General features: G+C 62.8%; 61 protein-coding genes and 1 tRNA gene (1 of these 62 running past the window's edge). 31 read left to right on the forward strand and 31 right to left on the reverse strand.

The genetic code is table 11. The features are described 5' to 3' along the window. Positions 1 to 134 precede the first annotated feature (134 nt). Positions 135 to 917, reverse strand: a complete 783-nt coding sequence (locus NKI31_RS21145) for an alpha/beta hydrolase (protein ID WP_352652481.1) — start codon at positions 915 to 917, stop codon at positions 135 to 137. Positions 918 to 1,046: 129 nt separating this feature from the next. Beyond that, positions 1,047 to 1,412 carry a VOC family protein gene (locus tag NKI31_RS21150; RefSeq protein ID WP_352462848.1) on the reverse strand — a complete coding sequence of 122 codons (366 nt, stop codon included), beginning with the start codon at positions 1,410 to 1,412 and terminating at the stop codon, positions 1,047 to 1,049. A gap of 146 nt (positions 1,413 to 1,558) precedes the next feature. On the opposite strand from NKI31_RS21150, the gene NKI31_RS21155 reads away from it, so the two are divergent. Next, positions 1,559 to 1,867 (forward strand): hypothetical protein, encoded by a 309-nt coding sequence (locus NKI31_RS21155; RefSeq protein WP_023681378.1) that lies wholly within the window; start codon positions 1,559 to 1,561, stop codon positions 1,865 to 1,867. Positions 1,868 to 1,899: 32 nt separating this feature from the next. Continuing rightward, positions 1,900 to 2,790 carry a sigma-70 family RNA polymerase sigma factor gene (locus NKI31_RS21160; RefSeq protein ID WP_023714482.1) on the forward strand — a complete coding sequence of 297 codons (891 nt, stop codon included), beginning with the start codon at positions 1,900 to 1,902 and terminating at the stop codon, positions 2,788 to 2,790. A 30-nt stretch (positions 2,791 to 2,820) separates the two neighbouring features. On the opposite strand, the gene NKI31_RS21165 is transcribed toward NKI31_RS21160, so the two are convergent. Then, positions 2,821 to 3,549, reverse strand: coding sequence for a GntR family transcriptional regulator (locus NKI31_RS21165; protein WP_023714481.1), 729 nt, complete (start codon positions 3,547 to 3,549; stop codon positions 2,821 to 2,823). A 173-nt stretch (positions 3,550 to 3,722) separates the two neighbouring features. Here NKI31_RS21165 and NKI31_RS21170 point away from each other — a divergent pair, with 173 nt between their 5' ends. Continuing rightward, positions 3,723 to 4,265, forward strand: a complete 543-nt coding sequence (locus NKI31_RS21170; protein ID WP_023755496.1) for an autotransporter — start codon at positions 3,723 to 3,725, stop codon at positions 4,263 to 4,265. Positions 4,266 to 4,562: 297 nt separating this feature from the next. Here the strand turns inward: NKI31_RS21170 and NKI31_RS21175 are convergent. Together NKI31_RS21175 and NKI31_RS21180 are read right to left on the reverse strand one after the other, a co-directional pair. Further along, positions 4,563 to 4,639: transfer RNA gene (locus tag NKI31_RS21175), tRNA-Arg, on the reverse strand. A gap of 195 nt (positions 4,640 to 4,834) precedes the next feature. Continuing rightward, positions 4,835 to 6,367, reverse strand: coding sequence for an ATP-binding protein (locus NKI31_RS21180; protein WP_352652482.1), 1,533 nt, complete (start codon positions 6,365 to 6,367; stop codon positions 4,835 to 4,837). A gap of 322 nt (positions 6,368 to 6,689) precedes the next feature. On the opposite strand from NKI31_RS21180, the gene rpmH reads away from it, so the two are divergent. From rpmH to yihA, 6 genes are all read left to right on the forward strand, one after another. Beyond that, complete coding sequence (gene rpmH, locus NKI31_RS21185) at positions 6,690 to 6,824, forward strand: 50S ribosomal protein L34 (RefSeq protein WP_008833937.1); 135 nt, start codon at positions 6,690 to 6,692, stop codon at positions 6,822 to 6,824. A 16-nt stretch (positions 6,825 to 6,840) separates the two neighbouring features. Continuing rightward, positions 6,841 to 7,194, forward strand: coding sequence for a ribonuclease P protein component (rnpA, locus tag NKI31_RS21190; protein ID WP_023672264.1), 354 nt, complete (start codon positions 6,841 to 6,843; stop codon positions 7,192 to 7,194). A 14-nt stretch (positions 7,195 to 7,208) separates the two neighbouring features. Continuing rightward, positions 7,209 to 9,023, forward strand: a complete 1,815-nt coding sequence (gene yidC, locus NKI31_RS21195) for a membrane protein insertase YidC (protein WP_023681359.1) — start codon at positions 7,209 to 7,211, stop codon at positions 9,021 to 9,023. A 339-nt stretch (positions 9,024 to 9,362) separates the two neighbouring features. Further along, positions 9,363 to 9,929 (forward strand): fasciclin domain-containing protein, encoded by a 567-nt coding sequence (locus NKI31_RS21200; RefSeq protein ID WP_352652483.1) that lies wholly within the window; start codon positions 9,363 to 9,365, stop codon positions 9,927 to 9,929. Between the two features lie 317 nt (positions 9,930 to 10,246). Then, complete coding sequence (locus NKI31_RS21205) at positions 10,247 to 10,885, forward strand: CatB-related O-acetyltransferase (RefSeq protein ID WP_352652484.1); 639 nt, start codon at positions 10,247 to 10,249, stop codon at positions 10,883 to 10,885. Continuing rightward, complete coding sequence (gene yihA / locus NKI31_RS21210; RefSeq protein WP_352652485.1) at positions 10,882 to 11,541, forward strand: ribosome biogenesis GTP-binding protein YihA/YsxC; 660 nt, start codon at positions 10,882 to 10,884, stop codon at positions 11,539 to 11,541. The genes NKI31_RS21205 and yihA overlap by 4 nt, the downstream gene beginning before the upstream one ends. 66 nt (positions 11,542 to 11,607) lie before the next feature. Here yihA and NKI31_RS21215 read toward each other — a convergent pair whose 3' ends face one another. Then, positions 11,608 to 12,351, reverse strand: coding sequence for a TetR/AcrR family transcriptional regulator (locus tag NKI31_RS21215; protein WP_023710413.1), 744 nt, complete (start codon positions 12,349 to 12,351; stop codon positions 11,608 to 11,610). Positions 12,352 to 12,497: 146 nt separating this feature from the next. Here NKI31_RS21215 and NKI31_RS21220 point away from each other — a divergent pair, with 146 nt between their 5' ends. Together NKI31_RS21220 and NKI31_RS21225 are read left to right on the forward strand one after the other, a co-directional pair. After that, positions 12,498 to 13,679 carry an HlyD family secretion protein gene (locus NKI31_RS21220; protein WP_352652487.1) on the forward strand — a complete coding sequence of 394 codons (1,182 nt, stop codon included), beginning with the start codon at positions 12,498 to 12,500 and terminating at the stop codon, positions 13,677 to 13,679. A gap of 21 nt (positions 13,680 to 13,700) precedes the next feature. Continuing rightward, entirely contained in the window at positions 13,701 to 15,302 is a 1,602-nt protein-coding gene (locus NKI31_RS21225) for a DHA2 family efflux MFS transporter permease subunit (RefSeq protein WP_023755369.1), read from the forward strand. Between the two features lie 95 nt (positions 15,303 to 15,397). Here the strand turns inward: NKI31_RS21225 and NKI31_RS21230 are convergent, their stop codons facing one another. From NKI31_RS21230 to NKI31_RS21250, 5 genes are all read right to left on the reverse strand, one after another. After that, the gene (locus NKI31_RS21230) at positions 15,398 to 16,945 is read right to left on the reverse strand and encodes an FAD-dependent monooxygenase (RefSeq protein ID WP_352652488.1); all 1,548 of its coding nucleotides are present in this window, start codon (positions 16,943 to 16,945) and stop codon (positions 15,398 to 15,400) included. Positions 16,946 to 17,098: 153 nt separating this feature from the next. Continuing rightward, positions 17,099 to 17,593: a peptide-methionine (R)-S-oxide reductase MsrB gene (msrB, locus tag NKI31_RS21235; RefSeq protein WP_352652489.1), complete on the reverse strand. Its 495-nt coding sequence runs from the start codon at positions 17,591 to 17,593 to the stop codon at positions 17,099 to 17,101. 209 nt (positions 17,594 to 17,802) lie between these two features. Beyond that, positions 17,803 to 18,360: a fasciclin domain-containing protein gene (locus tag NKI31_RS21240; protein WP_023693011.1), complete on the reverse strand. Its 558-nt coding sequence runs from the start codon at positions 18,358 to 18,360 to the stop codon at positions 17,803 to 17,805. 222 nt (positions 18,361 to 18,582) lie between these two features. Then, entirely contained in the window at positions 18,583 to 19,305 is a 723-nt protein-coding gene (locus tag NKI31_RS21245; protein WP_023736962.1) for an anti-sigma factor, read from the reverse strand. Next, positions 19,302 to 19,841 carry a sigma-70 family RNA polymerase sigma factor gene (locus NKI31_RS21250; protein ID WP_023673234.1) on the reverse strand — a complete coding sequence of 180 codons (540 nt, stop codon included), beginning with the start codon at positions 19,839 to 19,841 and terminating at the stop codon, positions 19,302 to 19,304. Before NKI31_RS21250 ends, NKI31_RS21245 begins: the two co-directional genes overlap by 4 nt. 302 nt (positions 19,842 to 20,143) lie before the next feature. Here NKI31_RS21250 and NKI31_RS21255 point away from each other — a divergent pair, with 302 nt between their 5' ends. Then, entirely contained in the window at positions 20,144 to 20,461 is a 318-nt protein-coding gene (locus NKI31_RS21255; protein ID WP_352652490.1) for an amidase family protein, read from the forward strand. Positions 20,462 to 20,561: 100 nt separating this feature from the next. Next, positions 20,562 to 21,455 carry an acetylglutamate kinase gene (gene argB / locus NKI31_RS21260; RefSeq protein WP_013528489.1) on the forward strand — a complete coding sequence of 298 codons (894 nt, stop codon included), beginning with the start codon at positions 20,562 to 20,564 and terminating at the stop codon, positions 21,453 to 21,455. Positions 21,456 to 21,497: 42 nt separating this feature from the next. Here argB and NKI31_RS21265 read toward each other — a convergent pair whose 3' ends face one another. From NKI31_RS21265 to NKI31_RS21275, 3 genes are all read right to left on the reverse strand, one after another. Beyond that, positions 21,498 to 21,896, reverse strand: coding sequence for a RidA family protein (locus NKI31_RS21265; protein WP_352652491.1), 399 nt, complete (start codon positions 21,894 to 21,896; stop codon positions 21,498 to 21,500). Between the two features lie 112 nt (positions 21,897 to 22,008). After that, complete coding sequence (gene bchE, locus NKI31_RS21270) at positions 22,009 to 23,556, reverse strand: magnesium-protoporphyrin IX monomethyl ester anaerobic oxidative cyclase (RefSeq protein ID WP_352652492.1); 1,548 nt, start codon at positions 23,554 to 23,556, stop codon at positions 22,009 to 22,011. A 111-nt stretch (positions 23,557 to 23,667) separates the two neighbouring features. Beyond that, on the reverse strand, positions 23,668 to 24,144 hold the full coding sequence (locus NKI31_RS21275; RefSeq protein ID WP_023732755.1) for an Lrp/AsnC family transcriptional regulator: 477 nt from the start codon (positions 24,142 to 24,144) through the stop codon (positions 23,668 to 23,670). Between the two features lie 137 nt (positions 24,145 to 24,281). On the opposite strand from NKI31_RS21275, the gene phhA reads away from it, so the two are divergent. Beyond that, complete coding sequence (phhA, locus tag NKI31_RS21280) at positions 24,282 to 25,118, forward strand: phenylalanine 4-monooxygenase (RefSeq protein ID WP_023732756.1); 837 nt, start codon at positions 24,282 to 24,284, stop codon at positions 25,116 to 25,118. A 196-nt stretch (positions 25,119 to 25,314) separates the two neighbouring features. On the opposite strand, the gene NKI31_RS21285 is transcribed toward phhA, so the two are convergent. The 3 genes from NKI31_RS21285 to NKI31_RS21295 all read right to left on the reverse strand — a co-directional run bounded on the left by NKI31_RS21285 (position 25,315) and on the right by NKI31_RS21295 (position 27,861). Continuing rightward, positions 25,315 to 26,754 carry a GMC oxidoreductase gene (locus NKI31_RS21285; RefSeq protein WP_352459997.1) on the reverse strand — a complete coding sequence of 480 codons (1,440 nt, stop codon included), beginning with the start codon at positions 26,752 to 26,754 and terminating at the stop codon, positions 25,315 to 25,317. After that, entirely contained in the window at positions 26,751 to 26,921 is a 171-nt protein-coding gene (locus NKI31_RS21290) for a hypothetical protein (protein WP_352652493.1), read from the reverse strand. Before NKI31_RS21290 ends, NKI31_RS21285 begins: the two co-directional genes overlap by 4 nt. A gap of 178 nt (positions 26,922 to 27,099) precedes the next feature. Further along, on the reverse strand, positions 27,100 to 27,861 hold the full coding sequence (locus NKI31_RS21295; protein ID WP_023681345.1) for a GGDEF domain-containing protein: 762 nt from the start codon (positions 27,859 to 27,861) through the stop codon (positions 27,100 to 27,102). Between the two features lie 175 nt (positions 27,862 to 28,036). Between NKI31_RS21295 and NKI31_RS21300 the strand changes: the two genes are divergently transcribed. After that, positions 28,037 to 28,738 carry a pyrimidine 5'-nucleotidase gene (locus NKI31_RS21300; protein WP_352652494.1) on the forward strand — a complete coding sequence of 234 codons (702 nt, stop codon included), beginning with the start codon at positions 28,037 to 28,039 and terminating at the stop codon, positions 28,736 to 28,738. A 97-nt stretch (positions 28,739 to 28,835) separates the two neighbouring features. On the opposite strand, the gene NKI31_RS21305 is transcribed toward NKI31_RS21300, so the two are convergent. Then, complete coding sequence (locus tag NKI31_RS21305) at positions 28,836 to 29,681, reverse strand: LOG family protein (RefSeq protein ID WP_023681343.1); 846 nt, start codon at positions 29,679 to 29,681, stop codon at positions 28,836 to 28,838. Between the two features lie 148 nt (positions 29,682 to 29,829). On the opposite strand from NKI31_RS21305, the gene dapD reads away from it, so the two are divergent. From dapD to NKI31_RS21320, 3 genes are read left to right on the forward strand one after another with little or no spacing between them, the layout of a single operon-like run. Further along, positions 29,830 to 30,684, forward strand: coding sequence for a 2,3,4,5-tetrahydropyridine-2,6-dicarboxylate N-succinyltransferase (dapD, locus tag NKI31_RS21310; protein WP_352652496.1), 855 nt, complete (start codon positions 29,830 to 29,832; stop codon positions 30,682 to 30,684). Further along, positions 30,681 to 31,085: a DUF805 domain-containing protein gene (locus NKI31_RS21315; RefSeq protein ID WP_081725464.1), complete on the forward strand. Its 405-nt coding sequence runs from the start codon at positions 30,681 to 30,683 to the stop codon at positions 31,083 to 31,085. The genes dapD and NKI31_RS21315 overlap by 4 nt, the downstream gene beginning before the upstream one ends. Before the next feature lie 21 nt (positions 31,086 to 31,106). Next, positions 31,107 to 31,877: a hypothetical protein gene (locus NKI31_RS21320; protein WP_352520657.1), complete on the forward strand. Its 771-nt coding sequence runs from the start codon at positions 31,107 to 31,109 to the stop codon at positions 31,875 to 31,877. Positions 31,878 to 31,943: 66 nt separating this feature from the next. On the opposite strand, the gene NKI31_RS21325 is transcribed toward NKI31_RS21320, so the two are convergent. Then, a complete protein-coding gene (locus NKI31_RS21325; RefSeq protein ID WP_352652497.1) occupies positions 31,944 to 32,957 on the reverse strand; it encodes a 2-dehydropantoate 2-reductase in 1,014 nt (337 codons plus the stop codon). A gap of 114 nt (positions 32,958 to 33,071) precedes the next feature. Here NKI31_RS21325 and dapE point away from each other — a divergent pair, with 114 nt between their 5' ends. Then, complete coding sequence (gene dapE / locus NKI31_RS21330; protein WP_352519065.1) at positions 33,072 to 34,262, forward strand: succinyl-diaminopimelate desuccinylase; 1,191 nt, start codon at positions 33,072 to 33,074, stop codon at positions 34,260 to 34,262. Positions 34,263 to 34,264: 2 nt separating this feature from the next. Next, positions 34,265 to 34,870, forward strand: coding sequence for a hypothetical protein (locus NKI31_RS21335; protein ID WP_023821725.1), 606 nt, complete (start codon positions 34,265 to 34,267; stop codon positions 34,868 to 34,870). Here the strand turns inward: NKI31_RS21335 and truA are convergent. From truA to def, 6 genes are all read right to left on the reverse strand, one after another. Continuing rightward, complete coding sequence (gene truA / locus NKI31_RS21340) at positions 34,867 to 35,622, reverse strand: tRNA pseudouridine(38-40) synthase TruA (RefSeq protein ID WP_023821724.1); 756 nt, start codon at positions 35,620 to 35,622, stop codon at positions 34,867 to 34,869. The genes NKI31_RS21335 and truA overlap by 4 nt on opposite strands. 11 nt (positions 35,623 to 35,633) lie before the next feature. Next, on the reverse strand, positions 35,634 to 36,140 hold the full coding sequence (locus tag NKI31_RS21345) for a GNAT family N-acetyltransferase (protein WP_023728813.1): 507 nt from the start codon (positions 36,138 to 36,140) through the stop codon (positions 35,634 to 35,636). After that, positions 36,137 to 37,087 carry a methionyl-tRNA formyltransferase gene (fmt, locus tag NKI31_RS21350; RefSeq protein ID WP_023696041.1) on the reverse strand — a complete coding sequence of 317 codons (951 nt, stop codon included), beginning with the start codon at positions 37,085 to 37,087 and terminating at the stop codon, positions 36,137 to 36,139. The genes NKI31_RS21345 and fmt overlap by 4 nt, the downstream gene beginning before the upstream one ends. Positions 37,088 to 37,125: 38 nt before the next feature. After that, positions 37,126 to 37,551: a type II toxin-antitoxin system VapC family toxin gene (locus NKI31_RS21355; RefSeq protein WP_023732763.1), complete on the reverse strand. Its 426-nt coding sequence runs from the start codon at positions 37,549 to 37,551 to the stop codon at positions 37,126 to 37,128. Next, a complete protein-coding gene (locus NKI31_RS21360) occupies positions 37,548 to 37,835 on the reverse strand; it encodes a hypothetical protein (protein ID WP_023696043.1) in 288 nt (95 codons plus the stop codon). The genes NKI31_RS21355 and NKI31_RS21360 overlap by 4 nt, the downstream gene beginning before the upstream one ends. 99 nt (positions 37,836 to 37,934) lie before the next feature. After that, entirely contained in the window at positions 37,935 to 38,465 is a 531-nt protein-coding gene (def, locus tag NKI31_RS21365; RefSeq protein ID WP_023673213.1) for a peptide deformylase, read from the reverse strand. Between the two features lie 103 nt (positions 38,466 to 38,568). On the opposite strand from def, the gene NKI31_RS21370 reads away from it, so the two are divergent. Then, positions 38,569 to 39,822 carry a DNA recombination protein RmuC gene (locus NKI31_RS21370; RefSeq protein WP_352652498.1) on the forward strand — a complete coding sequence of 418 codons (1,254 nt, stop codon included), beginning with the start codon at positions 38,569 to 38,571 and terminating at the stop codon, positions 39,820 to 39,822. Between the two features lie 101 nt (positions 39,823 to 39,923). On the opposite strand, the gene NKI31_RS21375 is transcribed toward NKI31_RS21370, so the two are convergent. The 4 genes from NKI31_RS21375 to NKI31_RS21390 all read right to left on the reverse strand — a co-directional run bounded on the left by NKI31_RS21375 (position 39,924) and on the right by NKI31_RS21390 (position 43,169). Further along, positions 39,924 to 40,730, reverse strand: coding sequence for a class I SAM-dependent methyltransferase (locus NKI31_RS21375; protein WP_023673211.1), 807 nt, complete (start codon positions 40,728 to 40,730; stop codon positions 39,924 to 39,926). A gap of 81 nt (positions 40,731 to 40,811) precedes the next feature. Beyond that, a complete protein-coding gene (locus tag NKI31_RS21380; RefSeq protein WP_023673210.1) occupies positions 40,812 to 41,216 on the reverse strand; it encodes a GFA family protein in 405 nt (134 codons plus the stop codon). A 77-nt stretch (positions 41,217 to 41,293) separates the two neighbouring features. Next, entirely contained in the window at positions 41,294 to 42,247 is a 954-nt protein-coding gene (locus tag NKI31_RS21385) for a cation diffusion facilitator family transporter (protein ID WP_023696044.1), read from the reverse strand. A gap of 112 nt (positions 42,248 to 42,359) precedes the next feature. Further along, positions 42,360 to 43,169 (reverse strand): transglutaminase-like domain-containing protein, encoded by an 810-nt coding sequence (locus tag NKI31_RS21390; RefSeq protein WP_023739792.1) that lies wholly within the window; start codon positions 43,167 to 43,169, stop codon positions 42,360 to 42,362. 213 nt (positions 43,170 to 43,382) lie between these two features. Between NKI31_RS21390 and NKI31_RS21395 the strand changes: the two genes are divergently transcribed. Both NKI31_RS21395 and sugE read left to right on the forward strand, forming a co-directional pair. Next, on the forward strand, positions 43,383 to 43,508 hold the full coding sequence (locus NKI31_RS21395; RefSeq protein ID WP_006200611.1) for a hypothetical protein: 126 nt from the start codon (positions 43,383 to 43,385) through the stop codon (positions 43,506 to 43,508). Positions 43,509 to 43,715: 207 nt separating this feature from the next. Beyond that, positions 43,716 to 44,030, forward strand: coding sequence for a quaternary ammonium compound efflux SMR transporter SugE (gene sugE, locus NKI31_RS21400; RefSeq protein WP_023681326.1), 315 nt, complete (start codon positions 43,716 to 43,718; stop codon positions 44,028 to 44,030). Between the two features lie 85 nt (positions 44,031 to 44,115). Here sugE and NKI31_RS21405 read toward each other — a convergent pair whose 3' ends face one another. Continuing rightward, positions 44,116 to 44,544, reverse strand: a complete 429-nt coding sequence (locus NKI31_RS21405; protein WP_023673205.1) for a DUF6481 family protein — start codon at positions 44,542 to 44,544, stop codon at positions 44,116 to 44,118. A 234-nt stretch (positions 44,545 to 44,778) separates the two neighbouring features. On the opposite strand from NKI31_RS21405, the gene NKI31_RS21410 reads away from it, so the two are divergent. The 7 genes from NKI31_RS21410 (at position 44,779) to pmtA (ending at position 52,788) form a co-directional block, all read left to right on the forward strand. Then, positions 44,779 to 45,840, forward strand: coding sequence for an LLM class flavin-dependent oxidoreductase (locus tag NKI31_RS21410; protein WP_023739793.1), 1,062 nt, complete (start codon positions 44,779 to 44,781; stop codon positions 45,838 to 45,840). 110 nt (positions 45,841 to 45,950) lie between these two features. Beyond that, positions 45,951 to 47,120, forward strand: coding sequence for an AI-2E family transporter (locus NKI31_RS21415; RefSeq protein WP_023703805.1), 1,170 nt, complete (start codon positions 45,951 to 45,953; stop codon positions 47,118 to 47,120). Positions 47,121 to 47,202: 82 nt separating this feature from the next. Further along, positions 47,203 to 47,406, forward strand: a complete 204-nt coding sequence (locus NKI31_RS21420) for an arylamine N-acetyltransferase (protein WP_352652499.1) — start codon at positions 47,203 to 47,205, stop codon at positions 47,404 to 47,406. A gap of 22 nt (positions 47,407 to 47,428) precedes the next feature. Next, positions 47,429 to 48,427: an LLM class flavin-dependent oxidoreductase gene (locus NKI31_RS21425; RefSeq protein ID WP_352652500.1), complete on the forward strand. Its 999-nt coding sequence runs from the start codon at positions 47,429 to 47,431 to the stop codon at positions 48,425 to 48,427. Between the two features lie 371 nt (positions 48,428 to 48,798). Further along, positions 48,799 to 50,715 carry a molecular chaperone DnaK gene (gene dnaK / locus NKI31_RS21430; RefSeq protein ID WP_023673200.1) on the forward strand — a complete coding sequence of 639 codons (1,917 nt, stop codon included), beginning with the start codon at positions 48,799 to 48,801 and terminating at the stop codon, positions 50,713 to 50,715. Positions 50,716 to 50,934: 219 nt separating this feature from the next. Beyond that, positions 50,935 to 52,065, forward strand: a complete 1,131-nt coding sequence (gene dnaJ / locus NKI31_RS21435; RefSeq protein ID WP_023681322.1) for a molecular chaperone DnaJ — start codon at positions 50,935 to 50,937, stop codon at positions 52,063 to 52,065. A 117-nt stretch (positions 52,066 to 52,182) separates the two neighbouring features. Next, complete coding sequence (gene pmtA / locus NKI31_RS21440; protein ID WP_023687484.1) at positions 52,183 to 52,788, forward strand: phospholipid N-methyltransferase PmtA; 606 nt, start codon at positions 52,183 to 52,185, stop codon at positions 52,786 to 52,788. A 95-nt stretch (positions 52,789 to 52,883) separates the two neighbouring features. Here pmtA and NKI31_RS21445 read toward each other — a convergent pair whose 3' ends face one another. Beyond that, positions 52,884 to 53,792 (reverse strand): LysR family transcriptional regulator, encoded by a 909-nt coding sequence (locus NKI31_RS21445; RefSeq protein WP_352652501.1) that lies wholly within the window; start codon positions 53,790 to 53,792, stop codon positions 52,884 to 52,886. Positions 53,793 to 53,914: 122 nt separating this feature from the next. Here NKI31_RS21445 and NKI31_RS21450 point away from each other — a divergent pair, with 122 nt between their 5' ends. Further along, positions 53,915 to 53,981, forward strand: partial view of a LysE family translocator gene (locus NKI31_RS21450; RefSeq protein WP_023687486.1) — the 5' end (the start) only. Its footprint extends 545 nt past the window's final position; 67 of the gene's 612 nt are visible here — the first part of the coding sequence; it begins with the start codon at positions 53,915 to 53,917; its stop codon lies beyond the right edge, outside the window.

Consider the following 53,981-nt stretch of genomic DNA (forward strand, 5'->3'; position numbering starts at 1 on the left):
TTTAACCCCGCCCATCATCCGCGCGGGTGGAATTTAGGGGGGGGAGGCGGTATTATACCCAAATATTCCCGTTTAATTAATTGGTATATGGGGGGCCGATTTGCGTACGCCCCTTTCCTATTGGACTGACGATCTCACGCGCCTCTGAGCGTCAGGTGCAAGGTCTCGGCGAAGCGGTCGGGATAGGGCGCAAAGCCCATATGGTCGCCGGGGAAGGCGGCGCGCTTGCTGCCGAGCCTGTCGGCCAGCGCCTTGCCCATGCCGTCGATCGGCTGGCCGATGGACTCTTCGCCGATGCCGACCACGACCGGGCGGCCGCGCAACGCCTCGATATCAGGACGGTAGAGCGACAGCGGCATGACGCCATGCGCCAGCCAGTATTCGAAATTGCCGCTGACCCTGGCAAAGGTCTCGGCCTCTTCGGGCGACGGTTCGAACGAAGGCGGTCCGTCTTGCGGCTCGTGCGGTCCGGCTTCACCCTGGTCCGGCCCTTCCGACAGGCCGTTCTCGCTGAAGAATTTCTGCATCGCCGCCTCGACGCCCTGGCTGCGATAGGTGTCGTGCAGGTCGCGCATGCCGGCCAGTGACGGCGACGGGTCGTCGAGCAGCATCATGCTGGGCGGCTCATGCGCCACCAGCGCACGAACCCGGCCGGGATGGCGGGCGGCGAGGTTGAGCCCGATGTGAGCGCCGCCGCTGGTGCCGAACACATAGGCCGGTCCGGCGCCAAGCGCCTCGATCAATCTCGCGGCATCGTCGCCATGGACATTGAGGTCCTGCTCTTGCTGCTCTCCGTCGAAGGTGCTGCGCGAATTGCCGCGCGGATCATAGGCGACCACCGTGTAGCGGTCGGCGAGGTAGCCCGCGACATCGGCGAAGACGCCGGCATCCTGCGGTCCGCCGGGGATTATCAACAAGTACGGGGCCGGAACCGCGCATCTCATAATAGAGGCTGGCGCCCGGTACTTTCAGCGTCGACGTTTGGGGGGTCATGTCCATCTCTCCTGTTGTTCTCATGTCAAAGTTCGGCTTTGCGCCGGGTCCGATCATTTGCCGGCGACAACCATGCGGTTGCCCTCGCTGTCGCGGAATTCGGCGACCGTGCGGCCCGGCTGCCAAGGCGCTTCCTGCGGCTCGGTGATGATTTCGACGCCGCGCGCCTTCAGGCCCGCGACCGTTGCCTCGACATCGCCATCAACGAGCACCAGCACGGGCTCAGTGCCCGGGGTGTCATCGGCGCGTTTGACGAAATGCAAATTGGTGACGGCGCCGGGAAATGTCAGCTCGATCCAGCGCCAGCCGCTGTCGCCCATCAGCTGGTCCTCCGCCACCTGGCAAGCAAGATGTCCGGTGTAGAAGGCCTTGGCGCGGTCCTGGTCGAACACCGGCAATTCGGCAAACTGGATGTGCATGATGGATCTCTCCTGCTCCTCGATGGCTGCCGCGCAGCCGTCCACGGGAAAGACGATCCGGACGATCGAAAAGATTCGCCGGGCGACGAATCTTTTCGAGGCCGCGAAACGTCCTCTCCGTGCAGAGTTGAAAATAGGAGACGACAATGGGCTACAATCTCATCCGCTACGGCGTGAAGGACGAAAGCATCGCCGAGAACCGTATGCTGGTTGCACAGGTGTTCGAGGCACTCGACGACACGAAGCCGCAATCCGTGCGCTACCTCGTCCTGGAACTGGAGAATGGCGAGTTCATCCATCTTGTCAGCCAGGATGGCGACGGCCTGACGGGGCTCGCAGCCTTCAAGGCCTTCAGCGCCGATCATGCCGGACGCCGCTCGACGCCGCTTGCCAGATCGCCGGCAAAGATCGTCGGCAATTATCGTATGCTGGCCGGCGAGGTCGTGCCGGCTTGAATGCAAAGACCGGCATTTTGGGAACGGACAGGATGAACACAGCAAAACTCGACCGCGTTGCCCTGGAGGCGATGCTCGGCTCCTTGCGACCGAAGCTGCACCGCTACTGCGCCCGCATGGCCGGCTCGGTGATCGATGGCGAGGACATCGTCCAGGAGACACTGATCAAGGCACTGCAGGCCATCGACGGCGACGCCGCCGTCGAGCATCCGGAGCAATGGCTGTTCCGCATAGCCCACAATGCCGCGCAAGATCATCTGCGCCGGCGCCAGCGGGAGCAGGCGCGCATGAGCGAGACCGACATGACGACGATCGAAGACCCCTCCGCCAGCGCCGATGCGAGGCTCGCCACCGCCGCCAGCCTGCGAAGCTTCATGCAGCTGGCAACAGTGCAGCGCAGCGCCGTGATCCTTGTCGACGTGCTTGGCCTCAGCCTGCACGAAACCTGCGAAGTGTCCGGCGCGACCCTGGCTGCGACCAAGGCAGCGCTCCATCGCGGGCGGTCGCAGCTGCGCCTGCTGGCGTCACAGGACGAGCAGGCGCCTGCCCCAAAGCTCGACGCCGGTGACGAGCGGCGCCTGCGCCGCTATGTCGACCTGTTCAACGCGCGCGACTTCGACGCCGTGCGCGCGTTGATCGCCGAGGATATCCAGCTTGAAGTCGTCAACCGCACCCGCATGCGCGGTAAGGCGCAGGTTTCCAACTATTTCGGCAATTACGACCGTGTCCAGGACTGGGCGCTGTCGCTCGGCTTCGTCGACGGCAGGCCGGCCATCCTGATCCGCAACCCGCAAACGGGAGATGACGCCGTGCGCGGCTTCATGCTGGTCGACTGGCAGGATGGAAAGGTCAGCCATATCCGCGATTTCCGCTACGCGCCCTATTGCCTTGCCGATGCGGACATCCGCTTCATCGACGAGTAAGCATCGGCCAGAGAGCGCGGGCTTCGCGCCTCAGGCGAAGCTTTGCAAATTGGCGTCCTGCAGCTTGGAGCCGGCGAGCAAGGCCTCGAGCACCTGCTTCTTGAGCGACAGGCACTGCGAGCGGGCAAGCTTTGCGATGGCCGAGACTTCGGCCAGCTCGCAGGCAAGCACCAACTCCTTCTGCTGGCCGATGATCGCTTGCGTGAAGTCGCGCGATTTGAAGCCGAGATGGAGGACACGCTCCGACTGGTCGAGCGTTTGGTCGAGCAGGCGAACTAGGCGCAGATTGCCAGAGAGTTCAGCCAGGGCCAGGCGAAAGGCGCGGTCGGCCGCTAGAAAGGCGACATGGCTGCGCAGCGTCTCCGGCTTCAGCACCTTCTGCGCCGCCAGCCTGATGTCGTCGAGCCCGCGTTCGGTGAGGTTTGCCGCGGCCACCCGGAACACTTCCGGTTCGATCAGGCTGCGGACGTCGAAGATCTCGTTGACGTCGCGCAGGCTAAGCGGTGCGATGACATAACCGCGGCGCGGCTCGCTCTTGATCAGCCCTTCCTGCGTCAGGCGGGCCAAAGCCGAGCGGATCGTCGCCTTCCTGATCTGGTAGCGGTCGCCGATCTGCTTTTCGGTCAGGCTTTCGCCGGGTTGCAGGACGCAGGCGACGATGTCGCTCTTCAGCTGCTCATAAGCTTCCTCGCTGCGCAATATGTCGGCGGTCGACGGCGCCTTGACGGCGGACGGTGACACTGATTTCGGAAGAGCCATATCTGCCTGCCCGTTTGGTCTGCCCGCGTGGTCTGCCCGCGTGGTCTGCCCGCGTAGTCTGCCCGCGTAGTCTGCTTGCCGGTTTCGACCATCCGGTTGACGGGTCTGTCGGCATTCGCTAGCCTGAGCATCTCAGTTGTATTGGTTGAGCTTCTCAATGGAGATGACGACAAATGTCTCTTGCCGCCAACTCGCCTCTCTACGCCGTAACCGCCGATATCGTCAACGCAGCCAAAGGTGCTCATGCCATCGAACGGGTCAAGGCGGTGCTGCGCGAACACACCGATCGCTTCCATGCATCAGGCGTGCTCGCGCATGAGGAAGACGACGATGAGGTGCTGCTGCATGCCAGCCCTGACTTGACCATCTACCACATCACGCTTTCGCCCGGCCTGCAGTACCCGCCGCACAACCATCTGATGGATGCGCTGATCGGCATCTACAAGGGCAGCGAGACCAACTTCATCTATCCCGTCGACGGCAGCGAGATCGATGCGCCGGAACGCCACGACGTCGCGGCGCCCGCGGTGGTGCATATGAACCCGGATACGGTGCATGCGGTCGCCAACACCGGCAGCGCCCGCTCGGGCGCACTGCATGTCTATCTCGGCAATCTGACGGAGACCCACCGCCACATGTGGAGCCCGGACAGCACCCACGCCGAGCCGTTTGACAATGAGCGGTATCTGGCTGGAGCGAGGCCTATTGGGCCTTGATCCGGGAAAGGTGGAAGAAAAGTGAGCGTGCTGCGCGGCGGCGTGAATGAGCATTCAGCGTCGCTGCGCCCAGATAACGGTCGCCGCGTACTCTCCCGTTTCAAGAACATCGCAGCGCGTTTATAGCGCAGTCAGGCTGACGACTGGGTAATAAATGAAGAAGCCCGGAATAGGCGGCGTCCAGTTCTCCAGCACTCGAATGAGGCGGTGCTCGGCAACGTGTTCCGCGACCTGCTCTTCATATGTGAGCTCAAAGACCGGCTAGCGGATCGCAGGAAATCACAGTTTCGGCGGAAATGGCGCGCCCGAAGAGATTCGAACTCCTGACCCCCAGATTCGTAGTCTGGTGCTCTATCCAGCTGAGCTACGGGCGCGCAACAGGCCATGCTTTACATAGCCCCGCTAACCGATCCTGACGACCGGCCGCGACAAGACGTGTTCCCTAGCGACTGAATTTCCGAAAAGCAAGCCAATCCGGCAAAAGTTTTGTCGCAGCTGCTTTCGACGGTGTCGATCAAGGTGTGCTGAGATTCAGCTAAAGTCCGGCTTCGGCTGAATATCAATACTGCTCAGGCCGGGCGGCGCAGGCCGTTGCGGGCCTGGTCGAGGCGGACCGGCTGGTCGGGGATGGTGACGGCGAAGGTGGTGCGTCCGCCGATCGATTCGACCAGCTCCACCGTGCCGCCATGGGCGCGGATCAGTTCGTGCGCGATGGCCAGGCCAAGGCCGGTGCCGCCGCTGCGGGCCGAGCCGCGAAACGCCGCGAACAGGTTTTCTCGAGCCTTCGCCGGCAGGCCGGGACCGGTGTCGGTGACAATGATGCGGCTTACGCTGCCTATGCGCTCGGCCGATACGGCGAGCCGGCGCACCAGCGCGCTCTCGGCGTCGGCCGCCATCGCCTGGACCGCGTTGCGACAGAGATTGGTGAGCACGCGAAACAGCTGGTCGGAATCGGCATCGACCTCGAAGGCGAGCTCGACGGCATTGACGAATTCGATGCCGCCCTCGATGTCGAGCAGGCCGTGGACGTCGTCGACCAGCTGGCGCAGCCGCAAGCGGCGGCGTGAGGGCGCCGGCTCCTGCGTGCGACCATAGTGGAGCACGCCTTCGGAATAGGAGACGGCTCGGTCGAGCGCGCGCAACAGCTTTGGCGCGAAGGCCTGCACCGTCGGGTCCTTGACCAGGCGCAAGCGGTCGGACATCAGCTGCGCCGAGGCCAGGATGTTGCGCATGTCGTGGTTGATCTTGGAGACGGCGAGGCCAAGGTCGGCAAGGTGCTTCTGCTCCGACAGCATCTTTTGCAGCCGTTCCTGCATCTGCGACAGTTCGCGCTCGGCAACGCCGATCTCGTCGGCGCGGGCGGCCGGGTGGATGATGCGCCCTGGATCGTCGGGCGCCTCGGAGAAGGACAGCATCGAGCGCGTCATGGTGCGGATCGGGCCGATCATGATCAGGTCGATCGCGGCATAGACCAGCATGGCGGTGAACAGCGAGATCAGCAGCGAGACGAAGGCGACGTTGCGCGAATAGCGCAGCATGGCGTTGCGCAGGGAATAGTCGGGCATGATCAGCTCGAATTCCTTGTCGCTGTCGCCGACCGGGCCGAACACCCTCAGCATGCGCTTGCCGCCGAAGAACAGCGTATCCAGCGCCCCGGTCATGCCCTTGATCATGCCGACATTGGCGAGGTCGATATGCTCGTCGACCTGCGGCGGCATCTCGGCCACCACCAGCAGGCGCGAGACGCCGCCGTCGCGCACCGCGATCGCCTTGGCGCCGATTGCCATCAGCACGTCGTTCTGGGCGGCGCGGGAGAGCGAATTGGGCTCGCCCTGCACCAGCACGATCGACACCGCGGCAGCGGTGCTTAGCCGCTCCTTCAGCCAGGCCAGGCGGTAGCTGGCGATCCAGGGCAGGAAAATGAGGACTTCGGCCAGGAGCACGAAGACAATGGTGAGCAAGAGCAGCTTGGTCGACAGGCCGCGCGCCAGGGGCACTGAACGATTGGGCACCGAACGGCTCGCAACCGCGCGAACGGTCGCCGGGCTGGCATCGGCTGTCGCCGGGCCGCTCCCTTCATCCGCTGATGCAACTTCGCTCATTAAGGCCTGTCTTCACAAACGCTTGATCGGTTGAGATTAGGTGATTGCGGCTTTTTTGCCAATTTCATCCTTCGTTGGACGATGGTGCCAGCAATAAAGACCGCCTCGAACTGGGTGTTCGCGCTGCGACGAACTGACGTTCGCGCTGCGACGAACTCATAGTTCGCGCTGGATTGACTCCCAAAACCCTTCTTTCTATAAGCCGCTCACGCTCGGGCCATTCGTCCCGGCGCGGTTTCGATCGCGCCAATGCCGGCCCGGCAAAGCTCCTGTTACACAGTGACAGAATCAAGAAGGGCCGCACCCCGCGGTATTAAAACAAATGAAGCGTACCTACCAACCGTCCAAACTCGTCCGCAAACGCCGGCACGGTTTCCGTGCTCGCATGGCCACCAAGGGTGGTCGCGGCGTCGTCGCAGCTCGCCGCAACCGCGGCCGCAAGCGGCTCAGCGCCTGAACGGAAGACGAGATCGTTGCCCGCAACCGGCAAGCCAGTGGGACCAAACCCCAAGCGGCTTCTGAAACGTGCGGAATTCCTGGCCGTCCGCCGCGGTGAAAAGCGGCGCGGGCGGCTTTTTCTCGTTGAAGTTCTCGACCGCAATGACGGCCTGCCGCCGCGCGTCGGCTTCACCGTCACCAAGAAGGTCGGCAATGCGGTTGTCCGCAACCGCGTCAGGCGGCGGCTGAAAGAAGCCGTGCGCACCCATGCCGCAAGTGACATGGCGCCCGGCAATGACTATGTCATCGTCGGGCGTGAAGACGTGCTCACCATTCCGTTCGGCCAGTTGAAGGCCGAACTCTCCCGCCGTCTCAGCGGAACACGATAGGCCAAGGGCTTTCGATGGAAAACAACCGGAACTTCTACATCACCATCGTCTTGTCGGTGCTGATCCTCGGGCTGTGGCAATATTTCTATGTGCTGCCGCGCAGCGAACAGCAGCGCGAGGCGGCCCGCATCGAAGAGCAGCGGGCGGCGGAGCAGAAGAAGGCGGCCGAGGCCGCCAACCCCGGCGGCACGCCGGCGCCCGCAGCGCCCGGCGCCATTCCAAACGCGCCCGGCACCTATGTCACGACGCCGGAAGGCCGCGCGCAGGAAGTGGCCAAGACGGCCCGCGTCAACATCGACACGCCGAGCCTGTCGGGCTCGATCAACCTCACCGGCGCCCGCCTCGACGACCTAAAGCTCAAGCACTACACCGAGACGGTCGACAAGACATCGCCGCAGATCCAGCTGCTCAATCCGCAGGCGCTGCCCACCGGCTATTATGCCGAGATCGGCTTTGTCGGCAGCGACACGACCGGCACGGTGCCGGGCCCGGAAACGGTCTGGAGCGTCGACGGCAATGCGACGCTGACGCCGGCGACGCCAGTGACGCTGACCTTCACCAACGACAAGGGCCTGACCTTCAAGCGCACGATCTCCGTCGACGGCGACTACATGTTCACCGTTTCCGATGCGGTGCAGAATTCAGGCTCGACCCCCGTCACACTGTCCAATTACGGCCGCGTCATCCGTTTCGACAAGCCGGCCGTCGCCAGCTCCTATGTGCTGCATGAAGGCCTGATCGGCGTCACGGGAACCGAAGGCCTGCAGGAGCACAAATACGCCGACATCGAGAAGAACAAGCTCTATACGCCGAGCAAATCGACCGATGGCTGGCTTGGCATCACCGACAAATATTGGGCGGTCACCCTGGTGCCGACCGAGAAGCAGCCCTTCCAGCCGCACTATGCCTATTACGACAATGGCCGCCCGCGCTACCAGTCGGACTTCCTCACCGACCCGATCACCATTGCCGCCGGCCAGTCGGCGACGGTGGAGACCGAGATCTTCGCCGGCGCCAAGGAAGTCAACAAGATCAACGCCTACGCCCAGGACCGCCAGATCAGGCTGTTCGACCGGCTGATCGATTGGGGGTGGTTCATCTGGATCACCAAGCCGATGTTCTACCTGATCGACACGCTGTACAAATTCTTCGGCAATTTCGGTCTGGCCATCCTTGCCACCACGGTCGTCGTCAAAACCCTCTTCTTCCCGCTCGCCAACAAATCCTATGCGTCGATGGCGAACATGAAGAAGGTGCAGCCCAAGATGCTCGAGATCCGCGAGAAATACGCGGACGACAAGATGAAGCAGCAACAGGCGATGATGGAGCTGTACAAGACCGAGAAGATCAATCCGCTCGCCGGCTGCTGGCCGGTGGCACTGCAGATCCCGGTGTTCTTCTCGCTCTACAAGGTGCTCTACATCACCATCGAGATGCGGCACGCGCCGTTCTTCGGCTGGGTCCAGGATCTGGCCGCGCCCGATCCGACCTCGGTCTTCAACCTGTTCGGCCTGCTGCCCTTCGCGCCGCCGGCATTCCTGCCGCATATGGGCGCCTGGGCGGTGGTCATGGGCATCACCATGTTCCTGCAGATGCGCATGAACCCGACGCCACCGGATCCGACGCAGGCGCAGATCTTCACCTGGATGCCGGTGATCTTCACCTTCATGATGGGCAGCTTCCCGGCCGGCCTCGTCATCTACTGGGCCTGGAACAACACGCTGTCGATCCTGCAGCAGGGCGTGATCATGAAGCGCCAGGGCGCCAAGATCGAATTGTGGGACAATCTGACGGCGCTGTTCCGAAAGAAACCCTCGCCGGCTGAATAAAAGGCGTGGCAATCAAAGCCCCGGCTCGTCCGGTGTTTTTGTGGACGAGGCGCGCATCACGTTCCCGTGAGGCGCGAAACTTGCGGCGTGCAACCGGCGTGGCTGCTGCTTGTACCGCCAAGGCCGATCAACATCGATCAGCCCTAATCCGAAGACCATTGTTTTTGATCCGTGACCCCGTCATGTCCACCGCGGGGATGCGGCGCGTGGAATGGGCATTCGCCTTTAAGTATTTGTTATCATTATCATTTTTTACTCTGCACCGAAACTTTCCCGCAATTGCCGCGTAACTCTTCCCGACAATCGAATCAACAATTGTCGCACCAGAAGGGTTCTCCAATGGCAAAGTCCATCCTCAAGGCATTATGCTTTTCCGCCGGCCTTGCTCTATCGGGCCTCGCAGCGACGACGGCCTATACGCTCGCCAATCCCGCCGTTGGCGGCGCTGCGATGCTGACCTCCAAGAACATCGTCGAGAACGCCCTCAACTCGCCGATCCACAAGACGCTGGTTGCCGCCGTCAAGGCCGCCGGCCTGGTCGACACGCTGGAAAGCGCGGGACCCTTCACGGTGTTTGCGCCGACCGATTCCGCCTTCAAGAAACTGCCGGCCGGCACCGTCGCCACGCTGGTGAAGCCCGAAAATAAGGACAAGCTGACCAAGATCCTGACCGCCCATGTCGTGGCTGGCAAGATCTCGGCCAAGGATATGATGACCAAGGCCAAGGCGATGGGTGGCAAGTATGAAATGAAGACCGTCAGCGGCGACACGCTGATCGCCGAGGTAAAAAAAGGCGCGCTTTATATCGTCGACGAATCCGGCGGCGCCGCCAAGGTAACGGTCGCCGACGTCAACCAGTCGAACGGCGTCATCCACGTCGTCAACAAGGTGCTGTTGCCGAAGTAACGGCTTTACGCAACGGGGAATGACGGCGGGCTGCGACGGGCTTTCTCGGTCTGCCTTCCCACCTCACGAGGAGGTGCCATTCTTTTGAAGCCGTCTTCGACACCACCGGGGTCCTGCTTGTCCTTCGCAGGGCCCCGTTTTTTGGGTTTCAGGGCGCCTTAGCCGACGGCGGCGGTCGACCTGATCGTGATCTGCCGCGGCACGAACTGAACATCGAAGCCCAGCAGGGCTCGCTCATCGGGCGATTGGTGCTATAGGGCGGATCACGCCATCTAGAATGGCGGCTTTAATTTGCGCCACTCTCGACGGATCTCGCCATGGACGGACCCAACCCAGACATCAAACACCCGATCCCGATGCACACCCGCGTCGGCTTCCTCAAGCCCCTGGTCACCGCACCGAATATCGAGATCGGCGAGTTCACCTACTATGACGATCCTGACGGACCGGACAAATTCGCCGAGCGATGCGTGCTGCATCATTATCCCTTCATCGGCGACAAGCTGATCATCGGCAAGTTCTGCGCCATCGCCGAGGGCGCGCGCTTCATTATGAACGGCGCCAACCATGCCATGTCCGGCTTTTCCACCTATCCGTTCAACATTTTCGGCCATGGCTGGGAGCAAGGCTTCGACCCGAAGATGTTGTCGCAGGAAGTGCGCGGCGACACGGTGGTCGGCAATGATGTATGGATCGGCATGGATGCGGTGATCATGCCCGGCGTGTCGGTCGGCAATGGCGCCATCGTGGCGGCGAAATCGGTGGTGACGCATGACGTGCCGGCCTATGCGATCGTCGCCGGCAATGCGGCAAAGGTGGTGAAGATGCGTTTCGACGACAGGACGGTCAGGCGACTGCTTTCCGCGGCGTGGTGGAATTGGCCCGTGGACAAGATCGGCCGCAACCTCAACGCCATCCGAGGCGCCGATATTTCCAGGCTGGAGGCAGCAATTTGAACGCGTTGGGCAACGCCGTCATCGGAACCGACCTGTTCACCAAGGGGTGGATCTTCATCCGCGGCGTGCCGGCGATGAAGTTCCTGCCGCCGGAGGGGCCGCCGGAGATCGCCTTTGCCGGCCGCTCCAATGTCGGCAAGTCGTCGCTGATCAATGCGCTGGTCGGCCATAAAGGGCTGGCGCGCACCTCCAACACGCCGGGCCGCACGCAGGAGCTCAACTATTTCGTGCCGGGCGGGTTTTCCGGCGAAGGCACCGACTTGCCGCCAATGGCGCTGGTCGACATGCCGGGCTACGGCTATGCCAGCGCGCCGAAGGAAAAGGTGGACGATTGGACCAAGCTGGTCTTCGACTATCTCAAGGGCCGCGTGACGCTGAAGCGGGTCTATGTGCTGATCGATTCCCGCCATGGCATCAAAGCCAAGGACGACGAAGTGCTGTCGCTGCTCGACAAGGCGGCGGTGTCCTACCAGATCGTGCTGACCAAGACCGACAAGATCAAGGCCGCCGGCGTGCCGCAGCTGATCGAAGAGACATTACTGAAGATCAAGAAGCGGCCGGCGGCGTTTCCGTTCGTGCTCGCCACGTCGTCGGAAAAGGGCGAGGGTCTGGAGGAACTGCGCGCGGCGATCGTGCTGGCGGCCAATGGCGGTTAAAAGCAACTCCGGGAAAAGTGTGAAGCGGTTTTCCGTCCGGAGTTGCGAAAAAAGACCTTTGGCTAACTAGGCCTTTGCCTTGGACTTCGCCTCGAGCGCGATCATCTGGTGGCTTTCTTCCTCGGCAAGCTTTTCAGTGCCGTAGGACTTCAGGAACAGGCTGACGCCCGACCGCACGATGTGGTCGATCTCATCCTGGCTCGGCGCCTTGGTGCGGTAGGCGAAGATGCACTGGCGAAACAGGCCGGCGAGGCACAGTTCGGTGAATTGATAGGCGGCAAGATCGACATCATCGATCTTGAGCAGGCCGCGTTCTATGGCTGCATTGAGGAACTTGACCACCTTGTCGTGGCCGCGTTTGGGGCCGCGTTCGTAAAACCGCGCGCCCATGTCCGGTATCCTGTCGGAGGCGCCGATCACGGTGCGTTGCGCCTGGATGACCTTGGCCGAGGTGATCTTCATCGACAGCACCTTGCCGAACTTCACCAGCGTCTGGCGCAGATCGTCGGCGCGGTCGAGCATGTCGTACATGTTCTTGAAGATGGTGCCGCGCTCTTCCTCGATCAGCGCCTCGAACAGCTCTTCCTTGTTGGCGAAGTAGACATAGATCGTGCCCTTGGAGACGCCGGCCTCGCGGGTAATGTCGTTCATCGACGCCGCTTCGAAGCCCTTGTCGATGAACACGCGCCGCGCGCCCTCAATGATCTGGCTGCGCTTGACCGGATCCTGGCCCGCCGCCGGGCGGCCGCGACGCGCACTATCCAGCACATCGCACCGATCATTTTCGACGTCGGGTAACGTGTCGGCCATTAAAGTCACACCTCGCGAAATAATTCGAACCGAGCGGTTCGATTGCTCTTGATATGGGCCTGCTTTAGCGCTATGTCAACGTTCGCATCGAACCGAACGGTTCAGTATAACACATTTTCCTTATGTAGCTACGGTAGCGAGATATCATGTCCTCGAACACGCCAACCACCGCCGAAGTCCGCCCCTTTCCCAACGCCAAGGTCTCGCCGGTTATCGAAGCGCCGGAAGCGCCCATCAAGCCTGCCGCCGAAGTTTTGGCCGAGGTGCCGGCCAAGAAAAAGCGGTCGGCTCGCTCGTTCATGCTGCCGATCATCGGCCTCGCTCTGCTCAGCGCCGGCGCCTGGTATGGCTATGATTACTGGACCGACGGCCGGTTCCTGATCTCGACCGACGACGCCTATGTCCAGGCCGACATGTCGTTCGTCTCGCCGAAGATTTCCGGCTATGTCGATCAAGTCAAGGTCTCGGAGAACCAGCAGGTCAAGGCCGGCGATCCGCTGCTGACGATCGACGACGGCGACTACAGAATAGCCGTTGCCCAGGCGGAGGCGCAGATCGCCACGCTGGCCAAGACGCTCGACCGTATCGACGCGCAGACCAAGGCGGCGCAAGCTTCGCTGCAACAGGCGCAGGCGCAGAAGGTCGCCGACCAGGCGGCAGCCGACAACGCCGCTCGCGCCCAGCAGCGCGCCGCGCAACTGGTCAAGACGCATGTCGGCACGCAGGCACAATTGGACGATGCCCAGACCGCTCTCGACCAGGCCAATGCGGCCCTTGTCGGCGCCGACGCGCAGATTGCAGCCGCACAGGCTAATATCGGCGTGTTCGAAGCGCAGCGCGCCGAATCGGCCAGCACGCTGGCTTCGCTGCGGCTGAACCGCGACAAGGCCGCGCGCGATCTTTCCTTCACCGTGCTCAAGGCGCCTTATGACGGCGTCGTCGGCAACCGCTCGGTCGAGCAGGGCGACCTCGTCAGCCCCGGCCAGAAGCTCGCCGTCGTGGTGCCGCTGGACAAGCTCTACATCGTTGCCAACTTCAAGGAGACGCAGCTGGCCAAGCTGGTGCCCGGCGAGAAGGTGCGGGTCTCGGTCGACGCCACGGACGGCCATGATTTCGAAGGCACGGTGTCGTCGCTGGCGCCGGCTTCGGGTGCGGTGTTCTCGCTGCTGCCGCCGGAAAATGCCACCGGCAACTTCACCAAGGTGGTGCAGCGCATCCCGGTTCGCATCGACGTGCCGGCCGATGTGCTGAAGGCAGGCAGGCTGCGCGCCGGCCTGAGCGTCGTCGTCGCCGTCGACAGCCGCACGGCTCCGGCTACGGCGAACTGAGCGAAAGCCGGGAGCAACGCCATGGCAACCGCAACCATAACTGCAGGAGCGGCGCCGGCGCCTGCCATGCCAGCGGTACCGACGACCATCTCGACGCGCCGCCTCATCGCCTTCCTGGCGATGGTGTTCGGCATGTTCATGGCGATCCTCGACATCCAGATCGTCTCAGCCTCGCTGGCCGAGATCCAGGCCGGCCTCAGCGCCAGTTCCGACGAAATCCCATGGGTGCAGACCGCCTATCTGATCGCCGAAGTGGTGATGATCCCGCTGTCGGGCTTCCTCAGCCGGATGCTGTCGACGCGCGTGCTGTTTGCAGGCGCCGCGGCCGGCTTCACGGCGGCCAGCGCGCTGGCCGCGACCGCCACCAACATCGACCAGATGATCGTCTACCGAGCCATCCAGGGCTTTATCGGCGGCGGCATGATCCCGAGCGTTTTCGCCGCCGCCTTCACCATCTTCCCGCCGTCGCGCCGCGCCATGGTGTCGCCGATGATCGGCCTGGTGGCGACGCTGGCGCCGACCATCGGCCCGACCGTCGGCGGCTATATCAGCCATGCCATGTCGTGGCACTGGCTGTTCCTCATCAATGTCATTCCAGGCATTCTGGTGACGGTCACGACCTGGACCCTGATCGATTTCGACAAGCCCAATCTCGGCCTGTTCAGCAAGTTCGACTGGTGGGGCCTTGCCGGCATGGCGGCGTTTCTCGGCTGCATGGAATATGTGCTCGAGGAAGGCCCGAACCATGACTGGCTGCAGGAACAGGCCGTGTTTATCTGCGCCATCATCATGGTTGTCGGTGCGGCGCTGTTCTTCTGGCGTGCCTTCACCGCCGAGGAGCCTATCGTCGATCTCAGGGCCTTCACCAACGTCAATTTCGCCTTCGGTTCGCTGTTCTCCTTCGTCATCGGCATCGGCCTGTACGGTCTGACCTATCTCTACCCGGTGTTCCTCGGACGCATCCGCGGCTACGATTCCTTGATGATCGGCGAAGCCCTGTTCGTCAGCGGCCTGGCGATGTTCGTCACTGCGCCGATTTCCGGCATCCTGTCGAGCAAGATGGATTTGCGCATCATGATGATGATCGGGCTGTTCGGTTTCGCTGCCGGCACATGGTGGATGACGCATCTGACCGCCGACTGGGATTTCTGGGAATTGCTGATCCCGCAGATCCTGCGCGGCAGCTCGATGATGCTGTGCATGGTGCCGATCAACAACATTGCGCTCGGCACCTTGCCGCCGGACCGGCTGAAGAACGCGTCGGGCCTGTTCAACCTGACCCGCAACCTCGGCGGTGCGGTCGGCCTTGCCGTCATCAACACCGTGCTGATCGATCGCAGCGCCTTCCACTACGCCAGGCTGGCCGAGCATGTGGAATGGGGCAGTGCGGCGGCGCAGACCAAGCTGCAGAACATGACGCTCGACTTCCAGCAGACTCCCGGCCTCGACGCCACCAAGGCGGCGATCTCCAAACTGTCGGGCATGGTCCAGCAGCAGGCGTCGCTGCTGTCGTTCATGGATGTGTTCACCATGCTGACCGTGCTGTTCGCGACCATGGCGGTCTTCACCCTGGTCATCGCCAAGCCGGCGCCGCCCGCGGGCAGCGGTGGCGGAGGCCATTGAGCGCGCCGGACCCCCCGCCTGGCGCGCTCATGTGTGACCCCGGAAATCACCCCCGATTTCCGGGGTCACCCTTAAGCATCGATCGTTATCACCACCTATGCCGCGGCAGGCGGCCCAAACCATTTGGTCAGCGAGTCGGTAAGCCCGGCTGCTTCGGGGCCGCCGACCCAGGCCACATAACCGTCAGGCCGGACCAGCACTGCGCGTGGGGCTTCGACTGCCCCCAGCACCGGAAGCTCCCATGCGCCATCGTAGCTGGCGTCGACCAGCTGAATCCGCTCCACCCACGGGCCGATATCAAAAGCGCCGGGCTCACCAAGATTAAGCAGCAGCGGTCGGGCGTCGTGCAGCAGCGCGAAAACCGCCAGCGGCCCGGCAGCGGTGACGAGGTCGAGATCAGGCATGCGACGTCCCAGCAGCGGATGCCCTTCGCCAAGATCGTAGTGAATGTCCAGGCCGGACATCATCCCGGCAAAACGCTTGCGCGGCTCTTCCATGGCGAGCAGTTCCGACACTGTATCGCGCAACGCTTTGGTACGCTCGTCTTCGCGACGCAGCGCGACTGACGCCATGGTGTTTTTCGACACGCGCGCGGCAACCGGGTGGCGTTCTGCCTGATAGGTGTCGAGCAGGCTTTCCGGCGCTGTTTTCGTGACCACCTGGGCAAGTTTCCAGCCCAGATTGACCGCGTCGTGCACACCGGTCTGCAGACCCTGTCCGCCGTCCGGCGGATGGACATGCGCGGCGTCGCCGGCGAGCAGCACCCGCCCCTTGCGGTATGCGGCTGCCTGCCGGGTCATGTCGGTGAAGCGGGCCAGCGATGTCGGATTGTGGACGCCATAATCGGTGCCGTAGACGGCAATGAGCGCCTCGCTGAGATCGCGCAAAGTTGGCTCGCCGCCAGCCCCGACCTCGCGCTCGGTCACCAGCACCCGTACCGTACCGTCTTCCAGTCTGCTGAGGCCGTGAATTCCGATGGCATCGCGGTGGATACCCCATTGCGGCTCTTCTGTTACCTCAATCTCGGCGATCAAATTGCTGGTTGTCGGCTCGGAACCGGGGAACTCTATGCCCCCCGCCTTGCGCACGAGGCTTCTGCCGCCGTCGCAGCCGACAAGATAATCGGCACGAAGCGACCCGCCATCTGTCAGCGCGACATCGACGCCGCCTGCATCCTGCACGAAGCCTGTCACCTCGCGGCCACGGTAGATCGTGACGTCAAGTTCATCGACCCAGTCAGCAAGGATGCGCTCTATGTGCTTTTGCCACAGCGCCAGCCCGTAATTGTGGCGGGTGGGGAAGTCGCTGATATCAAGCGAAACGCCGACGAAGCCTGCGACCTGTGCGGTCTGGCCTTGCGACAGGAACCGATCGGCAATGCCGCGCTGGTCGAAGATCTCGATGGTGCGCGAATGCAGGCCGCCCGAGCGCGCGCCCGCGAGGTCCTGGTTCTCGCGCCGCTCGACGATGGCGACATCGATGCCGGCCAGGGAAAGCTCGCCGGCCAGCATCAACCCGGTCGGGCCGCCGCCGGCGATCACCACGGAATGGGATATTCGCGGCCGGTCCGCATCAACACCGTCGGTCGATTTGGCGGTCGATTTGGGCTCACCGTCGCGAGCCCGTGCTTCAGTTCGTTGCATAGGTTCTGGCCCTCTCGTTAAGGGCTGCGGAATCTACGCATAAAAAGCCGTCTGCCAATTCTTGAAGTTGACTGTTTTCGCCCCATTTCAAGAGATAGGAGGCGGTCGTCACACCGGCGCCAAATCCCCACCCCGCTAAAAGACGCCGAACGGTCAGGCAGTGGCCGGCTTGAAGCAGAGCGCAACGCCGTTGATGCAATGGCGCAGGCCGGTCGGCGCCGGGCCATCGTCGAAGACATGGCCGAGATGGCCGCCACAGCGGCGGCAGTGGACCTCGGTACGGGTCATGCCGAGCGAACGGTCCTCGGTCTTGCCGACGGCGTTGGCAATCTCCTGCCAGAAGCTCGGCCACCCGGTGCCGGACTCGAACTTGGTGTCTGAGGGGTAGACCGACAGGTCGCAACCGGCGCAGGCGAAAATGCCCTTGCGATGCTCGTTCAGCAGCGGGCTGGTGCCGGGATACTCGGTGCCTTCCTTGCGCAGCACGTTGAAGGCTTCGTCGGACAGGATGGCGTGCCATTCGGCGTCGGTCTTGGTGACCTCGAAGGTTTCGGCAGCCTTAGCGGGCCCGCCCATGCGCAACGTTGCCGCCGCGCCGGCCACGGCAGCGATGGCGGCGCCGCTCAAAAGCAAATCTCGACGGTTCATGACAGAAATCCTCCTGCGGATCATTTTGCCAGATTTGGCCGCCACTGGAAAATCAAAAGCCGGTGACGGTTGTCCTGCAAACGAACGCTCCACACCGGCTCCGCGCTTGTTGCGGACGGGATGGAGCGCTCGGTCGTTTGCGCGGCCCGCGAGGGGGGAGCCGCGCAATCAGAGAGCTTACCGCCTGTTCGTCGGCGGCAGGGGCTTTGTTACATCTTCGGCAGCAGGACCTTGTCGATGACGTGGATGACGCCGTTCGACTGCTCGACATCGGCGATCGTCACATTGGCGACATTGCCGTTCTCGTCGGTCACGGTGACCTTGCCGCCATCGGCCTTGAGCGACAGCTCGCAGCCGCCGACCGTCTTGACCTTGTGGGTGCCGCCATCGGCCTTGGCCATCGAGGCGACATCGGCGCCCATCGCCTTGGCGCCGATGACATGGCAGGTCAGGATCTTGGTGAGCTTGTCCTTGTTCTCGGGCTTGAGCAGCGACTCGACCGTGCCAGCCGGAAGCGCGGCGAAGGCCTCATTGGTCGGTGCGAAGACGGTGAAGGGGCCAGCGCCCTGCAGCGTCTCGACCAGGCCGGCAGCCTTGACGGCGGCGACCAGTGTCGTGTGATCCTTCGAATTGACGGCGTTCTCGACGATGTTCTTGTTGGCGTACATGGCGGCGCCGCCAACCATCGGATTCTCGGCATAGGCGATTGTGGCGAGGGCGGAGACGGCAATGGTACCGGCGAGCAAAAGGGTGGCGATTCTACGCATAGTGTTCGAACTCCTCGGGGTTATTGTTCCTCTTTCGGGAACATGAGGAGATACGGAATAGAACTGCCTGAGTTTCCGCGCGCCGGGAAAAATTTATCCTTTATTTTGTCGGCGAATTATCTCCGGAGACGAATCTCTAATCTCCAGCAGCGTATCCAAAACGAAAACGGCGGAAGATCTACTTCCGCTGACTTCATTATCACGTCATGGTTTTACGATCTATCAGATGCCCTTCAGGTCGCCCGCGGCAACGACCGGTCCGGTCGGCTGTCCCGTCGTCGAACCGCCCGTCGGCTCGACGCTGACAGCAAGCACGGCGCCCTGCGCCAGCTTCTGCTGCACGGCCGGGGTAACCGGGATATGGGCGACCTGGCCGGCGGGAATGACACCCATCGAGACGGGAGCATTCTTGCCTTCGATCATCCACAGTTCGAAGTCCTTGCCGGCGGCGCGTTCGCCCGAAACCAGCGACAGGCCGACATCGCGGCGGGAAGCGTCGTAGACGACAAGGTATTTGACATCGCTGCCTTCGGCAGCCAGCGAGGCGACGAGGCGCTCCTGCGGCACGACGACCGGCGACCTGACGTAAGGCACGGCGACATAGAGCACCAGGGCCGCGAGAGCCGCTGCGGTGAGGCCGCGCCAGAAGCTAAGGCTGGACCACAGGCTGCCGCTCGGGGCCGTCGTCGACGCCGCGGTGGAGGAGAACAGCCGGCGATCGATAGCCGGCTTGATGGTGGCCGGCGGCTCTACCTCAGCATAAGCGGCAGCCATCGGCGAGAGATTCACTTCCCAGGAATCGACGAGACGGGCAAAGCCGGTCTCCGCGTCGATGCGTCCGGAGGCTATCTGGCGCTCATCCGCCGGCAGCACGCCGAGAACGTATTCGGCGGCGAGCAGGTCGTCGCCTCCACGTTCCGGTCCATTTTCTTCTGCCAGGGTCATCTTTCCAGACATTCTCTAAGTTTCAACAGGCTGCGGCGCAGCCATGTCCGCATCGTGTTGAGCGGAACCTTGTGACGTTCCGCGAGCTCGGCGTAACTTTCGCCGTTCAAATAAGCACCCCGAACGGCTTGCGCCCGGTCTTGTTCCAACTCTTCAAGGCACTGATAGATGCGCTCGGATTCACCGCCCGCAACAACCATAGCCTCTGGCCCGGGACCGGGGTCAGCCACGTCGAGCGCGGCATCGATATCGGCAGCAGGCTTGCGTCGCGACCGGATGCGATCAATCGCATGATTGCGTGCTATGGCCACCAGCCAGGAGATTGGGCTGAGATCAGAAACAGCGAAACGATCCGCCTTCGTCCACACTTTGACGAAGACCTCTTGCAGCGCTTCTTCCGCATCTCCGCGATCCTTCAATACACGAAGGCACACGCCGAAAAGTTTCGCACTGGTTTGCCGGTAAAGCAGATCGAACGCAGTCCGATCCTTCATCGAGGTCCGGACAATCAGGGTGGAGATATCCTGCGGCGTCATACGGACAAGCTAAGCGATCACGATTTATTTGCAAAGGCAGAAATCTTGTTGTCCACGCAAACCATGTCCGCGCCCGATCGCCAGTAATCGCCGGTCGGTGCCAAGGAAATCGGCTGTCGTTAGCCTCCCGCAGAAAGGGGAACAGCAATGTCGGCCGAACGGATGCTGCGGGAGAACGATGCGACCGGCTTGGCGGAGCTGGTGCATAGAGGCGAGATCTCGCCGCCGGACCTTGTCGATGCTGCGATCGCGCGCGCCGAGGCAACCCGATCATTGCGCATCCGCCGCTTGCCTGAGGCGCCATGGGCCCGAAGGGGGCCGACGAGCTCATCGAAAACCTGCTCGACAAATTGCATCTGACCCGTCTCTTGGAGATCAGATCCCTGTTTGGGCAATTGATGGACAAGAGCCTGTGGTTCACCCACCGGCCGGCGATCCACAATGTCAGCGGCCAGCCGTCGATCGCGCTGCCGGTCCATGTCACCGATGCCGGCCTGCCGCTCGGCATCCAGGCCGTCGGCCGCCCCGGCGACGAGCAGACGGTTTTGTCGCTCGCCGCGCAGATGGAGAAGATTTCCGGGTGGCTGACGCGGCGGGCGCCGCTCAAGGTGCCGGCCTGATCCGGCAGATTTCATCATTGTGACAGCAAAGCTGTTTGCGGCCTGGGCCAATTCCCGCTAAGACGCCGCCGTCCTTACCCACATCCAGGGAACCATGCCGATGACGGAGATCACCGCCACCGCCGAAATGCAGGCCGCCCTGCTCTCGCGGGCCCTGCCCTATATGCAGCGCTACGAGCACAAGACGGTGGTGGTGAAATATGGCGGTCATGCCATGGGCGATATCGAGCTCGGCAAGGCTTTCGCCCGTGACATCGCGCTGCTGAAGCAGTCCGGCGTCAACCCGATCGTCGTCCATGGCGGCGGGCCGCAGATCGGCGCCATGCTGGCCAAGATGGGAATCGAATCCAAGTTCGAAGGCGGGCTGCGCGTCACGGACCAGAAGACGGTCGAGATCGTCGAGATGGTGCTGGCCGGTTCGATCAACAAGGAGATCGTCGCGCTGATCAACGCCGAGGGCGAATGGGCGATCGGCCTGTGCGGCAAGGACGGCAACATGGTGTTCGCCGAAAAGGCGCGCAAGACCATGATCGACCCGGACTCCAACATCGAGCGTGTGCTCGATCTCGGTTTCGTCGGCGAACCGGTCGAAGTCGACCGCACCCTGCTCGACCTGCTGGCGCGCTCCGAAATGATCCCGGTGCTGGCGCCGGTGGCGCCCGGCCGCGATGGCCATACCTACAACATCAATGCCGACACCTTCGCCGGCGCCATCGCCGGCGCCTGCCAGGCGACGCGCCTTTTGTTCCTGACCGACGTGCCCGGCGTGCTCGACAAGAACAAGAAGCTGATCGACGAGCTGACGGTGGCCGAAGCCAAGGCGCTGATCAAGGACGGCACGGTGTCGGGCGGCATGATCCCCAAAGTCGAGACCTGCATCGAGGCGATCGAGCGCGGCGTCGAAGGCGTCGTCATCCTCAACGGCAAGACGCCGCATGCGGTGCTTCTGGAACTGTTCACCGAACACGGCGCCGGCACGCTGATCGTGCCCTGAGGTGCTACTGGCTTGGCGGCCAGTCGATCGGCTGGCCAGCCGTTAGGCAGGCTGGGGCAGGCGCGCGATGACCTTTATCTCGAAGTCGAAGCCGGCTAACCAGTTGACGCCGACCGCCGTCCAATTGGTGTAGGGCGGTTCACCGAACACCTTCAGCCGAACGGCATCGATCACGGGCCATTGCGCTGCCGGATCGGTGTGGAAGGTGGTCACGTCGACTATATCGTCGAACGTGGCGCCCGCTGCTTTCAGCACTGCCGCGAGATTATCGAAGGCAAGCTGGACCTGCTTTTCGAATGCAGGTTCGGGCGACCCGTCCTCGCGGCTGCCGACCTGGCCCGAGACGAACAAAAGATCGCCCGATCGGATTGCAGCAGAATAGCGATTGATCTCGTAGAGAGCCTGCCGGCCGGCAGGAAAGATCGCGTCACGTTTGGTCATTTTCACTCCATTGTCCGGGGCACTCACATACGTCCCGTATGCATGAGGTGGGTACATACGCTGCGTATGTCAATACGCATACGGTACGTATCTATGAATGGCAGCGAGCCTGTCAGGCGCCGGCCGAGATCGCGACAGCCGCTTCGGCCGGCTTGCGCGACGGGCGCATGACGACCATGGATTCCTCATCGGCATCCTGCGGAGCGCCCCAGAACTCAGCCAGCGTCGGACCATCCTTGAGGCGGCGGTCGCGGGCCAGAAAACCCCAGACCTCGCGGAACCACACGCGGCGGCCCATTTGCGTGTACCAGCGCATCGAATGGCGCTGTTCGGGATCGGGGTGGAAGAGAATGCGCGCCAGCGCCTTCGGCCGCGACTGCACCGCGACCTCGATCAGCTTGACCGAGAAGAACAGCATCCACGGTTTCAGCCGCGTCAACTGCAGCACCTGGTGCTTGTAGTCCCACAGCCGGGCATCCGTCTGGATCACCTTGCGGTCCTTGGCGATGCGGAAGAACGGCGTCCAGCGGTGCGGCGTGACATAGAGCGCCTGGATCTGGTCGGGGTCATAGGCAAGCAGCTGGCGAAAGCCGCGCCACAGATCGCGAAAGGTCTCATCCTCGAACCCCGCCACCCAGGTCGCCATGGACAGTATGCCATGCTGGCGGAGCAGCCGGATCGCCTCGCGGTCGGATGAGGTGCTGCCGCCCTTGCGGATCAGTTGAAGCGTCTGTTCGTCGGTGTTTTCCATGCCGAGCAGCCAGCGGATGACGCCGGCCTTGCGATAGAGGTGCAGGATGTCGGCATCGCGCACGATGTCGTCGGCCCGGGTCGAGCCGACGATCAGCACCGGCACGTTCTCGGCGATCAGCGCATCGAGAAAGGCGCGCCAAACCTTCTTCGATACGGTCGGGTTTTCGTCGGCGAGGTTGATCAGTTCGACGCCGTGCTGGCGGTGCAGCCAGGCAATCTCCTGCGCAAATTTCTTGGGGTCGCGGTGCCGCCAGCGGGTCCAGAAACCGCGCTGGCCGCAATAGTTGCACAGATGCGGGCAGCCCCGCGAAAACTGCATGACCACGGCGCGCTTGCCGCCCCAATAGCTGTAGCGGCGGTGATCGATCAGCTCCCAGCTGACGCGGTACTCGTCCAGATTGGCAGTGGTCCCGGCCGGCCGCGTCGCGAAGGGGCGGCCGAGATCGTCGCGATAGGCGATACCCGCGACATCGCCCAGCGGCCGGCGATTGTCCAGTGCCACGACCAGGGCAAGGATGGTTGCCTCGCCCTCGCCGCGCACGATGAAGTCGAAGACATCGCTCGCCGCCAATATGTCGCGCCAGTGATAGGTCGGGAACACGCCGCCATAGATCACCAGCGTCGCCGGCTCGAGCGCCTTGACCATGCGGGCGATCGCGAGCGCGGTGGGATGCGCCGAGGTCGAGCCGGAGTGGCCGATCAGGATGCAATCGGGCTGGCCGCTGAGCGCATCGCGCACCAGCGTTTCCAACGGCATCGGCCCGAATTCGGCATCGACCAGCCGGACTTTATGGCCGGCGTCGATAAGCGGGCCGCCCAGTGCCAGCAGGCCGAGCGGTGGCAGATGGTCATCGGGCACGCGGCTGCCGATGGCGGTGTGCGGCGGATTGATCAGCACGATGTTCATGACGGACCTTTGAGCGACGGTCCGCATGGCGTAGCCGGCGTTTCAGTTTCGCATTTGGGCTCCGTTCAGCAGTTTGCGTGCAGCTTTTCCGCAGAAATGGCGATGCGTGTCCTACCGCCTGAGGTGGGCGAGCGGCACGTGGCCCGGGCCCTTGATGTTCTGCAGCACCAGCTGGGTGTGAACGTCGCGCACGCCGGCAAGGCGCATCAGGCGGTGCATGACGAAGGCGTTGAGTTCGTCGACCGACGGCACCATGACGTGCAGCAGGAAATCGTGGTCGCCGGTCATCGTCCAGCATGACGACACTTCGTCCATGCGTTGCACGGCGGCGATGAAGCTTTCGGGCGAACCGTCGCTGTGGCTAGTGAGGCGCACCTGGATGAACACCTCGACCATCAGGCCGACGGCGCGGCGGTTGAGCACGGCGGCAAAGCCCTTGATGATGCCGGCCTCCTGCAGCGCCTCGAAGCGGCGGGCGCAAGGCGTCGTCGACAGGCCGATCTCCTGCGCCAGTTCGGACACGGGCTTGCGTCCATCGCGCTGAAGAACATCCAGCATCTTGATCTCGAAATCGTCGAACTGAGGCATTTTCACTCTCTTCAGCTTCTGCTTGGTGATTTTTACCTCAAATCATGGACCCAAGCCATCATCAAAGCTGAATTGCCTCGCCGGCCGCCGCTAGACTCTGCGGACAGATTCAAGTGTCACGATCAGGGAGAAGAACCATGACGACGATGAGCGTTGCCGAATATGCCCGTGATTGCGCGGCGCAAGGCCTGCGTGGCGACTATTCAGTGTGCCGTTCCGACTTCACCGTGGCGCAGGGCTACAACTACAGCGCCGACGAACAGGCGGTGTGGCGCACGTTGTGCGACCGGCAGACCAAGCTGACGCAGAAGCTGGCGCACCATTCCTATCTCGATGGGATCGCCGCACTCGGCCTGCTCGACAAGATCCCGGATTTCGGCGCGGTCTCAGACAAGCTGCGCAAGCTGACCGGCTGGGAAATCGTCGCCGTGCCTGGCCTCATCCCGGCCGCGCCCTTCTTCGACCATCTCGCCAACCGGCGCTTTCCGGTGACCAACTGGCTACGCACCAAGGACGAGCTCGACTACATCGTCGAACCCGACATGTTCCACGACTTCTTCGGCCATGTGCCCATCCTGACACAGCCGGTGTTTGCCGACTTCATGCAGATGTATGGCGAAAAGGCCGAGAGCGTGATTGCACTGGGCGGTGACGAGATGATCACCCGGCTCTACTGGTACACCGCCGAATACGGGCTGATACAGGAGGAGGGCCAGAAGCGGAAAGCTTTCGGCGCCGGGCTGATGTCGTCGTTCACCGAATTGCAGTTCGCCGTCGCGAGCCCGGACGCGCACCACGTGCCCTTCGACCTCGAAACGGTGATGCGCACCGGCTACGAGATCGACAAGTTCCAGCGCGCCTATTTCGTGCTGCCGTCCTTCGACGTGTTGCGCGATGCGTTCCGGACCGCCGATTTCAAGGCGATCGTCGCCCGCCGCAAGGGGCAGCCGGCGCTGGATCCAGCGACGGTTTAGCAAATCCTGAAGGGTTTGCGCGGCACCTACCCCCACCCTTAATCCCTCCCCACAAAGGAGGAGGGAGATCTCGTTGGCGCTGATTTCCGAGGGTTTCGACACCAAGGCATGGGTAGCGCCGGCAGCAATCCTGTCGCGCCGTTCGCTTTTTTCACAATCAGACGGTAATGACTTCGTCACACCGTGGATGACTTCGTCACACCGTGATTACTTTGGTCAGATGGTCGCCTAGCCGGCAGGCAAGCGCTGTGATCGTCGTCGTTGGATTGCATTCGCCAGAGGTGCAGAATACCGAGGAACCACCGACATAGAGATTATCCATGCCGTGCACCTTGCAGTTGGCGTCGACCACGCTCTTGACGACATCGGTGCCCATGCGCGTGCCGCCCATGTGGTGGTGGCCGGCCAGTTCCTCATCCGTCGGGTAGTCCTCGCCATTGGTCAGCCAGTCCATGATGCGGACGCGGCCGAGGTCCTTCTCGATCAGCGTCGTTCCGAACAACTTGAGCCCCTCGAGGATGGTGCGGCGCTCCAACGGCGACTTCTTCCAGTGCAGCTCGATGCGCGGCACGCCGGCACGGTCGACATCGGTCTTCGACAATTCGATATGGTTCGAGGCCAGCGGCGCCTGTTCCCAGGCGACGTAGAGCTGGGCGGCGCAGCGCAGGTTCTGGCTGAGCTGGTAGGCGACCCATTCGGCGGCCTCGGGCGCGGTGCAGGCAAGGTCGGCAATCAGGCTCTTGACGCCGGCATAGGGCGTCTCGATCAGGCGTATGCCGAAATTCATGATCTGCAGCCGCTCCATGGCGGCGAGCGTCGGCGAGAAGAACGCCTCGTTGACGGCATCGACCTCGAACTCGCTGTAATCGGCCAGGATGGCATTGCCGCCCTCGAAGGTCGGGTGCTCCATCCAGTAGCGGCCAAGTGCCGTGGCGTTCGGCACCACGCCGCCATTCGAGCGCTGGTTCGACCATAGAAGCAGCCGCGAATTCTCCAGCCCGCCGGCGCAGACGATGAAATAATCGGCGCTGAAGGCGCCGGCATCCTTGCCGTTCGACCACAGCCTGGCGCCGGTCACTCGTTTGCCGTCCCCGGCAAGTTCGGTGGCATAGGTGTTGAGCACGAGCGCTATGTTCTTGCTCTTGTCGAGCTCGTCGGAGAATTTCTCGCCAAAGCGCACGGCCGGGCTCTTGATCAGCTGCACCCAGCGTATGTCGTCTGAAATCGGCACATCGGGCTTGAAGTCGGGAAGCTCGAGTATGTCGTGCAGCTCGGACAGATAGGGCTCGATGTCGGTCCGGGCGATTGGCCAGCCGGTGTCCGGCGCCCATGCCTTGGGCTCAAAGTCCTGCTTGTCGAGCACGCGGCACCAGCCGGCCCAGTGGTTCGACGACCCGCCCATGAAGCGCAGCCGGGTGATGTCGAGATCGAAATATTGATCGCCGACCGTGGAGCCGCGGTAGAAATCCTGCGACTCGTCGCTGAATTCGCGTGCGCCGGCCTCCAGCACCACGACCGGAATGCCGGCGGCGCCGAGCTTTCTGGCAATGGTGGTGCCGGCCGGCCCGGAGCCGAGAATGCAGACCTTGGGCTTGAAATCCGAGGCTCGAAACGCCTCATAGCTGTCGAAGATCATGCCAGGTCGCTCCGCTTCAGGATCCAGCCATTGACCACGACGATCACGTCGGGATCGGCCGGGGGGCGGTCGCTGTCAGGCTGCTTGCGAAAAAGCTGTAGCGCCGGCATCGCAATCAGCGCCTGCACGATGGTGCGGCGCGATATTTTCCTGATGAACAAACTCATGACACGTCTCTGGATGGGGGCTTCGATCCACGCATAGCGTTCCCTGAACGGCACACGTACCGGCCAGACATGCCATTCCCGTGCCAAGCCTTGCGTGTAAACGAGTTACAACCCGGTAAACGGCGCAGTTGCGTGGAAACAATGTCGGCGAACCGTTAACAGCCCCACCACCAACACCTCAGGCAGCTTCGGAAATATCCCGGTCGAGGATCGACAAATTGCGGCCGCGGTGCTTGGCCTCGTAGAGCCGGCGGTCGGCGGCGCGCATCAGGTCCGAGACATCGGCATCTTGCGCACAGGTGATGCCGCCGATCGAGACGGTCAGCGGCACCGTGCGCTCGTCGACCGGACGAAAGCGGACCAGCTCGACTTCACGGCGGATGCGCTCGGCCACGCGCCGGGCTTCGGCTTCCGTAGCGCCGACCAGGAAGGCGCCGAACTCCTCACCGCCAATGCGGCCGAGCACGTCGCCGCTGCGGACGCCGCGCTCGATGGCGCTGGCGATCAACACCAGTGCGTCATCGCCGGTCAGATGGCCGAAACTGTCGTTGATCGCCTTGAAATGGTCGGCGTCGATGATCAGCAGCGCGCCGCGATCGGATTTGCGCCGCGAGCCGTCCAACGCGGCAAAGAAGCTCTCGCGGTTGAGCATGCCGGTCATGTCGTCGCGGCTCGCCTTCGCCGACAGGCGCCGATGCGCGGCGGCGAGCTGGGCATGCGCGCGGGCGAGATCGCGATGCGCGTTTTTCAGTCGGTCGCTCTGCCAGAAGGTGCTGGCGCAGGCGATCCAGGCGAGCGCCAGCGGGCACACCGTCGATGTCAGCCAGACAGTGCGGTCGACCGGAAAACCCATGGCGGGAACGATGATCAGCGTCAGCAAAAGCGAGATGGCTACCGAGCCGAATGCGACCGCGGCGGACTTTAAGACTATGCGACTCATCGCTGGCTCCCACTGAACCGTCTCTGTGCCAGCAAGCCCTGAAGGCCACCTTTCCGTGATGGCTAAAATTTGAATGGTGAGCCCATTTTTACAACTCTAGATGCACATAGGTTGTGGATAAGCTCTACATCAGAAAGGGGTTCGAACGGCAGATATTTCATGCCATAAGGACGCCATGACCACGCTGCCCGATCCCGCCCGCTTCGCCCATGTCACCGACTGGGTGTTCGACCTCGACAACACGCTTTATCCGCACCATTCGAATCTGTTTTCGCAGATCGACGTCAAGATGACGGCCTATGTCGGAGAACTGCTCACGCTGCCGCGCGAGGAAGCGCGCAAGCTGCAGAAGGAACTCTATCTCGAATATGGCACGACGCTGAACGGGCTGATGACGCGTCACGGCATCGACCCCGACGACTTTCTCGAAAAGGTGCATGATATCGACTATTCGTGGCTGGTGCCGGATCCGGTGCTGGGCACCGCTATCCGCCAGCTGCCCGGCCGCAAGTTCATCTTCACCAATGGCGACCGCAGGCACGCCGAGCGCACCGCGCGCCAGCTCGGCATACTCGACCATTTCGACGACATTTTCGATATCGTCGCCGCCGGGCTGACGCCGAAGCCGTCGCGGCAGACCTATGAGAAGTTTGCCGAACTGCACGCCGTCACCGGACACAATGCGGTGATGTTCGAGGATCTCGCCCGCAACCTCGAGGTGCCGAAATCACTGGGCATGACCACGGTGCTGGTGGTGCCGCGCAATTTCGAGCCGACCTTTGCCGAGATCTGGGAACGCGATCCGGCCAATGAGGACGACGTCGATTTCGTCACCGACGATCTCGCGACGTTTCTGACGGGGATAGTGGAGGGGTAGAGGAATTGAGGAGCTGAAGAATTGAAGAACTGGTGAAAGGGAGACCGATCCGGACCTCCTTTTCCTCAATTCTTCAGTTCTTCAATTCCCGGTTCCCCTACTCCCCCAACTTGTAGAAGCGGCTGATGATCCCCCAGGCCTCGTCGGCGGTGTCGACAAAGTCGATGATATCCTGGTCGCCGGGCGTGATGGTGCCTTGTTCGGCCAGGAAATCGAGGTCGATCGCGCGCTGCCAGAACGCCTTGCCGAACAGGATCACCGGCACGCGCTCCATGCGGCCGGTCTGGATCAGCGTCAGCGTCTCGAAGAATTCGTCCATGGTACCGAAGCCGCCCGGAAACACCGCGACGGCCTTGGCGCGCATGACGAAATGCATCTTGCGGATGGCGAAATAGTGGAAGTTGAAGCACAGCTCCGGGGTCACATAGGCGTTCGGCGCCTGCTCGTGTGGCAGGACGATGTTGAGGCCGATCGACGGCGCGCCGACATCGTCGGCGCCGCGATTTCCCGCCTCCATCACGCCTGGGCCGCCACCGGTGACGACGACGAATTCGCGGTAGTAGGACGTGGCCGATTGCTGTGAGCAGAGGCGGGCGAATTTGCGCGCCTCCTCGTAGTATTTGCTGTTTTCCTCGAGGTTTTTCTTCTGCGTCTCGTTCTTGGCGGCCCAGGCCTCGCCGCCGGGCTCGGGAATACGCGCGCCGCCGAACAGGATGACCGTCGAGCGGATGCCGCGCTCGGCCAGGATCATTTCGGGCTTCAAGAGCTCAAGCTGCAAGCGCACAGCGCGCAATTCCCGGCGCGTCATGAAGTCGGGATCGTTCCAGGCCAGCCGGTAGGTTTCGGCGCGAGTCTGCGGCGTGTCGGGAACGCTTTTCGAGCGCTCCAGATCCTCGTCCGAATGCGGCAGCGGCGTCCATCCCGCCTTTTCCATAGGAGTCATATGCTTTCTACCCGTCCCAACAGTTCACTTGCGCCGTCCCATGGCGCACGCGCGATTGACCCCCAATACGCCTTAACATAGGGTCCGCGCGACTTTCAAAACAAGGTTAAGGCCGACGGCCTTAACAGCGTGGTAACGGAGCGAATTCATGTCGAAGCCTGATCTGGCCAGCCTCGAAAAGACGATCGAGAAGGCCTTTGAGGAGCGCGACACGATTTCGACTGCGACTCGGGGCGAAACGCGCGACGCCATCCAGTCCTCACTCGACCTGCTCGACCGTGGCACCGTGCGCGTTGCCGAGCGCCAGGCCGATGGCAAATGGCATGTCAACCAATGGCTGAAGAAGGCGGTGCTGCTCTCGTTCCGGCTCTATCCGATGGAGATCATCAAGGGCGGCCCCGGCCAGGCGGTCTGGTGGGACAAGGTGGCGTCGAAGTTCGACGGCTGGAGCGCGGTCGATTTCGAGAAGGCAGGCTTCCGCGCCGTGCCGTCTTCGATCGTGCGCCGCTCGGCCTATGTCGCGCCGGGCGCGGTGCTGATGCCGTCCTTCGTCAATGTCGGCGCCTATGTCGATAGCGGCACCATGGTCGACACCTGGGCCTCGGTCGGCTCCTGCGCCCAGATCGGCAAGAATGTGCACCTCTCGGGCGGCGTAGGCATCGGCGGGGTGCTGGAGCCGATGCAGGCCGGCCCGACCATCATCGAGGACAATTGCTTCATCGGCGCGCGCTCCGAAGTGGTCGAGGGCTGCATCGTGCGCGAAGGCTCGGTGCTCGGAATGGGTGTGTTCATCGGCCAGTCGACCAAGATCGTCGACCGCGCCACCGGCGAAGTGTTTTATGGCGAGGTGCCGCCGAATTCGGTCGTCGTCGCCGGCTCGACGCCGGGCAAGGCCTTTCCGAACAACGAGCCGGGCCCTGGCCTCTACTGCGCCGTCATCGTCAAGCGCGTCGATGCCAAGACCCGGTCGAAAACCTCGATCAACGAACTGCTGCGTGATTGATCCTGTCCGAGCAACCAGAGCGCTCCAGATTGCCCAACACACCACCACTTCCCTGGCTTTTCTTCAGCCTCTCAGGGCGCGTCAGCCCAAGTGCCTACGTGCTCGCCGGGCTGCTGCTGGTGCTTGCACAGTTTTTCCCGCTCTACCAGTTGTCGAGACTGGAACCCGGCACCGCAACCAGCCAGAACTGGGCACTTGTGTTCTGGGTCGTTTTGCTGATCTCGACATGGTCGAGCTTTGCGGTAACCGCAAAGCGGTTTCATGATTTCGGCAAGCCGACTTATTACGCGTTGATCTCTCTTATCATCGGCCCCATTCTTCTCATCGTTCTAGCGTGTTTCCGCGGTGACCCCGGTCCGAACCGCTACGGCAAACGCAGCAACGCGCCGGCTGAACCATGAGCGCCGACCGGATATCTCGCCATGCGCTACCGCACGCTTGATCCGAAACTGATCATCGACACCGCCGAGCGGCTGGAAGAGCGCGTCGCCGAGCGTTTTCCCGATGCCGGCCTACGCGGCGTCGCCGCCGAACTGGTGTCGCTGTCGCGCGACCTGGCCAAGGCGGCGCAGGCGCTCGAAGCGCCGATCTGGTGGCTGCGCGGCGCCATCGTCGCCGCTGTTGCCGCCGGCGCGCTGATCTTCCTATTCGTCGGCACCATCCTGCCGCTCATCCATATCTCGCAGGCCGACGATGCGGTGCAGTCGGTGCAAGGCATCGAAGCCACGATCAACATGATGATCCTTGCCGTGCTCGGCCTGCTGGCGCTGATCCGCACCGAGGAGCGCATCAAGCGCAAGCGGGTGTTTCGCCAGCTGCATGGGTTGAGATCGCTGATCCATGTCATCGACATGCACCAGCTGACCAAGGATCCGGCAGCATTGTCCGCCAATTTCAGGCCGACCGCGCATTCGCCGGCTCGCATCACCAATGCCGCCGACCTTGCGCGCTACCTCGACTATTGCTCGGAAATGCTGTCGATCACCGGCAAGATCGCGGCGCTGTTTGCGCAGTCCGTCAATGACGATGTGGTCATCGACGGCGTCAACGACGTCGAGAACCTGGCGTCCAACCTGTCGCGCAAGATCTGGCAGAAGATCACGCTGATCGAGAACCACCCGGCGGCGCAGCCCGTGCCGGCGCCAGCCCCGGCGAGCAAAGCGCCGGCTCCGAGGCGCGCACCAAAGCTGTGACGCGGCGGGCCCACGCGCCTCTTTTCGGGCTATGCGGGCCAAGGCCCGAGGCTCGCGGCAAGTAGACTATCCAGTGACGGCTTCCGGCGTCAGCCCGGGTGAGCCGCGCTTTTCCCGCTCGGCCTGCCGCACCAGCGCGGTGACCCGCTTCAGCAGAGGCGCCGGCGTGCCGGCCTTTTCGGCGAGGCTCAGGACGGCCCCCTGCAGGTCACCGATCTCGGTCGGCCGACCGCGCTGGAGGTCGTCCCACATCGACGAGCGCGCCTGCGGGTCGATGGCGAGCATGCGGCGGGCGACCAGCCGGAACAGCCAGTCCGGCAGCCGGAGCAGCTTCGGCAGCAGGCCGGGACGCAAGCCGCCGATCCGCGCCGGCGCGATATGTAACGCCTTCATCGCCGCCAAGGCCTCGTCGATCTGACCGGCCAGGATCCGCCGCCAGCGGCGGTCGGCAAGTTCGCTCGCCAGCGGCAGGCCGGACAAGGCGACAAGCGCGTTGTTGAGGTTGATCAGCAGCTTGCCCCACTGAACGGCTTTCATGTCGGGATGGGTTTCCACGCCAAGCCCTTCGACATCGAGAAGGCCGGCAAGGCCGGTCACGCCAACTTCGATCATGACCTTGCCGTCGCTGGCGCGATGCACGTGAAGCGGCAAATTGCCTATGGCCGACTGGACGACATTGAACGGCACCATGCCGGCGAGCACAGTCCGTCCACCGAGCCCGGCGCGTAACCGGTCGGCATTGCCGACGCCGTTCTGCAGGCTGACCACCACGACATCGCCGCGCGCATGTCCGGCAACAAGCGACGCCATCTCGTCGGTAGCGCCGTTCTTGACCGTCACCAGCACCACGTCGGCGCTGGCCAGGGCAGCGGCGGGATCGGTGGTGACGGACTCCGGCCGGATGGATCGGTCGCGACCATCAAGATCGGTGATGCGCAGGCCACCGTCCAGCAAGGCCGTCGCGATGCCTGGCCGCGCCAAAAACACCACCTTGCGTCCGGCCAGCGCCAGGCAACCGCCGACATAGCAGCCGATGCTGCCGGCGCCGGCAATGACGATGGTCTTTTCGGCGTTGGCCATGCGATTATCTCGTGTTGGCCTGCACTATACGACATGAAAACCATAATGTCGGCTGCAGACCGGTCATCATCTCTGGCCGTGACAGGCCTTTCGCTTTCGATTATCGCTTTGCCCATGAAACTGCCGACCGATCCCGCCGCCAACCTCGCGACCCTCATACGCTGCGCCTCCGTAACGCCCGCCGAGGGCGGCGCGCTGGCTGCCCTGGAAGGCATGCTGAAGCCGTTCGGCTTTTCCGTCGAACGCCCGGTGTTTTCCGAACACGGCACCCCCGACATCGAGAACCTCTACGCGCGCCGCTCCGGTAATGGGCCGCATCTGATGTTTGCCGGCCATACCGACGTGGTGCCGGCGGGCGACGAGGCGTCGTGGACGCATCCGCCCTTTGCCGCTGAGATCGCCAAGGGCGAGATGTACGGCCGCGGCGCCGTCGACATGAAGGGCGGCATTGCCTGTTTCATCGCTGCCGTGGCGCGCCATGTCGAGAACAAGGGTGGTCCGAAAGGCTCGGTCTCGCTGCTGATTACCGGCGACGAGGAGGGGCCGGCCATCAACGGGACGACAAAACTGCTCGACTGGGCGGCGGCCAGGGGCGAGAGATGGGACGCCGCGATCGTCGGCGAGCCGACCAATCCGGACACGCTCGGCGACATGATCAAGATCGGCCGGCGTGGCTCGATGTCGGGCAGTGTCACGGTCAACGGCCGCCAGGGCCATGTCGCCTATCCATTGCTCGCCGACAATCCGGTGCGCGGCCTGATCAGCCTGGTCGACGCCTTGCTGTCGCCCGTCTTCGACAAGGGCACGAAGGATTTTCAGCCGACCAATCTGGAAGTGACCTCGATTGATGTCGGCAACCCGGCGACCAATGTTATTCCGGCCAAGGCGACAGCCACCTTCAACATCCGCTTCAACGACACATGGACTGCCGAGACGGTGCAGGCCGAGATCCATAACCGCCTCGACCAGGCGGCGAAGCGCAAGAAATACCGGACCGGCAAGACGCCGGTCGACTACGAGTTGATCTGGCGCGACCGGCCGAGCCATGTCTTCCTGACGCGCGACGACAAGCTGATCGGGACGCTGCGCGGGTCGATCAAGGCGACGGTCGGCAAGGAGCCGGCGCTGTCCACCTCGGGCGGAACCTCGGATGCGCGTTTCATCAAGGACTATTGCCCGGTGGTCGAGTTCGGCCTCGTCGGCAAGACCATGCACATGGTCGACGAGCGCGTCGCACTGGCCGACCTCGAGACGCTGACCCAAATCTACCAGCGCTTCATCGATGACTGGTTCGAGCAGGGCTGATCATGCTTTCGGTTGACGAGACCTCTTCATCGCTTAACGGCGCCTGGCGGCTGATGCTCGGAAAGGCCGACGGCTTGCGGCTGCTCGACCTTTCGGCGGACGGCTTCTGGAATTCCTTCTTCGCCATCGTCGTCGCCGCGCCGGCGATGATCGTCGGCTGGGTCGGCACGGCCAACGAGATCGGCGATCCCAATGCGTTCGCAGGTCGGCTGGGCATGTTGGTTCGCCTGGCGACCGTCGACCTCGGCTCGTGGCTGCTGCCCCTGGTTGTGCTTGCCCTGGTCGCATCGCGCGCCGGCATCGGCGACCGCTTCGTCCACTATGTCGTCGCCAGCAACTGGGCGTCAGCGATCACCGCCTGGATGCTGCTGCCTTCAGCGCTGATCAGGCTTTTCCTGCCGTCCGGCAACCCGGTTGCCGAATTGGTGTGGCTGGTTCTGGTGGTGCTTTCGCTGGTACTCTCCTGGCGGATGACCAACGCCACGATCGGCAAGGGCGCGGCTGTCGGCAGCGCCGTGTTCGCAGGCATGTTGGTGGTGTCTCTAGCCGTGTTGTTCGGCCTGGTGGCGCTGCTCGGCATCACTGTGCCGACCGCCGCTCCGGCCTAGAACTTTTCCGGATAGTCCACACCGACGAGAAAAAGCCCGTCGGGCGGCGCCACCTGGCCGCAGGCGGCGCGGTCTTGTGCAGCGAGCGCGGCCTTGAGGTCGGCGGCGGTCCAGCCGCCGTCGCCGACGCGTTTCAGCGAACCGACCATGGAGCGCACCTGGTTGTGCAGGAAAGAGCGCGCCGAGGCCCTGACTTCGATCAGGTCGCCCTGGCGGCTTACATCGAGCAGCTCCAGCGTCCGCACCGGACTGTTGGCCTGGCATTGCGTCGAGCGGAAGGTGGTAAAGTCATGTCGGCCGAGCAGGACTTTCGCCGCTTCGTGCATGGCGTCCGCATCGAGCCGCTTCGGCACCCACCAGACCTTGCCCTTTTCCATCGCTGCAGGCGCGCGCCGGTTGAGGATGCGGTAGAGATAGTGCCGTCCGCTCGCCGAGAAACGGGCGTCGAACTCATTGAGGACAACCGTCGCCTGCAGGATGGCGATGCGCGCGCCCGCCGCCTGCAGGTGCGCGTTGACGGCGTCGCGCACCTTGTCGTTTGGCCATGCCTTGGCGAGGTCGACATGCGCCACCTGGGCGGTCGCATGCACCCCGGCGTCGGTGCGGCCGGCGGCGCGTATCCGCACCGCCTCACCGCAGAATTTCTCGATCGCCTGCTCTATCGCCTGCTGCACCGAAGGCTGATCCGCCTGGTGTTGCCAGCCGGCGAAGAGGCTGCCGTCATATTCGATATCGAGACGAAAACGCGGCATACACCCTTCGTTCAGGCGGCGAGTGCGGTAAAGGCCTGGGCGTAGACCAGTTTGCCTTTTTCGGGTGCGTCACCCCAGGCCAGCGCCTGCAGCGCTTCGCCCTGATATTCGCTCTCGAACTTTTCGGCCCGCGCATGATTGTAGCCGAAGCGGCCGTAATAGGCCGGATCGCCCAACACAACGGCGAGCGTCTCGCCGGCATCCCTGAGGCGGATATGCGCCTCGCGGATCAGCGCACCGCCAATGCCCGAGCCGTGGAACGAAGGTTCCACCGCCAACGGCGCCAGCGCCACGGCTGCAAACTGCTTGCCGCCGTTCTGAACGAACAGCCTGGAAAACAGGATGTGGCCGACCACCTGGCCGTCTTCTTCCGCCACCAGTTCGACAACGGCGTCGCCGCCGGTGACCAGAGCGTCGACCAGCCCGGCCTCCGCCTGCTGGCCGAATGCGTGTTCCTCGACGAGGCGTATAGCCTCGCGGTCCCGCGGCGTCGCGCCGCGTATCGACATCATGCTCATGAGAACTTCATTCCCTTTTCGATCTTGGCCCCGCGCAGAAACTCCTGCGCGGCAGCAGGCTTTCCGCCCGCCCGTTGAACTTCGACCAGCCTGACCGCGCCCGACCCGCAGGCGACCGTCAGCCGGTCATCGAGAATTCCTCCCGACTCGCCCATGCTTTCAGAAAGCGTACCTTCAGAAAGGGTCGAGCGAAGCAGTTTCAGCCGTTCCGTGCGGCCGCCGATGTCGGCCTCGCACCAGGCGCCCGGGAATGGCGACAGGCCGCGAATGTGATTGTGGACCTCCGCAGCCGGGCGCGTCCAGTCCACACGTGTCTCCGACTTATCGATTTTCCTGGCGTAGGTCACCCTGTCAGCCGCCTGCAAAGTCGATGCCAGGGTATTTGTCTCCAATCGGGACAGCGCTTCCACCATCAGCGTGGCAGCAATATTCATCAAGCGGTCGTGCAGATCGCCGGCGGTCATGTCGGGCTCTATGGCGCATTTTTCAACCAGTGCCACCGGACCGGTGTCCAGGCCCTCTTCCATGCGCATCACCATCATGCCGGTTTCGACGTCGCCGGCCATAATGGCGCGCTGGATGGGAGCTGCACCACGCCAACGCGGCAAAAGCGAGGCGTGGCCGTTGAGGCAGCCGAGGCGCGGAGCCTCCAAAATACCCTTCGGCAACAGCAAACCATACGCGACGACGACCGCGACATCGGCACGCAACGCATAGAAAGCAGCTTGCTCGGCCTCGCCCTTCAGCGACAGCGGCGTGCGCACTTCGATGCCCAGCCGCTCAGCCTCGCGCTGCACCGGCGACGGTGTCAGCTCCAGCCCGCGGCGGCCCGCGGCGCGCGGCGGCTGGGTGTAGACGGCTGCTATCTCGTGCCCGGCCTCGGCAATCGCGCGCAGCACCGGCACCGAAAACTCCGGCGTGCCCATGAAGATGACGCGAAGCGGCATTTTTCGTCCAGTATCCTGTTCTGCGCGCGGCAGTCCGCTCAAGCGTCTGCTTCAAACGGGTTTACGATCTTGAGGTCAAGCTCTTCGAAGTCCTTAATATTGCGCGTCGCCAGCATAGCGTCGTGCGACAGGCAGATGGCAGCGATCATGGCATCGGAAAGGCTGATCGGCCGGCCGATAGTTTCCCGCATTGCCCGGAGCTTGCCCGCCAGACGGGGAATGGGACCGGCAAATTCGACGACACGTCCCGAAAACTGCTTCGAAACCAGGTGGTCAAGTGCACGGACGTGGCGGTCCGAGCCGGTCTTGTTGAGAAACCTTTCGGCTCCAAAGGACTGCTCCATGACAACAGGACCGCAGAGATAGAGGTCGAGCAGGTCCTGTCTGCGAAACCACTTAGCGACGTTTGGATCGGGCGCGGGCCGGCTCGCTTCCGAGACGACATTGGTATCGAGGATTATCACTCGAAATTCTCAATGGTGCGGCCAAAGTCGCGTTTCCGTTCCGCTTCGATCTCATCCATCATCTGCGCAAATTCGTCGCTGATTGCATTTTCCGAGGCGAAGGCAGCGCGAATCGCATCCCAAGCCGTGAGTCCAGGCTCGGCCTTGCCTTCTTTTTCCGCAACCATGCCTTTTCGCAATAAATCGATCGCCTTGATCGAGAGGCTTTGGCCGCCCTTGCGTGCCGCATGCTCGATTTCACGCTTCAACGGCTCGGGAATATCTCTGATCAACATATCGCCCATCTGAGTCTCCAGTCTGATATCAATGATATCACGCTAGGAAGCGTCTCTCAATAGGGGCGGGTCGAGACGGGATTTTGTGCGAGTCGCCGAAAGCAGGGCCTATCCCACCAGCTTGCCCGGCGCCTTGTCCTTGGCGAGCTTCTTGAACTTCTTGACCACCATGTCGCGCTTCAGCTTCGAGATGTGGTCGATGAACAGCACACCGTTGAGATGGTCGATCTCGTGCTGCAGGCAAGTCGCCATCAGGCCTTCGGCCTCGATCTCCTGCAGCTTGCCGTCGCGGTCGAGATATTTCACGCGCACCGAGGCGGGACGCTCGACCTCGGCGTAATAGTCCGGGATCGACAGGCAGCCTTCCTCGTAGACCGAGCGGGCGTCGGCGCTTTCGAGGATTTCGGGATTGATGAAGACATGCGGCGCCGGCGGCTCGTCTTCCTTGGCGAGGTCGATGACCAGCATGCGCAGCGGCTCGCCGATCTGGATTGCGGCCAAACCGATGCCCGGCGCATCATACATCGTCGCCAGCATGTCGTCGGCCAGTTTGCGCAAAGGCGCGTCGACGCGTTCGACTGGTTTGGAAACCTGGCGCAGGATGGGATCGGGAAGGATGATGAGCGGCTTGATCGACATGGCGCCTCACCTAAAACGTCGCAGGAGAAGCGTCAACCGGTGCGAATCGGTCTCGTTCACGTTTTGATCTGTGCCAGGTCTGCGAATCGGCTATGCTGGCGGGATGAACGACCTGAGCACCATCCTTTCCGAACCCGTTGCCCGGCTTGGCGCCACGACGATCACGCTCGGCCATGCACTGGCCCTCGGCGCGCTGGTGTTTCTCGGCCTGTTCCTGGCGCTTGTCGTGGCGCTGTGGCGATCGGCCAAGGCGCGCACCATCGCCGCGGCGGAAGCCGCCGACCACGCCCGCGACGCCGAGGCGCGGATGGCCGGCATTTTGCAAAGCCAGGCCGAGATGCAGGGCCGCATGGGCGCCATCGCCGACGTGTTCGGCGCAAGGCAGGCCGAACTCAACCAGTCGATCGGCCAGCGCCTCGACGCCATGACCGGCAGGCTCGGTCAAACCATGACCGAACAGACCAAATCGACGCATGAGAGCCTCGCCAAACTGCAGGAACGGCTGGCGGTCATCGACACCGCGCAAGGCAACATTCAGTCGCTGGCCGGCCAGGTCGTGCAATTGCAGGCGATCCTGTGCAACAAGCAGACGCGCGGCGCCTTCGGCCAGTCGCGCATGGAGGCGATCGTCGCCGACGGCCTTCCGATGGGCGCCTACGAGTTCCAGGCAACGCTGTCAAACGGCAGCCGTCCCGACTGCCTGGTCAGGATGCCGAACGGTGCGCCGCAGCTTGCCATCGACGCCAAGTTTCCGCTGGAAGCCTGGAACGCCATCCGCGCCGCCGATGGCGCCGAACGACAGAAGATCGCGGCCCAGGCTTTCCGCCGCGACATCGAAATTCACGTCCGCGATATCTCGGAAAAATACCTGATCCAGGGCGAGACGCAGGACACCGCCTTCATGTTCGTGCCGTCGGAATCGGTGTTCGCCGAAATCCACGAGAATTTCGACGCCGTGGTCCAGAAGGCGCACCGGGCGCGTGTCATCATCGTCTCACCGTCGCTTTTGATGCTGTCGATCCAGGTCATCCAGGCCATCCTCAAGGACGCCCGCATGCGCGAACAGGCGCATCTGATCCAGGGCGAGGTGATCCGGCTGATGGAAGACGTCGCGCGCGTCGACGAACGCGTGCGCCGGTTGCAGACGCATTTTGGCCAGTCGGCCAAGGATATCGACGAGATACTGGTGTCGACGTCGAAGGTGACCAAGCGCGGCCAAAAGATCGAAGCGCTGGAGTTTGGAGAAAACGAAGCCGAAGTGCGCGGTGGCGGACCCGCCAAGGCCGAAGCCGGAGTGCGGGTGGCGGATTCCAAGACGGGGCAGCTCAGGCTACGTGTCGTCGAAGGCGACGATTAAAGCGCGTCGCGCTGAACGGATTCATACGACGCGCTTTAAAAGTCTTTGTTTTGATGCATGTCGTTGTCCCAGAACCGCGGCACACTTCTGGGCGCCATGCATTAGACCGTAGCCACGATCACGTGCGCCTGGATCTTGGCCGCAACCTCGCCGCTGCCGTGTCTGGCTGCAATCACGGACGCGGCGTGATCGGTTGCGGCTTCCAGTTTTCCTCTAGCCTCGATTTCGTTGCGAAGCGGAGTTCCCTGGCAATAGGCAACCGCCGGAAGGCGCGGCGAGGAGGCACGGCTTTGTTCGGCCCTCGTGTCGATCACCACACGGGAGAAACCTGCGGCTTCCAACTCGCCGCGGATCAATGCAATGTCATTGTAGCCGTGCGGCGTGCGGGCGAGAAAGCGGGGCGGATCGTTCGGAAAAATCTCCGCAAGAGCATTCGTCACATCATTGGCGAATACATTCTCTTCGATGCGATCCCACACGTTGAACAGGAAATGGCCGCCGGTCTTCAGGACCCGCTTTGCTTCGCGATAGCCGGCGGCTCGGTCGGGAAAGAACATCGCGCCGAACTGACAGCAAACGAGATCGAAAGCCGCATCTTCGAACGGCAGCGCCAGAGCATCCGCCTGACGCCATTGTATACGACTGTCGGGAGCTTGTCGCGAGGCCGCGTAGTCGAGCATAGGCTGGTTGAGGTCGGTCACGACATAGCTTGCGCCGGGAGACAGTTTTGGAGCCAATGCGCGGGTGACAACGCCGGTACCGGCGGCGACTTCCAGGACGGCGCCGGGCGACAAGGACGCTGCCCGTCGTGCCAAATCCGCGGCGAACGGCTCGAAGATCAGCGGCACCATGTAATGGTCGTAGTTTTCCGGAATCGAGCCGGCAAACACTTTGTCCGTTTCCGACATTGCTATCCCCCGCCATCCGTTTGATGGCTAGCCTAGCACATTATTGGCTGGTTTGGGCCGCGTTTAACCGGGAGGCAGGTGCTACTGCGCCTCTACGATGCTTACGCCCTCGAATTCCGGAAGCCAGTGCAGGGCCGATCGGTGCCATTTCTGTTGGGTCGGAACGAGATCCTCGCGTTGCCGCGCGGTCCCCGCCCTGATCCCATAGACCTTCGGCCCGTCGCCAACCGACGTTGCGTAAAGATGGGAACCGCAGTCGCCGCAGAACGCCTGGGCACGCTTGGCGCCGCTCGATCCCGTCTTGATATAAACCTTCGGTGTGCCCTTTGTGATCCTATAATGATCCTCAGGCGCGGGAACAGTGACACGAAAGGCGGTACCGGTCAGTTGCTGGCAGTCGGTGCAATGACAGATAGAGGTCTTTTCCGGGTCGACGTCTGCTTCATAAGTTATGGCGCCGCAATGGCACCCACCATCGATTTTCATCGTTGATTCTCCGAAATCCGTCGGGTGATCTTAGCGGGACCAGGCGATGGCGCCAACGGTGGACTGCTGGTCCAGAACTAGTCCGACGCCGCCTCGACCTGCTTGCGCCGGTGCTCCCAGGTTCCGGTCGTCTGCGGCTTGACGAACAGTCTGGTGATCTCCGGCATTTCTTTTTTCAAGAGCGCCTCGATGCGCTCGACACAGGCTTCGATCTCAGGCGCCGTCAGATGGTCCTCGAATTCGATGCTCAGCCCAGCGACGATCTGTTGCGGGCCGAGATGGACGGTGAGAACGCCGTTGGCCCGCTGCACTGCCGGATCCTGCTGGGCGATGGCCAGCACCTTGGCCTGCACTTCCGGCGAGGCCGGCTCACCGATGAGCAATCCCTTGCTTTCGCGCGCCAGAAAGATGGCGGTGGCGCCGAGGATCATCGCGATGCCGATCGAGGCGACGCCGTCGAGCTCGGGCATGTCGAGGAGTTCGGCCGCCAATATGCCGGCGAAGGCGACGAACAGACCGAGCAGGGCGGCGCTGTCCTCGAACAGGATCGTGTAAACGCTCGGATCCTTGCTCGATTGCACGGCCTGCAGCCAGCCTTGGTTGCCCTTCTGCTGGCGGAACTCCTTCAGCGCCACGTACCAGGAGCTGCCCTCGAACAGCATTGAGAGGCCCAGCACAATGTAGTTGATTTTGGGATTGGCGACCGGCTGAGGCGCCATGATGTGGACGACGCCTTCATAGAAGGACACGCCAGCGCCGAGCGCAAAGACGAGCAGGGCGACAATGAAGCTCCAGAAATACAGCTCGCGGCCATGGCCGAGCGGGTGCGTGCGGTCCGGCGGACGGGCGGCGCGGTGCATGCCGTAGAGCAGCAGCCCGCCATTGCCGGTATCCACCAGCGAGTGCACGCCTTCCGACAGCATCGCCGAGCTGCCGGTGAAGAAGGCGGCGACGAATTTGGTCATAGCAATAGCTAAATTACCGGCGAGCGCCGCGTAGATGACCGTCTTCGACCCGCCATGCGCTGCCATGCTGTCCCTCCAAGGCGCCCAATGTAACGGCCTGCCGCCGAGCTCCACAGGCATCACAACGCACGAATCGCCTGGTCGTTCAGGTTGAAGGCCAGCTTGCGGAAAGACGCCCCTATTCGATGATCTCGTCCGTCCACACCTTGAAACCAGCCAGCGTGCCCGGTCCGAAGATGTGGGTCAGCGGCACGTCGGCGGCGTCGCGACCCGACGCGATCAGGATGCGGCCGATGCGTGGCGAATTGTTGCGCGGGTCAAAGACATGCCAGCGGCCACCGAGATAGACCTCCATCCAGGCTGCGAAATCCATGCTCGCCCAAGGTTTGGGCAGGCCGATGTCGCTGATGTAGCCGGTGCAGTAGCGGGTCGGGATGTTTAGCGCACGGCAGAAGGTGACGGCGAGGTGGGCAAAGTCACGGCAGACGCCGCTTTGCTGGCGATAGGCTTCCGCCGCGGTGCGGGTCGGCCGCGCATTGCCGTAGCTGAAGACGATGTGGTTGTGGACGAAGTCGCAGACCGCCTGGACGCGCGCAATGCCAAGCGGCGTATGCCCGAACAGCCGCCAGGCTTCGCTGGCCAGCAGATCGCTCTCGCAAAAGCGGCTCGGCAACAGGAAGAGCAATGTGTCCGACGGCAGATCGCGCACCTCGTGCTGCCAGGCCATCAGGTCGCCCATCTCGAACGTGCCGGGGTCGCGGATTACCGAATCGGTGCCGAAGGTGAAGCGCCCGGGCGGGGCGACGAAACGGTTGCACCAATTGCCGAAACTGTCGCGGTAGCTCTGGATCGGCACCGGCGGGTTGGAGGTCAGGAAATCCGGGCGCTCGAGATCGGAGGCCCTGGAGTAGTGGACATTGAGCATCGCGATCAGCGGCGTTTCCTGCGGAAAATCGAAACTCATCTCGCTGCCGATGCGGATTCGCATTGTCGTCCTGACCGCACCGCCTGATCATCGCCGGGCGAAGGCATGGCCGATGCTGCAGTGCGAAGACAACCATGGCACGGACCGCAATGGTTTACGAGCAAATTAGAAACCGGTTGAAAGCGGCCCGTCGGCGCCGGCGACAGACGCCAGCCCTCTTGCAGTCCGGCGTTTCTCTTGTTTCACTTGGCCTCCCAGCAACTGGAGGAACGAATCATGGCTAAAGGTGCGATGAAGGCGGGCAAGGAAGCTCGGAAGCCGAAAAAAGACGCCAAGAAGCCTGCCGCGGCTCCGGCGCTGAAGGCGCCGCCCGTGAAGGCGATGAGGCTTAAGGAAAAGTAAGCCCGCCTCGGAAGATCTTGGACGGTTGAAATCCGGACAAACCGTTTCGGCGCAGATTTTGACACCGGCGGCATGAACGATGCGGCCGGTGTTTTTGTTGATCGCACCGGCGCAGCCGCTTGTGTCGAAGCGGCGAGGACGACCTCGCGCCTTTCTCAAAAATCCGGCCGGGACGACCCGCCATCCTCGTGGAAGGAGTGCATCCCGATGTCGTGGATTTTTCTGTTCTTCGCTGGTCTGTTCGAAATCGGCTGGGCGATCGGCCTCAAATACACCGACGGCTTCTCGAAGCCGCTGCCGACGGTGCTCACTGTCGCCTCGATGATCATCAGCCTCGGGTTGCTCGGCCTGGCGCTCAAGACGCTGCCTGTCGGGACGGCCTATGCGGTGTGGACCGGCATCGGCACGGTCGGCACGGCGCTTCTTGGCATCTGGCTGCTGGGCGAGCCTGCGACGGCCATCCGGCTCGCCTGCATTGCGCTCATCGTCTGCGGCATTATGGGGCTGAAGCTCGCCGCCTGAGCAAAGCAACCAAGGAAATCGACGCACAAACACATTCAGGGCCGCTGGAAGGCGACCCTGATGTCCGATCGTTTCGATCGAAGCGTTAGCGGGCGGAGAAGCCCGGAGGCGTCCTGCCGGTACGCTGCTTGCGCGCCGCATAGCGTGCGTCGCGCTTGGCCTTGCGTTCGGCTTCGTCGGCCAGCAAACGGGCGATGCGCTCGTTTTCTTCGGCTTCCTTGATCTTCGCTTCAGCCTGCGCTGCCTCTTCGGCCGCAATACGCGCCGCTTCGGCTGCTGCCTCGCGCTCGGCCTTCTCGACCGCCTCGCGTGCCAGCTTTTCCTGCTTCAGCCTGGCCTTTTCGGCCTCGCGTATTTCGCGAGCCTCAAGAATCGCCTTGCGTTCGGCCTGTTTGGCCAGAACCGCAGGATCATCAGCCGCCGGCTTCGACTTGAAGCGCTCCAGAAGCGCCTTCTTTGCCTCGTTCGCGGCATTGCGCCGCTCGAAAATGTCTTTTTCCCTGTAGATAGCCAAGTCCACTTCCCTGAAGTCAATTCGCGACGCTTACATACGCGCGAAAACCGAGAGTTCAAGCGCCAAAACGGTATGCCAGCCATGAAAGTTTAGGCTGTTGCAGCCGGGAGACGCGTTTTCCCTGAAACAAAGCCGGCCGAAACCGACATGCACTGTTCACTATCCGCCCCTCTGGCGGCCGGGGCGGCTCGCCGCTACCTCTAGCGGCAAATCAGAACATTTGGATGACATGCCATGGAACTCGGTCTCTACACTTTCGCCGACGTCAGCCCGGAGCCCGGCCCCGGCGCGATCGGCCCGCATCAGCGGCTGCGCAATCTGATCGAGGAGGTCGAGCTGGCTGACCAGGTTGGCCTCGACGTCTTTGGTCTGGGCGAACATCACCGCCCCGACTATGCCGCGTCCGCGCCGGTGGTGGCGCTGGCCGCTGCCGCCGAACGCACCAAGCGCATCAAGCTGACCAGCGCGGTCACCGTGCTGTCCTCCGACGATCCGGTTCGCGTCTTCCAGCAGTTCGCAACGCTCGACCTTTTGTCGGGCGGCCGGGCCGAGATCATGGCCGGGCGCGGCTCGTTCATCGAATCCTTCCCGCTGTTCGGCTACAATCTCGAGGATTATGACGAGCTGTTCGCCGAAAAGCTCGATTTGCTGCTGGCCATACGCGACAGCGTCAAAGTTACCTGGTCCGGCAATCTGCGCGCGCCGATCAACGACCGCGGCGTCTATCCGCGGCCGCTGCAGGACAAATTGCCGATCTGGATCGCAATAGGTGGAACGCCGCAATCTGCGGCGCGCGCGGGCGTGCTCGGCCTGCCGCTGGCGCTGGCCATCATCGGCGGTGAGCCGGCGCGGTTTGCACCGCTGTTCGACATTTATCGCGATGCCGCCAGGCGGGCCGGTACCGACCCCTCGGGCCTTGCCACCAGCATCAATGTGCACGGCTTCATCGCCGGGACCACTGAACAGGCGGCCGACGATTTCTACGGCCCGCAGGCCGAAGTGATGAACCGCATCGGCCGCGAGCGCGGCTGGGGCCCGACCTCGCGGGCGCATTTCGATCAGTCGCGTGGTCCGAACGGCGCGCTGTTTGTCGGTAATCCGGAGCAGGTGGCGGAAAAGATCGTCGCCCAGCACAAGATCTTCAACAATGACCGCTTTCTGCTGCAGATGGCGATCGGCGCCATGCCGCACGCCAAGATCATGAAGGCGATCGAACTCTACGGCACCAAGGTGGCGCCGATCGTGCGCAAGGAGACCGCCAAGCCCGGCGTCGCCGTCGCAGCGCCAGCCGCCTGAGCGACGGGCGGCCCGGATTGAGGGCCTTGCCGGCTAACGGAACCTTGGGCTTGCAGAGGCGTTTCCGTCAGGGGAATGCACCAATTGCGGTGCGCCGCTGAGGGAAAATCATGAAAGCCGAACCCGCCGCTTTGGGTGCTGGCCTTGCCGAGACCGAAGAGGCGAGAGTTGTGGCGCGTGCCGACACGCATCTGATGCGTTCGCTGCTCATCGGGATCTTCCTGTTCATGGCCATCTACGCGCTGTATTTCGCGCGTGCTTTCTTCATGCCGGTCATCCTCGCCTTCCTGCTGACGCTGACGCTGACACCAATCGTGCGCTTCCTGCGCAAGCGCGGCATTCCGGAAGTGGTTTCGGCGACAATGTTGGTCGTGCTGTCGATCTGCGTCTTCGGCGTTGCCGGCTATCTGCTCAGCGGCCCGGTCATCGACCTTCTCAACAACACCTCGTCGATCGGCCAACAACTTACCGAACGGCTGGCGCAATTACGGCGTCCGCTCGAGAGGATCATGCAGATCTCGCATCAGATCGAACAGATGACGGAGACCTCGCAGGAGCCGGGCATCCAGAAGGTGGCGATGGCGCAGTCCGGCGTCCTGTCGGCCGCCGCCAGCAACGTCCTGTCGGCGGGGACAAGCCTGACCATCATCTTCGTGCTGTCGCTGTTCCTGCTGGCGTCAGGCACGATGTTCTATGAGAAGATCATCCAGTCCTTCGCCAGCCTCAGTGAGAAGAAGCGGGCCTTGCGCGTTGTCTATGACGTCGAGCGCGAAATCTCGCATTATCTGCTCACCGTCACCGTCATCAATGCTGGTCTCGGTGCGGTTATCGGCCTTGGCCTGTGGGCGCTCGGCATGCCCAACCCGCTGGTCTGGGGAACGATGGCGGCGCTGCTCAACTTCCTGCCCTATGTCGGCGCGCTGATCACCATCGTGCTGGTCAGCGTCATTGCGATGATCAGCTTCGACTCGATCTCCTACGCCCTTTTGGCGCCGGGCTTCGTGCTTTTGTGCGACATCGTCGAAGGCCAGTTCGTTACGCCGATGGTTGTCGGCCGACGCCTCGAGATCAACGCCGTGGCGATCTTCATCGCCATCGCCTTCTGGTCCTGGCTTTGGGGCTTTGTCGGCGCGCTGATGGCGGTGCCGCTGCTGGTCGTCGTCAAAGTGTTCTGCGATCATTTCGATGGCCTCAGCCATGTCGGCAATTTTCTCGCCGCACAGCAGACGGCCGTGGTGGAGGAGGAAGCGGCCGAAGAGAACGGCAAGGCCGCGGCATAAGCTTGCCGCGCCCGTCCATCATCTCGCATTTGTTGTCTTCAGGCGGAGTGCCTATATCGAGCCGGTCAAGCCGGACCCTGCGATGAACGATGCCTCCTTCGACCTCGATTCCTATTTCGACCGCATTGGCTATCGCGGTCCGATCGATGCGTCGGTCGACACGCTGAGCGCGCTGCATCGCCAGCATCCGCAGGCGATCCCGTTCGAGAATTTGGACCCGCTGCTTGGCACCAGCTCGACATCCTCATTCCCGACCGCGCCTTCGAAACCAGGGTCAGGCAGTTGAACATCGTAAAGGCTTGAGGCCCATGACCGCACTTTCCGTTCTCGACCTGTCGCCGATCGTCGAAGGCAGCGACGCCTCGCAATCGCTGGCAAATTCGCTCGACCTGGCCCGCCATGCCGAGCGGCTCGGCTACAGGCGCTACTGGCTGGCCGAGCACCACAACATGCCGGGCATCGCCAGCGCGGCGACCGCCGTCGTCATCGCCCATGTCGCCGGCGGCACCAAGACCATCCGCGTCGGCGCCGGTGGCATCATGCTGCCCAACCATGCGCCGCTGGTGATTGCCGAGCAGTTCGGCACGCTGGCGGCACTGCACCCCGGCCGCATCGACCTCGGCCTCGGCCGCGCGCCCGGCACCGATATGGGAACAGCGCGCGCGCTGCGCCGCAATCTCGAGGCGTCAGACAATTTCCCCCAGGATGTCGTCGAGCTGATGGGCTATTTCCAGCCGGCCGCGGAAGGCCAGCGTATCCACGCCGTGCCCGGCGAAGGCCAGAAGGTGCCGGTCTGGATCCTCGGTTCCAGCCTCTATGGCGCGCAGCTCGCCGCCATGCTCGGCCTGCCCTATGCCTTCGCCTCGCATTTCGCGCCGGCCGAACTGGACCATGCGCTGGAGATCTACCGTTCGCGCTTCCAGCCTTCGGAACAGCTGGACAAGCCCTATGTCGTGCTCGGCCTCAACGTTTTCGCCGCACCGACCGATGGAGAGGCAAAACTGCTGTTCACCTCGCTCCAGCAGGCCTTCGTCAATCTGCGCACCGGGCGGGCCGGCCGCCTGCCGCCGCCGGTCGAGGGCTATGACCAGACGCTCGAGCCGATGGCAAAAACCATGATTTCGCAGGCGCTGTCCTGCGCCGTCGTCGGCTCTCCCGAAACCGTCCGGCAAGGCATAGACGCGTTCGTGCGCCGCACCGGCGCAGACGAGCTGATGGTGACCGCGCAGATCTTCGACCATGCGGCACGCGTGCGCTCGTTCGAAATCCTGGCCGAGGCGCATAAATCGCTGTCGCAGGCCGCGTGACGCTTTTGCCTGTGTCTGCTATGGGCAGGCGCCTTCCTCAGCCAGGAGCCGCCTCTCTCACGCATAGGTGACGTTTTCTTGTGGTTTCGAAGCCCTGACTGGGCGCTTCGCCGGGGGATCGCGCAGATCCTGGGGTTTTGAGCGCGGTTGGAGCACATCCGGGCCGCCGGGCGGCTGTTCAAAGGCGCCAAGTGCGGCGCGGTGGATGCCATGCGCAGAATGCTTGCGCCCGATGCCGCCTGTTCTTATATACGCGCCAAGCCGCCCAGTGCCGGAATGCCGGTTGCCGGAGCGGAATTTCTTGTGAACAGGGGCTTTCGTCGGAACGCCTTACGGGTCCTGAGAGCCTGCTTAGCGGAGAGACTAGAAAAATGGCAAAAGTAATCGGTATCGATCTCGGCACCACCAACTCCTGCATCGCCATCATGGATGGCAAGGAGCCCAAGGTCATTGAAAATGCGGAAGGCGCGCGCACGACGCCTTCCATCGTCGCCATCTCGGGCGACGGCGAACGTCTCGTCGGCCAGCCGGCCAAGCGCCAGGCGGTCACCAATCCTGAAAACACCATCTTCGCGGTCAAGCGCCTGATCGGCCGCCGCTATGACGACCCGGTGACGGAGAAGGACAAGAAGCTTGTCCCCTACAAGATCGTCAAGGGCGACAATGGCGATGCCTGGGTCGAGGCCGGCGGCAAGAAGCAGTCGCCCAGCCAGATCTCGGCCATGATCCTGCAGAAGATGAAGGAAACGGCGGAGGCCTATCTCGGCGAGAAGGTCGAGAAGGCGGTCATCACCGTTCCGGCCTATTTCAATGACGCCCAGCGCCAGGCCACCAAGGACGCCGGCAAGATCGCCGGCCTTGAGGTGCTGCGCATCATCAACGAGCCGACGGCTGCAGCACTTGCCTACGGCCTCGACAAGAAGGATGGCAAGACCATTGCCGTCTATGACCTTGGCGGCGGCACGTTCGACATTTCGGTGCTCGAAATCGGCGACGGCGTGTTCGAAGTGAAGTCGACCAATGGCGACACCTTCCTCGGCGGCGAGGATTTCGACATGCGTCTCGTCGAATACCTGGCGGCCGAGTTCAAGAAGGAACAGGGCATCGACCTGAAGAACGACAAGCTTGCGCTGCAGCGCCTCAAGGAGGCGGCTGAAAAGGCCAAGATCGAGCTGTCGTCGACGACGCAGACGGAAATCAACCTGCCCTTCATCACCGCCGACGCGACCGGCCCCAAGCACCTGACGCTGAAGCTGACCCGTGCCAAGTTCGAGCAGCTGGTCGACGATCTCGTCCAGCGCACCATCGAGCCCTGCAAGGCGGCGCTCAAGGATGCCGGGCTGAAGGCTGGCGAGATCGACGAAGTGGTCCTGGTCGGCGGCATGACCCGCATGCCCAAGATCCAGGAGATCGTGAAGCAGTTCTTCGGCAAGGAGCCGCACAAGGGCGTCAACCCGGATGAAGTCGTCGCTTTGGGCGCCGCCATCCAGGCCGGCGTGCTGCAGGGCGACGTGAAGGACGTGCTGCTGCTCGACGTGACGCCGCTGTCGCTCGGCATCGAGACGCTGGGTGGCGTGTTCACCCGCCTGATCGAACGCAACACGACCATCCCGACCAAGAAGAGCCAGGTGTTCTCGACCGCTGAAGACAGTCAGTCGGCCGTGACCATCCGCGTCTTCCAGGGCGAGCGTGAAATGGCTGCCGACAACAAAGCGCTCGGCCAGTTCGACCTGGTCGGCATTCCGCCGGCGCCGCGCGGCGTGCCGCAGATCGAGGTCACTTTCGACATCGACGCCAACGGCATCGTCAACGTTTCGGCCAAGGACAAGGGCACCGGCAAGGAGCACCAGATCCGCATCCAGGCCTCTGGTGGCCTTTCGGACGCCGACATCGAGAAGATGGTCAAGGACGCCGAAGCCAATGCCGAGACCGACAAGCAGCGGCGTGCTTTGGTCGAGGCCCGCAACCAGGCCGAGGCGCTGGTGCACTCCTCCGAGAAGTCGCTGAAGGAATATGGCGACAAGGTTTCGGAAACCGAGCGCACGGCGATATCGGAGGCTATCACGGCGCTGAAGGCTGCTGCCGAAGGCGACGATGCCGCCGACATCGAGGCCAAGTCGCAGACGCTTGCCGAAGCATCCATGAAGCTCGGCCAGGCCATGTACGAAGCTTCGCAGAAGGAAGCGGCGGAAGCCGACGCCAAGGCGGACGCGGCCAAGGATAGCGACGTGGTCGACGCCGATTTCGAGGAAATCGACGAAAACGACGAGAAGAAGAAGTCGGCCTGACCGGTTGACGGCAAATAAAGCGGAAAGCCCGGCGCAAAGCCGGGCTTTTTTGCAACCCTCGCTGAAAAAGTGCGGGCCTTGCCGAAAAAGTCACTGAAAAACACAGGCACAAGCGCGCCGGCCCTAGCATCCGGGCATCACCGCTCCTAAATCGAGACAACGTGCCGGCAAACGACGCAACATGCATCAAGACGTTGAGCATCCGGACTGCGGGAAAAGATGAAAGCTGATTTCTACGAGACGCTGGGCGTGCAAAAGGGCGCCGACGAGAAGGAGCTCAAGAGCGCTTTCCGCAAGCTGGCCATGCAGTTCCATCCCGACCGCAATCCCGGCGATCACTCCTGCGAGCACAAGTTCAAGGAAATCAACGAAGCCTACGAAACGCTGAAGGACCCGCAGAAGCGCGCGGCCTATGACCGTTTCGGTCACGCCGCCTTCGAGCAGGGCGGCATGAATGGCGGCGCGCAAGGTTTTGGCGCCGGCGGCTTCGCCGACATTTTCGAGGATATTTTCGGCGACATGATGGGCGGGCGCCAGCGCCGCTCGTCGGGCGGCCGGGAGCGTGGCGCCGATTTGCGCTACAATATGGAAATCACGCTGGAAGAAGCGTTTGCCGGCAAGACCGCGCAAATCCGCGTGCCGGCCTCGATCTCATGCACGGAATGCTCCGGGACCGGCGCCAAGCCCGGCACCCAGCCGGTGACCTGCTCGATGTGCCATGGCCACGGCAAGGTACGAGCGACACAAGGCTTCTTCTCGATCGAGCGTACCTGCCCGCAATGCCAAGGCCGCGGCCAGACGATCAAGGACCCGTGCCCGAAATGCGCCGGCCAGGGCCGCGTCACCGAGGAACGCTCGCTGTCGGTCAATATCCCGGCCGGCATCGAGGACGGCACCCGCATCCGGCTTGCCAATGAGGGCGAGGCGGGCCTGCGCGGCGGCCCATCGGGCGACCTCTATATTTTCCTGGCGGTGAAGCCGCATGAATTCTTCCAGCGCGACGGCGCCGATCTCTACTGCAAGGTGCCGATATCGATGACGACGGCCGCCCTTGGCGGCTCGTTCGAGGTGACGACGCTGGACGGCAGTCAGACCAAGGTGAAAGTGACCGAAGGCACGCAGAACGGCCGCCAGTTCCGCCTCAAGGGCAAGGGCATGCCGGTGCTGCGCCAGCCCAATGTCGGCGACCTCTATATCCAGACCGCGGTCGAAACGCCGCAAAACCTGTCGCGCCGCCAGCGCGAGCTGCTGGAAGAGTTCGAGCAGCTGTCGTCGAAGGACAATTCGCCCCAGTCGAGCGGCTTTTTCGCCCGCATGAAGGACTTTTTCGAATCCTTCGGCGAGCACTGAACCCAAACCAAGGCCGCCACGCTTCCCGAACGTCATCAACATCTTATGCCAGATCGCGCCTTGCCTTGGACCTGTTAGCTGCTAAGTAGCGTTCGGGGAGTGTTGAGGAGAACTTGCATGGCACGTGGTCCGGGATTGCGGAAGGCGCTGGCGGAAAAGTTCGACGACGAACTCAAATTCTTCAAAGGCTGGATCGACAAGCCGAAGTCGGTCGGTTCGATCGTGCCGACAAGCTCCATCACCGCCCGCAAGATGGCTTCCATCGTCAATCCGAAGTCCGGCCTGCCGGTGCTTGAAGTCGGACCCGGCACAGGCGTCATCACCCGTGCAATCCTCGCCCAGGGCGTTAAGCCCGAAAACCTGTACGCGGTCGAATATTCCACCGATTTCGTGCGCCATCTGCGCCAGCTCTATCCCGGCGTCAACGTCATCGAGGGCGATGCCTTCAATCTCAACGCCACGCTTGGCGAGAAGAGCGGGATGGTTTTCGATTCCGTCGTCTCCGGCGTGCCGCTGCTCAATTTTCCGGTCGCACAGCGGATCGCCTATATTGAAAGCCTGCTAGACCGCATCCCGGTTGGACGGCCGATCGTGCAGCTGACCTATGGGCCGTTGTCGCCGATCCCGCCCGGCCGCGGCAATTACACGGTCAAGCATTTCGACTTCATCTTCCGCAACATCCCGCCGACGCAGCTGTGGATCTACCGGCGGGAAGCGCATTAGCTGGTATTGGGGGCGGGAGAAGTCTCTGGCGCCTTGTAGAGGATCGACGTCTCCCGAAGGAAGCTCGATTGAGGGTCGATCCACATCCTTGACTGTTATCCGCCTCGCAAACTCGTGGCGACTTCTCTGATCGCCGCGCACATGGCCCGCACGGCCGTTGCTTCGGCGCTGCTGGAGAACAGAAGCAACAGAGGCCGACGCGCACGCGGCTCCAGAGGACGCCTCGCGACGGTTCGCTGCCAATCGGCCGGAAACGCCAGGCCTGGCGCAATCGACAAACCGCGCCCGGCCCCAACCAGAGCAAGCAGCGCCGCCATATCGCTCGCCGACAGGATGACAACTGGCGCAACGCCAAAATCCTGGAACAATTCGGCAAGCATTGGTCCGCAGCCGCCGCTCGACATGATGAATGGCTGGCCGTCGAGAGCGCGGATCGGAAATGACCCGCCTTGGACTGAGTTCTTTTGCGATGACGCCACAAAGAGTTCGTCGTCGACAAGTTCCTCGGCTTGGCAATTGCCGGCGATGTAGGACAGTCCAATATCGGCGGCACCGCGATCGACCCACTCCGCCACCTCGGTATCCGTGCCCAAGAGCAGTTCGACAGCAAGCTCCGGGTGCCGGACGGAAGTAATGTTCAACGCATATGGAGCAATCTTTACCGAGGCGCTGCTGACCAGCGCGAGCCGTACTCTGCCTTTGATGGAGTGTTCCCGTAGGCCGGCAAGACGGCCTAAAGCATGCAAAGCGGCGCGCGCCGCATCCAAAGCCGCCTCGCCGGTTGCGGTGAAAGCGACACCGCGCCGATCACGTATGACGAGGGGCGCGCCAACGATCTCCTCCAGCGCCTTCATTGCATGGCTTATGGCCGATTGAGAAAGACAGAGCCGCTCGGCGGTTTTCGTGAAGCTGCGCGTCTCGCTGAGCGATGTCAGGACGCGCACCATCGTGATGTTGATATTAGCTTTGTTGATGGCTGCCGAAATATCTTTCATTTCGCTCATATTAAAGAGCGCTGTAGGTTTTGTGAAGGTGAGGGAAACGACCCTCGAAATCGGCGAGCGGCTTTCCTGGCCTCTCCGGCATGCAGGCGTGCGGTACGACGAGACTGAAACTGGAGTATCGCATGAGCTACCTTCCGCAATTCCTGACCCTTGCTTCGGTCTTCCTGCTCGGCGCCATGAGCCCAGGAC

The organism is Mesorhizobium sp. M0659 (genome assembly GCF_040320605.1).
In the GTDB taxonomy this organism is placed as follows: domain Bacteria; phylum Pseudomonadota; class Alphaproteobacteria; order Rhizobiales; family Rhizobiaceae; genus Mesorhizobium.

Bases quoted from the DNA above. Each gene is read 5' to 3' on its own strand.
- NKI31_RS21180 (WP_352652482.1), bottom strand. From the start codon at position 6,367: ATGAGCGAAGTTGCATCAGCGGATGAAGGGAGCGGCCCGGCGACAGCC.
- rpmH (WP_008833937.1), top strand. From the start codon at position 6,690: ATGAAGCGTACCTACCAACCGTCCAAACTCGTCCGCAAACGCCGGCAC.
- dnaK (WP_023673200.1), top strand. From the start codon at position 48,799: ATGGCAAAAGTAATCGGTATCGATCTCGGCACCACCAACTCCTGCATC.
- NKI31_RS21155 (WP_023681378.1), top strand. From the start codon at position 1,559: ATGGGCTACAATCTCATCCGCTACGGCGTGAAGGACGAAAGCATCGCC.
- NKI31_RS21375 (WP_023673211.1), bottom strand. From the start codon at position 40,730: ATGTCGGAAACGGACAAAGTGTTTGCCGGCTCGATTCCGGAAAACTAC.
- bchE (WP_352652492.1), bottom strand. From the start codon at position 23,556: ATGAACATCGTGCTGATCAATCCGCCGCACACCGCCATCGGCAGCCGC.
- phhA (WP_023732756.1), top strand. From the start codon at position 24,282: ATGACGACGATGAGCGTTGCCGAATATGCCCGTGATTGCGCGGCGCAA.
- NKI31_RS21215 (WP_023710413.1), bottom strand. From the start codon at position 12,351: ATGGCCGACACGTTACCCGACGTCGAAAATGATCGGTGCGATGTGCTG.
- NKI31_RS21165 (WP_023714481.1), bottom strand. From the start codon at position 3,549: ATGGCTCTTCCGAAATCAGTGTCACCGTCCGCCGTCAAGGCGCCGTCG.
- fmt (WP_023696041.1), bottom strand. From the start codon at position 37,087: ATGCCGCTTCGCGTCATCTTCATGGGCACGCCGGAGTTTTCGGTGCCG.
- NKI31_RS21275 (WP_023732755.1), bottom strand. From the start codon at position 24,144: ATGCCTCAGTTCGACGATTTCGAGATCAAGATGCTGGATGTTCTTCAG.
- NKI31_RS21225 (WP_023755369.1), top strand. From the start codon at position 13,701: ATGGCAACCGCAACCATAACTGCAGGAGCGGCGCCGGCGCCTGCCATG.
- NKI31_RS21390 (WP_023739792.1), bottom strand. From the start codon at position 43,169: ATGCGAATCCGCATCGGCAGCGAGATGAGTTTCGATTTTCCGCAGGAA.
- NKI31_RS21295 (WP_023681345.1), bottom strand. From the start codon at position 27,861: ATGAGTCGCATAGTCTTAAAGTCCGCCGCGGTCGCATTCGGCTCGGTA.
- NKI31_RS21385 (WP_023696044.1), bottom strand. From the start codon at position 42,247: ATGGCAGCGCATGGCGGGTCGAAGACGGTCATCTACGCGGCGCTCGCC.
- NKI31_RS21425 (WP_352652500.1), top strand. From the start codon at position 47,429: ATGACCGCACTTTCCGTTCTCGACCTGTCGCCGATCGTCGAAGGCAGC.
- NKI31_RS21410 (WP_023739793.1), top strand. From the start codon at position 44,779: ATGGAACTCGGTCTCTACACTTTCGCCGACGTCAGCCCGGAGCCCGGC.
- NKI31_RS21445 (WP_352652501.1), bottom strand. From the start codon at position 53,792: ATGAGCGAAATGAAAGATATTTCGGCAGCCATCAACAAAGCTAATATC.
- NKI31_RS21290 (WP_352652493.1), bottom strand. From the start codon at position 26,921: ATGAGTTTGTTCATCAGGAAAATATCGCGCCGCACCATCGTGCAGGCG.
- NKI31_RS21205 (WP_352652484.1), top strand. From the start codon at position 10,247: ATGGACGGACCCAACCCAGACATCAAACACCCGATCCCGATGCACACC.
- NKI31_RS21420 (WP_352652499.1), top strand. From the start codon at position 47,203: ATGAACGATGCCTCCTTCGACCTCGATTCCTATTTCGACCGCATTGGC.
- dnaJ (WP_023681322.1), top strand. From the start codon at position 50,935: ATGAAAGCTGATTTCTACGAGACGCTGGGCGTGCAAAAGGGCGCCGAC.
- argB (WP_013528489.1), top strand. From the start codon at position 20,562: ATGACGGAGATCACCGCCACCGCCGAAATGCAGGCCGCCCTGCTCTCG.
- NKI31_RS21255 (WP_352652490.1), top strand. From the start codon at position 20,144: ATGGGCCCGAAGGGGGCCGACGAGCTCATCGAAAACCTGCTCGACAAA.
- NKI31_RS21240 (WP_023693011.1), bottom strand. From the start codon at position 18,360: ATGCGTAGAATCGCCACCCTTTTGCTCGCCGGTACCATTGCCGTCTCC.
- NKI31_RS21285 (WP_352459997.1), bottom strand. From the start codon at position 26,754: ATGATCTTCGACAGCTATGAGGCGTTTCGAGCCTCGGATTTCAAGCCC.
- NKI31_RS21220 (WP_352652487.1), top strand. From the start codon at position 12,498: ATGTCCTCGAACACGCCAACCACCGCCGAAGTCCGCCCCTTTCCCAAC.
- NKI31_RS21305 (WP_023681343.1), bottom strand. From the start codon at position 29,681: ATGACTCCTATGGAAAAGGCGGGATGGACGCCGCTGCCGCATTCGGAC.
- NKI31_RS21265 (WP_352652491.1), bottom strand. From the start codon at position 21,896: ATGACCAAACGTGACGCGATCTTTCCTGCCGGCCGGCAGGCTCTCTAC.
- NKI31_RS21360 (WP_023696043.1), bottom strand. From the start codon at position 37,835: ATGGGCGATATGTTGATCAGAGATATTCCCGAGCCGTTGAAGCGTGAA.
- yidC (WP_023681359.1), top strand. From the start codon at position 7,209: ATGGAAAACAACCGGAACTTCTACATCACCATCGTCTTGTCGGTGCTG.
- NKI31_RS21415 (WP_023703805.1), top strand. From the start codon at position 45,951: ATGAAAGCCGAACCCGCCGCTTTGGGTGCTGGCCTTGCCGAGACCGAA.
- sugE (WP_023681326.1), top strand. From the start codon at position 43,716: ATGTCGTGGATTTTTCTGTTCTTCGCTGGTCTGTTCGAAATCGGCTGG.
- truA (WP_023821724.1), bottom strand. From the start codon at position 35,622: ATGCCGCGTTTTCGTCTCGATATCGAATATGACGGCAGCCTCTTCGCC.
- NKI31_RS21380 (WP_023673210.1), bottom strand. From the start codon at position 41,216: ATGAAAATCGATGGTGGGTGCCATTGCGGCGCCATAACTTATGAAGCA.
- NKI31_RS21230 (WP_352652488.1), bottom strand. From the start codon at position 16,945: ATGCAACGAACTGAAGCACGGGCTCGCGACGGTGAGCCCAAATCGACC.
- dapD (WP_352652496.1), top strand. From the start codon at position 29,830: ATGTCGAAGCCTGATCTGGCCAGCCTCGAAAAGACGATCGAGAAGGCC.
- NKI31_RS21370 (WP_352652498.1), top strand. From the start codon at position 38,569: ATGAACGACCTGAGCACCATCCTTTCCGAACCCGTTGCCCGGCTTGGC.
- NKI31_RS21300 (WP_352652494.1), top strand. From the start codon at position 28,037: ATGACCACGCTGCCCGATCCCGCCCGCTTCGCCCATGTCACCGACTGG.
- NKI31_RS21160 (WP_023714482.1), top strand. From the start codon at position 1,900: ATGAACACAGCAAAACTCGACCGCGTTGCCCTGGAGGCGATGCTCGGC.
- NKI31_RS21250 (WP_023673234.1), bottom strand. From the start codon at position 19,841: ATGACGCCGCAGGATATCTCCACCCTGATTGTCCGGACCTCGATGAAG.
- NKI31_RS21150 (WP_352462848.1), bottom strand. From the start codon at position 1,412: ATGCACATCCAGTTTGCCGAATTGCCGGTGTTCGACCAGGACCGCGCC.
- msrB (WP_352652489.1), bottom strand. From the start codon at position 17,593: ATGAACCGTCGAGATTTGCTTTTGAGCGGCGCCGCCATCGCTGCCGTG.
- NKI31_RS21245 (WP_023736962.1), bottom strand. From the start codon at position 19,305: ATGACCCTGGCAGAAGAAAATGGACCGGAACGTGGAGGCGACGACCTG.
- NKI31_RS21170 (WP_023755496.1), top strand. From the start codon at position 3,723: ATGTCTCTTGCCGCCAACTCGCCTCTCTACGCCGTAACCGCCGATATC.
- NKI31_RS21320 (WP_352520657.1), top strand. From the start codon at position 31,107: ATGCGCTACCGCACGCTTGATCCGAAACTGATCATCGACACCGCCGAG.
- NKI31_RS21325 (WP_352652497.1), bottom strand. From the start codon at position 32,957: ATGGCCAACGCCGAAAAGACCATCGTCATTGCCGGCGCCGGCAGCATC.
- NKI31_RS21335 (WP_023821725.1), top strand. From the start codon at position 34,265: ATGCTTTCGGTTGACGAGACCTCTTCATCGCTTAACGGCGCCTGGCGG.
- def (WP_023673213.1), bottom strand. From the start codon at position 38,465: ATGTCGATCAAGCCGCTCATCATCCTTCCCGATCCCATCCTGCGCCAG.
- dapE (WP_352519065.1), top strand. From the start codon at position 33,072: ATGAAACTGCCGACCGATCCCGCCGCCAACCTCGCGACCCTCATACGC.
- NKI31_RS21395 (WP_006200611.1), top strand. From the start codon at position 43,383: ATGGCTAAAGGTGCGATGAAGGCGGGCAAGGAAGCTCGGAAGCCGAAA.
- pmtA (WP_023687484.1), top strand. From the start codon at position 52,183: ATGGCACGTGGTCCGGGATTGCGGAAGGCGCTGGCGGAAAAGTTCGAC.
- NKI31_RS21345 (WP_023728813.1), bottom strand. From the start codon at position 36,140: ATGAGCATGATGTCGATACGCGGCGCGACGCCGCGGGACCGCGAGGCT.
- NKI31_RS21200 (WP_352652483.1), top strand. From the start codon at position 9,363: ATGGCAAAGTCCATCCTCAAGGCATTATGCTTTTCCGCCGGCCTTGCT.